Source organism: Carboxydothermus pertinax (genome assembly GCF_001950255.1).
GTDB classification, from domain to species: Bacteria; Bacillota; Z-2901; order Carboxydothermales; family Carboxydothermaceae; genus Carboxydothermus; species Carboxydothermus pertinax.
This window is the reverse complement of record NZ_BDJK01000055.1, coordinates 114,509-172,179: the sequence shown is the minus strand read 5'-3', so window position 1 is coordinate 172,179 and position 57,671 is coordinate 114,509. Positions and strand designations below refer to the sequence as shown.

Annotated in this window: 55 protein-coding genes and 7 tRNA genes (1 of these 62 cut by a window edge); 9 read left to right on the top strand and 53 right to left on the bottom strand. The window is 39.3% G+C overall.

The genetic code is table 11. The annotated features are described in order from the left end of the window. The 24 genes from cpu_RS10815 to cpu_RS10700 form a co-directional block, all read right to left on the bottom strand. Positions 1-1,718: the 5' portion of a cytochrome c3 family protein gene (locus cpu_RS10815; RefSeq protein WP_075859989.1), read on the bottom strand. It extends 859 nt beyond the left edge of the window; only the first 1,718 of its 2,577 coding nucleotides appear in the window; its start codon is at positions 1,716-1,718; its stop codon lies off the left edge, out of view. A gap of 246 nt (positions 1,719-1,964) precedes the next feature. Next, positions 1,965-3,440, bottom strand: coding sequence for a long-chain-fatty-acid--CoA ligase (locus cpu_RS10810; RefSeq protein ID WP_075859988.1), 1,476 nt, complete (start codon positions 3,438-3,440; stop codon positions 1,965-1,967). 19 nt (positions 3,441-3,459) lie between these two features. Then, complete coding sequence (locus tag cpu_RS10805) at positions 3,460-4,110, bottom strand: LysE family transporter (protein ID WP_075859987.1); 651 nt, start codon at positions 4,108-4,110, stop codon at positions 3,460-3,462. 147 nt (positions 4,111-4,257) lie between these two features. Then, positions 4,258-4,348: transfer RNA gene (locus cpu_RS10800), tRNA-Leu, on the bottom strand. Between the two features lie 35 nt (positions 4,349-4,383). Next, positions 4,384-4,458 (bottom strand) — tRNA-Cys (locus cpu_RS10795). A gap of 15 nt (positions 4,459-4,473) precedes the next feature. Continuing rightward, a tRNA-Gly gene (locus tag cpu_RS10790) sits at positions 4,474-4,548 on the bottom strand. A gap of 11 nt (positions 4,549-4,559) precedes the next feature. After that, positions 4,560-4,635: transfer RNA gene (locus tag cpu_RS10785), tRNA-Phe, on the bottom strand. A gap of 8 nt (positions 4,636-4,643) precedes the next feature. Next, positions 4,644-4,720: transfer RNA gene (locus cpu_RS10780), tRNA-Asp, on the bottom strand. Between the two features lie 108 nt (positions 4,721-4,828). Further along, positions 4,829-5,692, bottom strand: a complete 864-nt coding sequence (gene speB, locus cpu_RS10775) for an agmatinase (RefSeq protein WP_075859986.1) — start codon at positions 5,690-5,692, stop codon at positions 4,829-4,831. An 11-nt stretch (positions 5,693-5,703) separates the two neighbouring features. Then, positions 5,704-6,537 carry a polyamine aminopropyltransferase gene (speE, locus tag cpu_RS10770; RefSeq protein WP_075859985.1) on the bottom strand — a complete coding sequence of 278 codons (834 nt, stop codon included), beginning with the start codon at positions 6,535-6,537 and terminating at the stop codon, positions 5,704-5,706. Between the two features lie 15 nt (positions 6,538-6,552). Further along, the gene (locus cpu_RS10765) at positions 6,553-7,014 is read right to left on the bottom strand and encodes a pyruvoyl-dependent arginine decarboxylase (RefSeq protein WP_075859984.1); all 462 of its coding nucleotides are present in this window, start codon (positions 7,012-7,014) and stop codon (positions 6,553-6,555) included. A 102-nt stretch (positions 7,015-7,116) separates the two neighbouring features. Continuing rightward, positions 7,117-7,326, bottom strand: a complete 210-nt coding sequence (locus cpu_RS10760) for a hypothetical protein (RefSeq protein WP_075859983.1) — start codon at positions 7,324-7,326, stop codon at positions 7,117-7,119. Positions 7,327-7,373: 47 nt separating this feature from the next. Further along, positions 7,374-9,092, bottom strand: coding sequence for a glycoside hydrolase family 15 protein (locus cpu_RS10755; RefSeq protein ID WP_075859982.1), 1,719 nt, complete (start codon positions 9,090-9,092; stop codon positions 7,374-7,376). Continuing rightward, positions 9,061-10,434, bottom strand: coding sequence for a Na+/H+ antiporter NhaC family protein (locus cpu_RS10750; RefSeq protein WP_075859981.1), 1,374 nt, complete (start codon positions 10,432-10,434; stop codon positions 9,061-9,063). The genes cpu_RS10755 and cpu_RS10750 overlap by 32 nt, the downstream gene beginning before the upstream one ends. Next, positions 10,415-10,852 (bottom strand): hypothetical protein, encoded by a 438-nt coding sequence (locus tag cpu_RS10745; RefSeq protein ID WP_075859980.1) that lies wholly within the window; start codon positions 10,850-10,852, stop codon positions 10,415-10,417. The genes cpu_RS10750 and cpu_RS10745 overlap by 20 nt, the downstream gene beginning before the upstream one ends. A 197-nt stretch (positions 10,853-11,049) precedes the next feature. Beyond that, positions 11,050-12,297, bottom strand: coding sequence for a tRNA pseudouridine(13) synthase TruD (gene truD / locus cpu_RS10740; RefSeq protein ID WP_077177317.1), 1,248 nt, complete (start codon positions 12,295-12,297; stop codon positions 11,050-11,052). After that, the gene (locus tag cpu_RS10735) at positions 12,266-13,465 is read right to left on the bottom strand and encodes an Nramp family divalent metal transporter (RefSeq protein ID WP_075859978.1); all 1,200 of its coding nucleotides are present in this window, start codon (positions 13,463-13,465) and stop codon (positions 12,266-12,268) included. Before cpu_RS10735 ends, truD begins: the two co-directional genes overlap by 32 nt. Before the next feature lie 78 nt (positions 13,466-13,543). Beyond that, positions 13,544-15,151, bottom strand: coding sequence for an acyl--CoA ligase family protein (locus cpu_RS10730; RefSeq protein ID WP_077177316.1), 1,608 nt, complete (start codon positions 15,149-15,151; stop codon positions 13,544-13,546). 128 nt (positions 15,152-15,279) lie between these two features. Continuing rightward, the gene (locus cpu_RS10725) at positions 15,280-16,092 is read right to left on the bottom strand and encodes an ATP-binding cassette domain-containing protein (RefSeq protein ID WP_075859976.1); all 813 of its coding nucleotides are present in this window, start codon (positions 16,090-16,092) and stop codon (positions 15,280-15,282) included. Further along, positions 16,089-16,898: a cobalt ECF transporter T component CbiQ gene (gene cbiQ / locus cpu_RS10720; RefSeq protein WP_075859975.1), complete on the bottom strand. Its 810-nt coding sequence runs from the start codon at positions 16,896-16,898 to the stop codon at positions 16,089-16,091. Before cbiQ ends, cpu_RS10725 begins: the two co-directional genes overlap by 4 nt. A 93-nt stretch (positions 16,899-16,991) precedes the next feature. Beyond that, positions 16,992-17,267 carry a PDGLE domain-containing protein gene (locus tag cpu_RS10715; RefSeq protein WP_075859974.1) on the bottom strand — a complete coding sequence of 92 codons (276 nt, stop codon included), beginning with the start codon at positions 17,265-17,267 and terminating at the stop codon, positions 16,992-16,994. Then, positions 17,257-17,913 (bottom strand): energy-coupling factor ABC transporter permease, encoded by a 657-nt coding sequence (locus tag cpu_RS10710; RefSeq protein ID WP_075860187.1) that lies wholly within the window; start codon positions 17,911-17,913, stop codon positions 17,257-17,259. The genes cpu_RS10715 and cpu_RS10710 overlap by 11 nt, the downstream gene beginning before the upstream one ends. A 210-nt stretch (positions 17,914-18,123) precedes the next feature. Continuing rightward, complete coding sequence (locus cpu_RS10705) at positions 18,124-19,299, bottom strand: thiolase family protein (protein ID WP_075859973.1); 1,176 nt, start codon at positions 19,297-19,299, stop codon at positions 18,124-18,126. 94 nt (positions 19,300-19,393) lie between these two features. Next, the gene (locus cpu_RS10700) at positions 19,394-21,685 is read right to left on the bottom strand and encodes a transglycosylase domain-containing protein (RefSeq protein WP_075859972.1); all 2,292 of its coding nucleotides are present in this window, start codon (positions 21,683-21,685) and stop codon (positions 19,394-19,396) included. A gap of 173 nt (positions 21,686-21,858) precedes the next feature. Between cpu_RS10700 and cpu_RS10695 the strand changes: the two genes are divergently transcribed. Further along, positions 21,859-21,941: transfer RNA gene (locus tag cpu_RS10695), tRNA-Leu, on the top strand. Between the two features lie 57 nt (positions 21,942-21,998). On the opposite strand, the gene cpu_RS10690 is transcribed toward cpu_RS10695, so the two are convergent. Both cpu_RS10690 and cpu_RS10685 read right to left on the bottom strand, forming a co-directional pair. Continuing rightward, positions 21,999-22,481 carry a DUF6803 family protein gene (locus cpu_RS10690; RefSeq protein WP_075859971.1) on the bottom strand — a complete coding sequence of 161 codons (483 nt, stop codon included), beginning with the start codon at positions 22,479-22,481 and terminating at the stop codon, positions 21,999-22,001. Between the two features lie 130 nt (positions 22,482-22,611). Next, positions 22,612-23,286, bottom strand: coding sequence for an SOS response-associated peptidase (locus cpu_RS10685; protein WP_075859970.1), 675 nt, complete (start codon positions 23,284-23,286; stop codon positions 22,612-22,614). Positions 23,287-23,352: 66 nt separating this feature from the next. On the opposite strand from cpu_RS10685, the gene cpu_RS10680 reads away from it, so the two are divergent. Then, complete coding sequence (locus cpu_RS10680) at positions 23,353-23,922, top strand: methyltransferase family protein (protein WP_075859969.1); 570 nt, start codon at positions 23,353-23,355, stop codon at positions 23,920-23,922. On the opposite strand, the gene cpu_RS10675 is transcribed toward cpu_RS10680, so the two are convergent. Both cpu_RS10675 and cpu_RS10670 read right to left on the bottom strand, forming a co-directional pair. After that, positions 23,896-25,383 (bottom strand): HD domain-containing phosphohydrolase, encoded by a 1,488-nt coding sequence (locus cpu_RS10675; protein WP_075859968.1) that lies wholly within the window; start codon positions 25,381-25,383, stop codon positions 23,896-23,898. The two genes, cpu_RS10680 and cpu_RS10675, sit on opposite strands and share 27 nt — an antisense overlap. A gap of 86 nt (positions 25,384-25,469) precedes the next feature. Next, on the bottom strand, positions 25,470-26,063 hold the full coding sequence (locus tag cpu_RS10670; protein ID WP_075859967.1) for a hypothetical protein: 594 nt from the start codon (positions 26,061-26,063) through the stop codon (positions 25,470-25,472). 185 nt (positions 26,064-26,248) lie between these two features. Between cpu_RS10670 and cpu_RS10665 the strand changes: the two genes are divergently transcribed. Both cpu_RS10665 and cpu_RS10660 read left to right on the top strand, forming a co-directional pair. Continuing rightward, positions 26,249-26,788, top strand: a complete 540-nt coding sequence (locus tag cpu_RS10665; protein ID WP_075859966.1) for a biotin transporter BioY — start codon at positions 26,249-26,251, stop codon at positions 26,786-26,788. Beyond that, positions 26,781-27,179 carry a DUF1284 domain-containing protein gene (locus cpu_RS10660; protein ID WP_075859965.1) on the top strand — a complete coding sequence of 133 codons (399 nt, stop codon included), beginning with the start codon at positions 26,781-26,783 and terminating at the stop codon, positions 27,177-27,179. Before cpu_RS10665 ends, cpu_RS10660 begins: the two co-directional genes overlap by 8 nt. On the opposite strand, the gene cpu_RS10655 is transcribed toward cpu_RS10660, so the two are convergent. From cpu_RS10655 to dinB, 9 genes are all read right to left on the bottom strand, one after another. After that, positions 27,168-27,701: a thermonuclease family protein gene (locus tag cpu_RS10655; protein ID WP_075859964.1), complete on the bottom strand. Its 534-nt coding sequence runs from the start codon at positions 27,699-27,701 to the stop codon at positions 27,168-27,170. The two genes, cpu_RS10660 and cpu_RS10655, sit on opposite strands and share 12 nt — an antisense overlap. After that, positions 27,682-28,119 carry a DUF1285 domain-containing protein gene (locus cpu_RS10650; RefSeq protein WP_075859963.1) on the bottom strand — a complete coding sequence of 146 codons (438 nt, stop codon included), beginning with the start codon at positions 28,117-28,119 and terminating at the stop codon, positions 27,682-27,684. The genes cpu_RS10655 and cpu_RS10650 overlap by 20 nt, the downstream gene beginning before the upstream one ends. 6 nt (positions 28,120-28,125) lie before the next feature. Continuing rightward, positions 28,126-28,656, bottom strand: a complete 531-nt coding sequence (locus tag cpu_RS10645; RefSeq protein ID WP_159434005.1) for a lytic transglycosylase domain-containing protein — start codon at positions 28,654-28,656, stop codon at positions 28,126-28,128. A gap of 5 nt (positions 28,657-28,661) precedes the next feature. Beyond that, positions 28,662-29,252, bottom strand: a complete 591-nt coding sequence (coaE, locus tag cpu_RS10640; protein WP_075859961.1) for a dephospho-CoA kinase — start codon at positions 29,250-29,252, stop codon at positions 28,662-28,664. Positions 29,253-29,268: 16 nt separating this feature from the next. Continuing rightward, positions 29,269-29,892 carry a sporulation membrane protein YtaF gene (gene ytaF / locus cpu_RS10635; RefSeq protein ID WP_075859960.1) on the bottom strand — a complete coding sequence of 208 codons (624 nt, stop codon included), beginning with the start codon at positions 29,890-29,892 and terminating at the stop codon, positions 29,269-29,271. A 62-nt stretch (positions 29,893-29,954) separates the two neighbouring features. Further along, positions 29,955-30,746 (bottom strand): DNA-formamidopyrimidine glycosylase, encoded by a 792-nt coding sequence (gene mutM, locus cpu_RS10630; protein WP_075859959.1) that lies wholly within the window; start codon positions 30,744-30,746, stop codon positions 29,955-29,957. 12 nt (positions 30,747-30,758) lie between these two features. Further along, complete coding sequence (gene polA, locus cpu_RS10625) at positions 30,759-33,254, bottom strand: DNA polymerase I (RefSeq protein WP_075859958.1); 2,496 nt, start codon at positions 33,252-33,254, stop codon at positions 30,759-30,761. Between the two features lie 175 nt (positions 33,255-33,429). Then, a complete protein-coding gene (locus cpu_RS10620; RefSeq protein ID WP_075859957.1) occupies positions 33,430-34,050 on the bottom strand; it encodes a DUF4349 domain-containing protein in 621 nt (206 codons plus the stop codon). Between the two features lie 7 nt (positions 34,051-34,057). Next, positions 34,058-35,230: a DNA polymerase IV gene (gene dinB, locus cpu_RS10615; protein ID WP_200800679.1), complete on the bottom strand. Its 1,173-nt coding sequence runs from the start codon at positions 35,228-35,230 to the stop codon at positions 34,058-34,060. A 143-nt stretch (positions 35,231-35,373) separates the two neighbouring features. Between dinB and cpu_RS10610 the strand changes: the two genes are divergently transcribed. Together cpu_RS10610 and cpu_RS10605 are read left to right on the top strand one after the other, a co-directional pair. Next, positions 35,374-35,460 (top strand) — tRNA-Leu (locus tag cpu_RS10610). A 134-nt stretch (positions 35,461-35,594) separates the two neighbouring features. After that, a complete protein-coding gene (locus cpu_RS10605; RefSeq protein ID WP_075859956.1) occupies positions 35,595-35,990 on the top strand; it encodes a hypothetical protein in 396 nt (131 codons plus the stop codon). A gap of 5 nt (positions 35,991-35,995) precedes the next feature. Here cpu_RS10605 and cpu_RS10600 read toward each other — a convergent pair whose 3' ends face one another. Then, complete coding sequence (locus tag cpu_RS10600; RefSeq protein ID WP_075859955.1) at positions 35,996-36,424, bottom strand: MreC domain-containing protein; 429 nt, start codon at positions 36,422-36,424, stop codon at positions 35,996-35,998. A 190-nt stretch (positions 36,425-36,614) separates the two neighbouring features. Here cpu_RS10600 and cpu_RS10595 point away from each other — a divergent pair, with 190 nt between their 5' ends. Next, positions 36,615-37,892 carry a transposase gene (locus tag cpu_RS10595; RefSeq protein ID WP_075859954.1) on the top strand — a complete coding sequence of 426 codons (1,278 nt, stop codon included), beginning with the start codon at positions 36,615-36,617 and terminating at the stop codon, positions 37,890-37,892. Between the two features lie 318 nt (positions 37,893-38,210). Here the strand turns inward: cpu_RS10595 and cpu_RS10590 are convergent, their stop codons facing one another. The 12 genes from cpu_RS10590 to cpu_RS10525 form a co-directional block, all read right to left on the bottom strand. Beyond that, entirely contained in the window at positions 38,211-38,453 is a 243-nt protein-coding gene (locus tag cpu_RS10590) for a UvrD-helicase domain-containing protein (RefSeq protein WP_075859953.1), read from the bottom strand. A gap of 52 nt (positions 38,454-38,505) precedes the next feature. After that, on the bottom strand, positions 38,506-39,588 hold the full coding sequence (locus cpu_RS10585) for an ABC transporter permease (protein ID WP_075859952.1): 1,083 nt from the start codon (positions 39,586-39,588) through the stop codon (positions 38,506-38,508). Continuing rightward, positions 39,585-40,514: an ABC transporter ATP-binding protein gene (locus tag cpu_RS10580; RefSeq protein WP_075859951.1), complete on the bottom strand. Its 930-nt coding sequence runs from the start codon at positions 40,512-40,514 to the stop codon at positions 39,585-39,587. The genes cpu_RS10585 and cpu_RS10580 overlap by 4 nt, the downstream gene beginning before the upstream one ends. Positions 40,515-41,143: 629 nt before the next feature. Beyond that, the gene (locus cpu_RS10570; RefSeq protein WP_075859950.1) at positions 41,144-41,377 is read right to left on the bottom strand and encodes a MoaD/ThiS family protein; all 234 of its coding nucleotides are present in this window, start codon (positions 41,375-41,377) and stop codon (positions 41,144-41,146) included. A 32-nt stretch (positions 41,378-41,409) separates the two neighbouring features. Continuing rightward, entirely contained in the window at positions 41,410-41,640 is a 231-nt protein-coding gene (locus cpu_RS10565; RefSeq protein ID WP_075859949.1) for a MoaD/ThiS family protein, read from the bottom strand. A gap of 361 nt (positions 41,641-42,001) precedes the next feature. Beyond that, the gene (locus tag cpu_RS10560) at positions 42,002-43,891 is read right to left on the bottom strand and encodes an aldehyde ferredoxin oxidoreductase family protein (RefSeq protein WP_075859948.1); all 1,890 of its coding nucleotides are present in this window, start codon (positions 43,889-43,891) and stop codon (positions 42,002-42,004) included. 12 nt (positions 43,892-43,903) lie between these two features. Continuing rightward, on the bottom strand, positions 43,904-44,350 hold the full coding sequence (locus cpu_RS10555; RefSeq protein ID WP_268761786.1) for a 4Fe-4S dicluster domain-containing protein: 447 nt from the start codon (positions 44,348-44,350) through the stop codon (positions 43,904-43,906). 581 nt (positions 44,351-44,931) lie between these two features. Continuing rightward, a complete protein-coding gene (locus tag cpu_RS14040) occupies positions 44,932-45,789 on the bottom strand; it encodes a HEPN domain-containing protein (RefSeq protein ID WP_077177311.1) in 858 nt (285 codons plus the stop codon). A gap of 67 nt (positions 45,790-45,856) precedes the next feature. Continuing rightward, on the bottom strand, positions 45,857-47,017 hold the full coding sequence (locus cpu_RS10540; RefSeq protein ID WP_075859946.1) for a DUF2220 domain-containing protein: 1,161 nt from the start codon (positions 47,015-47,017) through the stop codon (positions 45,857-45,859). Next, positions 46,998-50,303, bottom strand: a complete 3,306-nt coding sequence (locus cpu_RS10535; protein ID WP_075859945.1) for an ATP-binding protein — start codon at positions 50,301-50,303, stop codon at positions 46,998-47,000. The genes cpu_RS10540 and cpu_RS10535 overlap by 20 nt, the downstream gene beginning before the upstream one ends. Next, a complete protein-coding gene (locus cpu_RS10530) occupies positions 50,293-50,895 on the bottom strand; it encodes a DUF4194 domain-containing protein (RefSeq protein ID WP_075859944.1) in 603 nt (200 codons plus the stop codon). Before cpu_RS10530 ends, cpu_RS10535 begins: the two co-directional genes overlap by 11 nt. Next, positions 50,858-52,291, bottom strand: a complete 1,434-nt coding sequence (locus cpu_RS10525; RefSeq protein WP_075859943.1) for a Wadjet anti-phage system protein JetA family protein — start codon at positions 52,289-52,291, stop codon at positions 50,858-50,860. Before cpu_RS10525 ends, cpu_RS10530 begins: the two co-directional genes overlap by 38 nt. Positions 52,292-52,580: 289 nt before the next feature. Here cpu_RS10525 and cpu_RS10520 point away from each other — a divergent pair, with 289 nt between their 5' ends. Both cpu_RS10520 and cpu_RS10515 read left to right on the top strand, forming a co-directional pair. Further along, complete coding sequence (locus cpu_RS10520) at positions 52,581-52,808, top strand: type II toxin-antitoxin system Phd/YefM family antitoxin (RefSeq protein ID WP_075859942.1); 228 nt, start codon at positions 52,581-52,583, stop codon at positions 52,806-52,808. Continuing rightward, positions 52,792-53,220, top strand: a complete 429-nt coding sequence (locus cpu_RS10515; protein ID WP_011344617.1) for a PIN domain-containing protein — start codon at positions 52,792-52,794, stop codon at positions 53,218-53,220. The genes cpu_RS10520 and cpu_RS10515 overlap by 17 nt, the downstream gene beginning before the upstream one ends. 13 nt (positions 53,221-53,233) lie before the next feature. On the opposite strand, the gene cpu_RS10510 is transcribed toward cpu_RS10515, so the two are convergent. The 3 genes from cpu_RS10510 to cpu_RS14035 form a co-directional block, all read right to left on the bottom strand. Next, a complete protein-coding gene (locus cpu_RS10510; RefSeq protein WP_075859941.1) occupies positions 53,234-55,309 on the bottom strand; it encodes a thioredoxin domain-containing protein in 2,076 nt (691 codons plus the stop codon). Between the two features lie 742 nt (positions 55,310-56,051). Continuing rightward, complete coding sequence (locus cpu_RS10505; protein ID WP_075859940.1) at positions 56,052-56,618, bottom strand: hypothetical protein; 567 nt, start codon at positions 56,616-56,618, stop codon at positions 56,052-56,054. A 651-nt stretch (positions 56,619-57,269) separates the two neighbouring features. After that, on the bottom strand, positions 57,270-57,671 hold a 402-nt coding region (locus cpu_RS14035; protein ID WP_234970240.1), incomplete at its 5' end, for a transposase.

The window sequence follows — 57,671 nt, the reverse complement described above, 5'->3', positions numbered from 1 at the left end:
GTTGAAGTCTTTCCATTAATCGCATCCCAAATATAAACAAATGGAGCGGTGGTTTTTAAATCTGGGTTATCATTAAATACGCTGAGCAGAGCAACTGAACCTTTATAGGCTCTTTCAGTTGGTGCTGTTTTTTGGTCAATGTTGTAATAGGTTGCCATATTGTTATGATAAGTTTCTTTAAATCCTTCATAATAACTCTTATGGCACTCCACACAAGCAGCCGAGCCTACAAACTTGGCATTTTCTTGATTATATACATCCGCTACGCTTGGATTTGGTATAACTTTATTAGTTACCCCTGCATTAGCATCATAGCCTTCAGCGGCAGGTCCTTTCCGGTGGCAGGTTTCACAGGTACCCATGTTGGGTGCCCGCTTTAATGCCGAGGAGCCGGCAATTTCATCGATTACCTGACCGCTCCAGTAAGGATCAGTTAAAGTCCTAGTCCAGAAATCTTTGGACGTACCGTGAGCATAGTGGCAGGTAAGGCAAGTCATGACTTCGCCAGCATTATTGGGCCGTTCTTCATAAACCATATTAGTTAGCGGCAAAAATTGCTTAAATTCATCAATTTTAAATCCTACCTGGTGCCGGTAGGCTTCGGTATACTTTCCAGTTAAATTATCGGAAGAATTATGGGCGGTTTCAGGATTGCCGGTATCGGTATTATAATCGGTATGGCAGGCACCGCAAAACTGGTTTATACCGCTAATGTGCTGTACTGATTCATTTGTACCATTAAGATACTGTTTAATATCCATTTTAACCTGAAGGGCAGGGTAGAAGTAAGCAATAACTACCGTACCGCTGGTATTAAGACTTGAATTATTAAATTTTAAGGTTGTGTATCCTTTAGAACCATCAAGTAAATAATCGGTATATTCTTTCTTTAAAGTTATATTTCCATTTTCCTCAACATATACTTTAGTCCCCAGATTGTACGGATAGCTCCGCACCCACTGGAATTTGTTATTTTGCCCGTCCTGAGCTACAAAACCTTCATCGGTATAAACCAACTTGACTCCCTGCTTCCAATTTACAAGAGCATAATTGTTAACGTTAGGATTTAATATCCGGGCATTACCGGCAAGACCATGGGGACTGTGGCAAGATTCACAGCCAAAGGTTATATCCCACTGTTTCACCAATCCTTTATCGGGAACATTTTCACTCTCATAATTACCGGTAGTATTTCCACCCGGAGCAGCAAAGATTTGGATGGCTCCTGTAACAAGATGGTTAGAAAGAGATGATTCAGAACCAGTACCAAACATACCACCAAAGGTTGGCTTACCGTTAGCAATTTTACCTTCTTCTACGTTGTAGGTAGTTCCAATGGTTCCGTCGTGGCAGGCCATGCAGGTATCATATACAGTTCCCCACTGTAAAAGGGTTTGGCCTACTGCAGTGTGGGTAGCATGGCAGGCGGCACAGGCGTCGGTATTTTTGGAGTAGTTGCTGTGAATGCGGTAATTGGCAGGATTTTGTTCATTGGGAAGATAAATTTCATATGGATAAAAAGTCTTTCCATCAGCATTAAATTTTGCTGGTGAACTATTATAACCATAAACTGTTTTACTGGTAGGTGTCGGAATATAGTTTCCGGGTCCGTAAACTTTTTCGTCAGTAGTTGGCACCAGTACTTGAGCAGCATAGGCCGTAGCGGTAAAGGCAATTAACATTAATACCGCTAAAGCTAAAACAAGCCCTTTTCTCATACTAAACCTCCTTTTTTATTTTTACCCCAGGAAACCCGCTTCCTTCCCTCCTCTCCCCCCTTTCCGGAAGTAGACTGGGTTTTTGGGGCGGTATGCACCTCCCTGTGTAGTTTTTATAAACCTATTTATATAATTACGCCGCTTGTTAATTTTTTCCTACTATTTTTTTGAAAAAACTTAGCAAAATTTTTTCTAAAAAAACGACAAAACCCCTTATAGCGCTTGGCATAAGGGGTAAAATAAATGCTAATTTTCGCTTTTTTCGCCATTTAGTAACTTTTTCATTATCTTTCCCGCAGCATTTTTGGGAAGCTCAGGTACCACCTCAACATACCGTGGTATTTTATAAGCGGTAAGCTTATCTTTTAAAAATTCGCTAAGTTCTTTGCGAGTAAGAGTTTCATACCCTTCTTTTAAAGTTATAAAAGCTTTTACCGCTTCACCTCTTACTCCATCAGGTACGCCAACCACAGCCACTTCCCGGATAGCAGGATGAGCCAAAATAGCCCGCTCTACCTCGGTAGGATACACATTAAAACCACTAACTATAATTAAATCCTTTTTTCTATCTACAATATAAAGGTAACCGTTTTCATCCTTTTTACCTAAGTCCCCGGTTAAAAGGCCACCGTTAACCAACGCTTTTGCAGTTTCCTCGGGTTTATTGTAATAACCTTTCATTACGTTTTTGCCAAAAACCATTAATTCCCCAACTTCACCCGGTGAAAGTTCATTTAAATTTTCATCAACAATTTTAACCTCCATTCCGGGCAATACTTTCCCAATAGAACCAGGGATGCGCGGTCCTCTTCGTGGATTTAAGGTTACAATAGGTGAGGCTTCGGTAAGTCCGTAACCTTCAATAAGGGGAATACCAAACTTCTCTTCAAAGGCATAAAAGTATTGGGGTGGCAAGGAGGAACCACCGGATACGGCTAAATGCACAGTTTTAAAAGCTTCCTTAGGTAGATATTCAAGGACAAAAATAAACATTGAAGGTACTCCGAGGAAAATGGTTACTTCTTCTTCTACCAGTACCTTTCCGATTTCCTTAGGGTTAAAGCCATCTTCAATGGTAGAAGTAGCCCCAGTATAAAGCGGAGCTAAAAGACAAGCAGTCCAAGCAAAGGAGTGAAAAAGCGGCAATACAGCTAAGTAATTGTCGTTTTCATCTACCTCAGCAAACCTGGTTACCGAGTCAGTATCAAAGAGTAGGTTTTCATGGGTAAGCATAGCTCCTTTGGGAAAGCCAGTGGTACCAGAGGTATACAAAATTGTACATACCTCCTGGTATTCAGGGGTTGTGAATTTTAAATCAGCATTTATTAGTTCGTTGGTAAACTCCTCGCTCAATACAATTACCATATCTTTAGGCAGTGGAAAACGGTCTTTAAGAGAAAGCCAAATTTTTTCTTGAATTGCTACAAACCTGGCCTGGGCATCCCCAAAAATATATTTTATTTCCTCCAGTGCTAAACCCATATTTACCGGAATAATAATACCACCGGCTTTTATTACCCCAAAATAATTAAAAATAAATTCTGGAGAATTTCCCGATACCAGAAGTACTTTATCTCCAGGCTTTAATCCTTTTTGCTGCCAAAAAGCAGCATACTTTTCAACAATAATTTCCAATTCCCGGTAAGTAAACTTCCGCCCATGGTATTTTAATGCCGGATGGTCGGGCCGAAAATTGTGCTTAAAGATTTCGTGTAAATACATGTCATTGCCTCCTCGATATTTAAATAATTTTTAGCCGAACTATGCTATCTCCTATAAATTTCGCCCCTAAAGCCACTAAAAAGATACCGCAGAAAAAAATTATTAGGAGATAAGTAGTTTGATTGATATGTCTTCGACCCCGGGCTAGTAAAAAAGATATAAAGCCATACCAGCTAAAATCTGCCAGTAAATGTCCCGCTAAAAAAGCTACAACCCCCAAAACCCCAACTGTAAGGGAATTGGTTAAATAACTAAGCCCAATAGTTACCCACCATAGAGACCAGTAGGGATTGGCCAAAGAGACTAAAGCACCATTAATAATAAGCCTACCCGGTCTTTGGGATAGCGAATCGCTCCCCTCCAGTGAAAGAGAAATTTTTTTTAACCCTGCTTCCCGGGCCATGGTAAAACCAAAATACATTAACGTGATTCCACCCAAAACTCCAATAGTGCCCGATACATACGAGTTAGCAAGAACTTTTCCAAATCCCAGGAGGATTACAACTACTAATACTATCTCTAATACTGCGTGTCCAAAAATTAAGAGCGGCCCCGCCCACACTCCTCGGCGTAAGCTTTCGTTAATGTTCAGGGTAAGAAGCGGACCAGGCATCATTGCCCCAGAAAAACCAACTATTAATGCTGTAAGAAACAACGCAAAGATCCCCACTTTTTCCCCCCTTTTAAATTTTTATATAATTATCTTATTAAAACTGGCCTTTTATCGTCAAATAATTTTTATATACGATTTGGGAAATTTAAGATAATTTTCCCAAGAAACAAAAAAACCTGCCTCACAGCAGGTTTTGATTTCAAGTGGTGCCGGGGACCGGAATCGAACCGGTACGGGCCTTTGAGGGCCCCCGGGATTTTAAGTCCCGTGCGTCTGCCAGTTCCGCCACCCCGGCGCATTTATTAAATTATAAACTCCTTGTTTTCATTGTGGAGGCGGCACCCGGATTCGAACCGGGGAATAAAGGTTTTGCAGACCTCTGCCTTACCACTTGGCTATGCCGCCAGGTTAGATAAATAATGGAGCGGAAGACGGGATTCGAACCCGCGACCCTCGCCTTGGCAAGGCGATGCTCTACCACTGAGCCACTTCCGCCCGTTTTAAAATGGTGCCACGGGACGGAATCGAACCGCCGACACGAGGATTTTCAGTCCTCTGCTCTACCGACTGAGCTACCGTGGCAAGCTTTATGGCGGAGCTGACGGGATTCGAACCCGCGGTCTCCTGCGTGACAGGCAGGCATGTTAGGCCTCTACACCACAGCTCCGCATCTTTCATCCACCTGTCGGCTCAACCGACATCTATTATGATACATGACATTTATTTAGAAGTCAACTACTTTTTTAGAGATTTTTATTTTTTTTATATTTTGATTTTACCTGCAAATATTAAAAGATAACAATGCTCGCCGTAAAATCTTTGCTGCCAGTAAAGATGTACGTTCTGACTGATCATAAACCGGTAATACTTCAACTAAATCCATACCAACAACATTTAAAGAACTTAATTTTACAATGGCTTCCATGATTTCCTTACTGCTTGCACCGCCAGGCTCAGGGGTACCAGTACCAGGAGCATAGGCCGGGTCCACTACGTCAATATCCAGGGATATAAACACCGGCTTATCTCCAATTTTTCTTAAAGCCACCTCTACCCCGGCCAGCACATCCTGGCCAAGATAATTTGATTTTGTAGTGATAAACTCTTTTTCTTCGTGGGTGCCAGAACGAATCCCAATATGATAGAGGTTTTGAGGCCCGATTATCTCGGAAACCCGGCGCATAACTGTAGCGTGGGAGAGTTTTTCCCCCAGATAACCATCCCGCAAATCCGCATGGGCATCAAAATGAATTACTGCTAAATCCCGGTACTTTTCTGCAAACTCAAGAATTACCGGATAAGTTACCAGATGTTCGCCGCCAATAATAAGTGGCATTTTATCATCTTTTAATACCGCTTTTGTCACTTCCCGGATGTTGGCAAAACTTTCTTCAATCCGTCCAAAGGTTAAGGCCACATCTCCTAAGTCATAGAAATTTACCTCATCTAAACTTTTCTCTAAATCCCAATCATATTCCTCTAGCCCAAAGGAAACTTGGCGAATATGCTGAGGAGCCATCCGGGTCCCAGGACGAAAACTTACGGTAAAATCCATGGGAATTCCAAATAAAACAAAGGCAGCACCTTCGTAATCATCGGAACTGCCCATAAAACCAGTAAACTTTTCAAGCGGAAGCATTATCTCACCTTCTATTTTATTATCTCAGCAATAAAGTTAGGCAGCATAAAAGCTCCAAAGTGAACATCAGCATTATAGTATTTATTTGTTGGGTCAACAAAAATTTTTTCCTTTGGAACAGTCAATGGATTGTACTTTTTTGAGCCCAAAGTAAAGGTCCAAACACCGCTGGGATAGGTAGGAACAGTAGCAAAATACAACTTGGTAATAGGGAAAAAGTTACCAATACGGGCATAGGAATTTTTAATAATATCCCGATTATAAAAGGGAGATTCGGTTTGGGCTACCATGATCCCATCATCTTTTAAGCACTCATACACATTTTTATAAAAATCTTCGCTAAAAAGCTCCACCGCTGGCCCTACCGGCTCGGTAGAATCAATAATAATAATATCGTATTCGCCTTTATGTTCCTGCACATGCTTTATACCATCTTCTACGCGTACCTCAACTTTGGGATTTCCCATCAGGGCCACAGCAATCTCCGGCAAATATTGTTTACTTACTTCGATTACCCTTTCGTCAATTTCCACTAAAACTGCTTTTTTAACTCTTGGATTTTTTACAATTTCCCGAATGGCACCCCCATCGCCACCGCCAATCACCATAACCTTTTCCGGATTGGGATGGGTATTTAACGCCACATGGGTAATCATTTCATGGTAGACAAACTCATCAACAACCGTAGTTTGAACCATACCATCTAAAACCAGCATCCGCCCAAACTGTAAAGTATCAATTACAGCCAGTTCCTGAAAAGGTGTTGTTTCCGTATGCAAAGTCCGAGAAATTTTACAGGTAATGCCAACATTAGGCGTTTGTTTTTCGGTATACCATAGTTCCATTATAATCCCCCTCTTTTAGTACCAAAGCGGAACAGCAGCAAAGGCACAGCCTATTTTTTCCACCCGGTGCTCACAAGCTTTGATAATAGTTTTATTTAAAGCAATACCCCGCATTTTAAAAGCTTCTTCTAACATCCGGGCAATGCGCTCTTCTGCCTCTTTAGCCGAACATTTACCAGAAAACTCCATAATAACCCCAAATTGATCTTTTTCTGAAATGCCAACGCCAACCGCAGCAGCAATTAACTCGCCCGGGGTATCGGAAATGATTGCCCCATAAGCAGTAGGTACCAGAGATCCTGGGGGTATAACAAGGTCATTATCCAGCTCGCAGTTGGGTGGCAGAATAGAAGAAACCCGCAGTAAGTTTACATTACCAATCCGGGCCTTTAATAGCGCATTATCAAAAGCAGTTAAGGCAGTTTCACCTTCCGCAGCAGCGGCAGTCACAAAATATTTCTTTGGTGTTGGTAACATGGTTTTTGCCTCCTTTAATGACTTTCCAAATTAAACAATGAATATTATAGCAAAAACCTGAAAAAAATAAACATATTTTATTGTTAATCTTAAAATTTTTTATTATCCAAGGGAAAACTCATAAATCCTCTCCCGGATAGCTACTAAGTGCATTTTTTCTTCCTCATGAATTTTGCCAATAGCCTCGTTTAATTTTTTATCCCGGGCAAGGTTATACAACTCTTGATAGTATAAAATTGCATCCTTTTCTGCTGGAGCAGCGAGCTCTAATTCTGCCCTGGCAAGTTTTACCTCTTTTTGATAAAAACTCATTCCTCTTGTCTCCATGTTTTGGGCGAGTTTTATAAATTCATTTAATTTTAGCCCTTATACCCCTTCTGTTTTCCCATTATTTTATCATAAAAAATTAAAGTACGGATAAGCTCTTCATGACTAAAACCCTGGGGAAAGTTCCCCCATTGTTCTCGGGTCCTGGGGTCGTAGTGTTCAGCCATAAGATGCAAAGGAGTTGTTGATTTAAGTGTTGTTTCTAAAAGTTTTGCTGCCTTTTTTAATTCCCCCATTCTCAAATACTGGCGAATCAACCAAAAAGTACAAAGATAAAAAGGTAATACCGCTCTTTCAAAACGTAAGATCGCTCCGTGAAAATTAAGTTTTTGCTCAATGTACTTTACAGTATTAACCATTCTTTCATCTTCAGCCGGTAATAGGTTAAACTCCGATAATGCTAAAACCGAACTATCCGCTGGAGCATCGGGAGCATAGTGCTGCAAAAAAGCTTGTTTTTCTTTGTTATATCCATAGGCTAAAAGATTTTCTTTTATTTGCCAGGCAGTTCTTAAATATTCCCTGGCCTTTGGATATTCTTTTAAGACGGAGGCAATTTTTGCCCCAGCAACCATACCTGCATAACACATAACTTTACCAAAAACCCACTGGCGTTTTTTATCCCGAAACTCCCAGATGCCGTGTTCCGGTTTATACCAGTTTTGGACAGTAAATTTTAAAGCTTTTTTTATTTTCGGATAGGCACTGGCTAAAAACTCCGTATCTCTGGTCATCAGCCAATGTTTCCACAAACCATAAACGATATTCCCTTCATTGTCGAGCTGAAGTTGTTCCGCCGCTTTATTACCAAAACGAATTGGTTTTTCACCTTCAGGTCCGGATAATTCTGGCATTAAAATTTCATAGGAACAATAACCATCAATAGTATACAAAGGATTTTCATAGTGGTCCGCTTTCTCTAAAAGCTTTAAAGAAAACTCGTAAAATTTCCTGGACTCCTCATGAAATCCCGCCAAATCAAAAGCATAAGCAGAGTAAAAACCATCTCTTAGCCAGCAAAACCGGTAATCCCAATTATCCTCTCCGTTAGGATACGCCGGAAAAGAGGCAGTAGGCGCCGCAACTATAGCACCGGTAGGCTCATAGGTTAAAAGTTTTAAAACCATAAGGCTTCGGTCATAAAACGCTTGCCAGGAAGGAGTGAGGTTTTTCAACTTCCTTTTTTGTAAAAACCAACGTTGCCAAAAACTTAGCACTTCAAAAAGCTCATCTTCGCTCAATGTAGCAAAAGCCTTAATTGCTTGTTCTAAATTATGCCCATAGCTTAATACAACCTGCATCCTATTGCTGGTAATTTTCCTAACATCTATAAAAACCCCTACGCCAGGGCCTTCTATCTGCCACTGCCGCTCGGTTTTTTTTACGCTAAACCTAAGATAATAAAATTGAGTTAATTCTACCCTAACTTCTACCTTTTCCACATCACCATAAATCTCTCGAACAAGAAGATTCTTTCCCCACGGCATATAATCAATAATTTTAAATTCCCCAAACTCTGAAACCATTGTGGTTTCTACCACAGCAGCCTCTTCCAAATATTTCTGTTCTTTAGTTTTAACCTTTTGCCCTAAATAAAGGGATAATCCTCCACCCACCTTTGGCGATAAGGCTTTTGCAAATACTGGTAAACCATCAAATTTTGGCAGGCAAAGCCAGCATATTCTGCATTCACTATCAATTAAAGCAGCTGTAATACCATTACCGACAATCGCCCAACCTTTTCTGTCCATAAGCCTCACCTAGCTTTCGAAAGCTCACCAGTAAATTAGTAATTGGAGTAAGCAAGAGATAAAAAGCAAACAAGATATAACTTTTGGGATTTATCTGCAGTGCTGCTCCTGATAAAATTGCTGCCATATTCCAGGGAATAAGTGGTGCTAATACCACAGCTGAATCAGCTAAAATTCTGGCCAGTTCATTAGCGGTGGCAACTCGCCTAAACTCTTCCCGCAATGTCATCCCTGGAATCATAATCGCCAAGGCCTGGGTACAGGTAACCATTAAAAGTAAAACCGCTAAAATCATTATGCCAAAGCTAAGGGAAAAATATGACTTGAAATACGATAAAGGTCTAATTAACAGGATGGTAAAAACTCCCGCATTATTTAAAATTCCCGACATTGCTGAAGCAAACAAAATAATTGTTACTAACGAAAGATACTTTACCACTCCACCTCCTGCCAAAAATGCCTTAACGCCAGAAACGTTATAACCATAAAAGGTTTGGAACAAAAGCTCTTGGAAGGTAATCTTTTGCCAAAGGGCACCAAAAAGGAAACTTATGATGATATTTAGAAAAAGGTTAATTTTAATTGAAACTTTCAGGAACGCTAAGACCAGAAATAAGAGAGGTAAACCCAACAGTATTGGATTTAAAATAAAATTGCTTTTAAGGAGCTTTAAATATGATGCAGTGGTTGCAGTTTCCTTGACAGGAATCATATGACCAAGAAGCAGATAAAGTAAAATTGACAGAATAAAAGGAAGGTAAGTAGTTTTTAACATCAGTTTTATATTATCCTCTATCTGGGTCCCTGTAATTTGAGCAGTTAAATGAAGGCTGGAAGATGCAGGAGATATTCGGTCACCAAAAAAAGCCCCCGCTACCACCGCTCCCGCAAGCATTTCCACAGGTAGGTTTAATCCCCGTCCAATTCCCATTAATACCACACCTAAAGTACTTATGGTACCAAGGGATGTTCCTAGAATTAACGATAAAATAACACTTAATAAAAAAGCTTCCACTAAAAAAAATTTTGGTTCCACCAATTTAAGGCCATAGTAAATCATGGTAGCAATTGTACCACCGGCCAACCAAAGAGCAATTAAAGCCCCAAGAAACGTAAAAATAATAATAATTGTCCAGACTGATTTTATCCCTTCTAACGCTGCTCGGTAGATAAAACGGTAATCATAACCATCAATTAAGGCAAAAATTACAGTCAAGAAAAAAGCCAATACCATCGGGTAAACAGGTGGTAGGTTAAAAACAGTTATAGCTAAGAACAAAGCAACAATAGTTATAAAAGGTGATAAAAAGGTAAATTTTGGTTTAATTGATGTATCCGTCATTTACTAATTGCTCCTTAATCTTTAATCCGTCAGTAAATTGAGTGAGAGAGAGATAAAAGTTTTCTGTCGTCGTAACAATTTTTAATCCTTCATATTTGCCTTCTTTTAATAATACTATATTTTTAATTTCCCTTTTAGGAAAAACTTTTTTTCCTTCCTGGCTTTGATAAACTAGAGTTTCGGGAGTTACTTCTAGAGTTACTAAAAGTTTTTTGAAGTTTTTCCGGGAAACAAACCAAACCGGAAGATTTATAATGTACAAACTAATAACAATAAGAATAAATGCAGTATTAGAGATTAAACCATTTTTTACCCCTTGAAAATATAAAACCCCGGCTAAAACTACAGGAGTACCAAATAAAAGTAGGAGCGAAGAAAAAAGATACTTATTTATTTTCTGTTGATTATCAAACTTCATCACCATCCTCCTTCACCCTCTTATAATATATCTTACTTCCCTGAGCATTCCAAGATCCAACGGCAATTTTACATGTTTAATAGTAGCATGGCCGACTCCTGCCGGCAAATTAAAGATAAAATAAACCACAGCCCTTACCACTGACCACATGATAAATTATAGCCTCCCACAAAATAAGGGAGGCTTAAATAAAGCAGCTAATAGCTAACATTTAAAGCTTTAATTAACATCGTAGCATAACTTCCCCGGGGCAAGAAGAATTTTAACTCTAATTTATGCTTTCCGTGATACAGTTCATCTTTTAAAAGGTTTCCTATGTAAAATCCTTCAGGAATGACCACCGCCGGTCTTAAAAACGATTTAAAGTAAACTTTACGGATTTTTCTTAAGTTAAAATCCCCACTTTTTAACCTTTCCCGTTCCAACACTTTTAAATACTCCCGACGCACTTCCTCGTTGGGGAAATGTACTTTTTGCGCTGCTGTTGGCAGCATTAAACTTTTGAGGTAATTAAAAGCCTTCCTCGGTAACGTCAAATAAAATAAATAGTCCTCAACCGCTCCGGGATAGGCTCTTAGCCCAATACCCTGGCTTATGAGTATTTCTTTTAATAAGTTATTATAAAGATAACCTTGATAGGCTGCAAAGTAAAGGGATAACTGTTCTTTTGGAATTAAATTTAAAGCTCCCGGAAAATTTTTCGGAGAACTCATCAAAAAACCAAAAATTTCTCGTTCAATCCGGGTTTTGGCTTCTTTCAAACACTCCTCCCAGTTACCCCAGTTAGCTGCAAAGAATTTTTTTCTTTCTTTTGCTTCCCTTGACTCTTCGGGATAAATTGAAGTTAAATAAATCTTCAAAGCCCCATTAAAATGGCCAAGCAAAAGTTTTTTGGCAAAAAAACCTTGCTCTTTATCGTAGCTACCAAAGCGCTGGTCATCAAAGTAATTGGGAAAACCATACTTTTTGACTTGCTCTGCCCTTTTTAATAGGTTGTTCCCTTCTTCTCCAGAAAGAGCCCGTAAAGTTATCTCAAAATGATTTCCCGCAATTAGTACCGGACTCAATGGGGTATTGAGATACCCTATATGAGTTAAGTTTAAGTTTTTCTCGCGGGTCGACAAATTTTTTGATGCTTGTACTGTTATGTACTGAAAAGTATGGCCATAGCGGTCTTTCTTGCCGCCATAACCAATTTCCGAAAGCTTTAACCCATTTTCTGCTGCTAACCTCTGTAAGGCATCTAGCGTATTCCAAAATCGTTTTTCCAATAGGTACAGCTTGAAGCTTCCTTCTTTTAAGATAGGTACAGTGATTTCCTCTTTGACAATAAAATCTTCAGGCTTAACTTTTAGCTTCATTAGATAACCTCCTGTCTTACATCTAATTTTATCATAACCAGACCAGATATATTTAAAAAATTGAAGTCCACAGCAAAAGCCCATTACAGATTACTATAATAAACGTTAAAAACCAGCTTAACATTAGTAAATATTTATTTGTAACATCTTTCAAAAACCAAAGTAACGCTACTAAAATAAAAGGCAAAACAAAACTTAGAACCACCTGACTTAAAAGCAAAAGTTCAATTTCCCCAAAGCCCTTTAAAAAGAAATACAAAGCCGGAATTATGATAATGCTTTTTCTCACAAGCACTGAAAGATTTACTGGTAAAAATTTTTCTAAAAGATTTTGTCCAGCAAGGGTACCCGTTAGGGAAGAACTAAGTCCGCAAAACACTAATGCCAGGCCAAAAACCAATGCCGCCCAACCGTTTAAGACCGGTTCAAGGGTATGATAGGTAGCCCGCAGTGAATCTACCGCAACTCCATGGTCATAAAACATATCTTTGGCCACAATGATCATCGCGGAATTAACTAAAAAAGCTAAATTTAAGGCAATAAGATTCTCTACAATAATTAAGGGAAACTCTTTAGTCGTAATAATCCTCTGTCGTAACTTTTCCGCCACTAAATCACTGTGTAAAAAAAGATTATGAGGCATTACTGTAGCCCCAAGCATCCCCAGAACAACCAAGAGAAAATTTGTATCCATCTTGAAAGTAAAGCCTAAAAAAAGACTACTGAATTCTGGTTTTAATATGATAAGCTCAAGTAAATAGCTAAGGCCTATTAACGCTAAAAATCCCATGATTAATAGCTCAACTTTACGCATCCCTTGTTTTTCATAAAAATAACCACAAATAACAAATAACGCAGCAATTAAAACGCTTTTTAAAAGGTCCAACCCAAATATTAAACTAAATCCCAATGCCGCCCCTACAAACTCTGCCACATCAGTAGCCATAGCTCCAATCACTGCTAATATTCCATAAACAGCGACCAGTGGTTTCGGTAATCTCTCCACAATATTTTCCGCAAGGCTTTTTCCAGTCTTTAATGTTAGGTAAGCAGCTAAGGACTGAAACAAAATAGCCAAAAAATTGCATAATAAGACAATGAATAACATAATAGAACCATAACGAGAACCACCGGCAAAATTTGCCGCCCAATTTCCCGGATCTATATAACCAATACTAACTAAAAATGCCGGTCCCATAAAAGCGGTAAATCTATAAAAAAAATTACCTCGGGCTTTTATTTCCAAAGCCATTAAACTCCCTCCAGTCGTTTACTATTTTATGACTGGGGGCTTAAAAAGGTTAAAGCCCGGATTTAACCGGGCTTAAAATTAACCTTTTACTTTTCTTTCCCCTTTCCATTCTAAGTTTCTTAAGACAAATTTTTGTATCTTACCTGTGGGGGTCTTGGGCAACGCGTTAACAAATTCAATTTTCTTTGGAATCTTAAATCCAGCCATTTTCTGGCGACAAAAAGCTATTAACTCTTCGGGAGTAACTTTAGCCCCTTCCCTTAAAACTACAAACGCCTTGGGTACCTCACCCCAGCGATCATCCGGTGAGGCAACCACCGCCACTTCATACACGTCAGGATGAGAATATAGAACATTTTCTACCTCCACCGAAGAAATATTTTCTCCACCAGAAATAATAATATCCTTTGAGCGATCCATAATTTCTATATACCCGTTAGGATGCATCACGGCTAAATCACCACTGTGAAACCAGCCTCCGGCAAAAGCCTTAGCAGTATCTTCTGGAGCTTTATAATATCCGGCCATTACGCCGTTTCCGCGCATAATAATTTCCCCCATGGTTTTACCATCAGCTGGAACATCATTCATTTCGGCATCCACCACTCTAACTTCACCGGTAGTCACCATAGGCACTCCCTGCCTTGCTTTGTAAACAGCCTTTTCCTCAGCGGAGAAGTTATCCCATTCCGGATGCCATTCACACACGGTAAAGGGTCCATAAACCTCGGTTAAACCATAAACGTGGACAACCTCCACCCCCAGACGTTCCATTTTACTAATAATTGTAGGTGATGGAGCTGCGCCTGCGATGAAGGACCGAACTGGATGGCTAAATTTCAACCCTTCCGCTTTTTGGGAAGCAGTCATGGCATTAAAAACTACCGGCGCACCACAGAAATTTGTTATTTTTTCTTTTTCAATAATCTCCAGGGCCTTCTCCGGCTCAAATTTTCTAAAACAATAATGAGTTGCGCCTACGGCAGTTACTGCCCAGGTAAAACACCAGCCATTACAGTGAAACATTGGTAAAATCCAGAGATATTTTGAATACTGATTTAATCCCATTTCGATTATTTCAGAAAGACTATTTAAATACGCTCCCCGATGGGTATACTGGACTCCCTTGGGAAATCCGGTAGTTCCAGAAGTATAATTTAAAGTAATAGGTTCAAACTCGTCTTCAATAGGTATTGGCAAATCCTGCGGGTCTCCCTCAGCCAAAAACTGCTCATAATCTATTGCATTAAGTTGTGTTTCTTTTGGAACCTGATTAATTATTACAACCTTTTCCACTGTTTCCAATTCATCATAAATGGGTTCAATTAAAGAAGCGAGTTCGGAATCAACAATTAAAATCTTACTTTCGGAATGATTTAAAATATAGAGGATTTCCTTGGAGGTAAGCCGAGTGTTAATACTAACCAGCACCGCCCGCGCTAGCGGTACCCCATAATGGCCTTCTAAAAAGGGGTGAATATTGGGAGCAAGATAAGCTACTTTATCCCCTTTGCCAATCCCGTATTTTTTTAAAGCAGAAGCTAAGCGATTAACTCTTTCATTAAACTCCCGATAAGTAAATTTTCTTTCCCCATCTACGACAGCAGTTTTTTCCGGGAAAACTAGAGTTGCTCTTTTTAAAAACCAAAGCGGTGTTAAAAGTTGACGATTAACTTCAATTGCCAAAATATCCCCTCCCATATTATTTTATAATATTTTTTATTTTTTGAATGTTTATATTATTCTATATTATTAATCTATTTGTCAATAGCTTACTTTAATGTATACAAAAATAACCGGTACATCCATACCGGTTAAAAAACAAGTCTTTTAAGCTTTTTCTTTGCTTCTTCCAAGCTCATCGGGATTCCCAACTTCTCCTCAAAATCTTCAAAAAGTTTTACCAGTATTGGCGCTTTTAAACCATTTTGTTCTAATAAGCGGCGATTGGTTAAAAGTCCTTTATCCCCCTCAGCCACTACCCGGCCGGAATTTAAAACCACCACATAATCGGCCCATTCAAGAGCCCAATCCAGGTCGTGAGTGCTTACAATTACAGTTTTTCCTTCTTCTTGCAACTTATTTAAAATAGCTGTAATTTCCTCCTGGCCCCTTGGGTCAAGATATGCCATAGGTTCGTCTAACACCACAATCGCCGGTTCCATAGCCAAAACTCCAGCAATTGCGGCCCGTTTCTTCTGGCCTAAACTCAAATGATGGGGCGGTCTTTCCCTTAATTCCCACATGTCTACCGCTTTTAATGCTTCCTCAACCCGTCTTAGGATTGCATTTTTCTCAAGTTCTAGGTTCTGGGGCCCAAACGCCACATCATCAAAAATGGTAGGAGCAAAAAGCTGGTCATCAGGATCCTGAAAAACAAGTCCCACGTTTTTTCGAATCTCCCGCATATTTTCCTCACCAATTACTTTTCCAAAGATCTTCACTTTCCCATGACTCGGGGTATGAAGACCATTTAAATGTAAAAGTAAAGTTGACTTACCCGCTCCATTGGGACCTAAAATGACCGTTTTTAAGCCTTTTGGAACTAAAAAAGATACTCCATCCAAAGCCCTATTCCCATCGGGATAAACAAACGATAAATTTTCTATTTCCACCGCAAGCTTCATCCTATCAACCTCCAAATTAGCTGCCAGGCAAGTCCCCTGTTTTCAAAATCAAGTAACGTTAAAACCCAAAACACCAGCAACAAAAAAAATACAAGATCCCTTTGCCCTATACTTTTTTCCTCAAGCACCGGCCACTGCCCGCGAAACCCCCGAGCCAGCATCGCCCGGTGTACCCGCTCACCCCGTAAGTAAGCCCGGTAAAAAAGCATCCCAACGGTTTGTCCTAAAACTTTAAAAGTTCTTTTATGCCATAAGCTTTTACCTTCTTGAAAAAGCCGCGCCTTCCTTGCGGTTTGGGCCTTTTTAAATTCCTCAGTAAATAAAGCTAAATAACGTAACATAAATTCGATAATACCGATAAACTCCTGGGGTAAACGTAAACGGAAAAGAGCCCAAAGAAAATCGCGAAAGCCAGTACTTCCAAGCATTAAAGAAATATACAGCCAGATAGCAATAAGTCTAAGTCCAATTACTGCCCCTTTTATAAGCCCCGCCTTGGAAAAGATAATAGGTCCCAAGGCAAAAGCCTGCTCCCCCGGAGTAACCAGCGGCAATATTACTATAAAAATTCCAGCAAAAACAAAAAAGTATAAAAATCTGCTAGCTAAAAAGCTTAATGGCAAACGGGCCAGAAGTACCAGTATAAATGCCAAGCATAAATTAAGGAAAAGTGGTATAAAATTTTTTAGCATACTACTTAAGATAATTAATAAAAAAAAGCCTAAAACCTTTACCCTTGGATCTAATTGGTTAAAAAAGCGGCTTTGCTTTTTGATATCTTCCAAGTGCCAGTGATTTTTGTTCATTTTGCACCCCTCTTCTATTATGGCAAAGAAAAGAAAAATAGCCAATAAACATTCTTGCTTATTGGCTAAAAATCTATCTAAAAATGCCAAGGTTTATTTATTGCCGAGCTTTTTCCCTATAAACCAGGCAAAACCAAAAGTCAGCAAAGTACCAAAAACCCCTGCTATTCCAGTGGCTAACTTTTCATTTTTAATGCCAGGAAAAACATAATTGGCAGCTGGCGAAACTAAAATCGTCTTACTTCTTTCTTCTAACCCAAAATCCTTTAAAACTCTATCTAAACCATCAGGATTAGCCGAGGCAAAGGGTGACAAAAGAAATGCCAGTAATAGAGCAGTTACCAAACCAATTAGTATCTTATTTTTCACTTACCACCGCCTCCTTTACCCCCTGAAAAAATCCTGCACCAAAAACTTTTTCCAGGTACGTTACCGCAATTAATGTAATAAAGGCTTCTCCTAAACCAATAAAAGCATGCCAGAAAAGTAAAGCGCTAGCTGCAACTTTAAAGGACAATAGACCAGATAACGCTATTTCTACGGATGCTGCAAAAGCTCCTGCTACCACCGAAAGCCAGCTTCCAGCAATTAACCCTATGGTTTTCCCAGTTTTTCCAGGAAATATTTTTTGCGTTAACTGGTAAACTAAATATCCTGTAAACACCCCTATTACCGCCATGTTAAAGACGTTAGCTCCCAATGCTGTAATTCCACCATCGGAGAAAAATACGGCCTGTACAAATAATACAGTAGTAAGCGCCAAAACGGCATTCCACGGGCCTAGCAAAGCTGATGCAAGCATACCACCCAGCAAATGTCCTGAGGTACCACCGATAATTGGAAAGTTTAGCATTTGGGCGGCAAAGATAAATGATGATACCACCCCCAGCATGGGGATTTGCCGTTCTCCCAGCTGCCCTTTACTTTTTTTCAGCGATAGCCCCACCATTCCCAGGGAAACACCTGCTGTTGTCACTAACACTTCAGTATTTAGTATTCCGTCAGCAATATGCATAAAATCCCCCTCCTTAAAAATATAAAAAGCCACAAAAACCGAGCTTCCTGCTCCCGGCCTTCATGGCTTTTTTCTCCTTTTATGAAACTGTCCCTTTTTACAGGCAATATCAGCACAAGGTTGAACCCTTCTGGGTTCGTTTTTCTGCTTATTAATTATTCTACATTTAATTCTTTATTCCTTCTTTAAATAAAAAAATATTTTTTCACATTAACGTTCCACTAACACCGCCATCCCCATACCACCCCCAACGCACAGGGTGGCAACTCCCCGCTTTAGATTTCGCCGCTTTAACTCGTAAAGCAAAGTTACAATAATCCTAGCCCCAGTAGCTCCCACCGGATGCCCAAGAGCAATCCCACTACCTTTTACATTCACTTTACTTCTATCCAACTCTAAAAGTTTTTCACAGGCCAAGTATTGGGCCGCAAACGCCTCATTTAGTTCAATTAAATCAATATCAGATAAACTAAGCCCGGTCTTCTTTAAAAGTTTTTGTACCGCCGGCACTGGACCATAACCCATTAACTCCGGTTCAACGCCCGCCCAGGCATAAGCCCGAATATAACCAAGGGGTTCTAAGCCATACTGTCTTGCTGTCTCCTCGCGCATCATTAATACGGCCGCAGCTCCATCGTTCAAACCCGAGGAGTTCCCCGCAGTAACTGTCCCATCTTGCACAAAAGCTGGCGGAAGAGCTGCTAACCTTTCTAAAGTTACATCCCGGCGGGGATGTTCATCGGTAGTTATACTGACTTTTTCCTTTTTACTTTTTGCTACTTCTACTGGAACAATTTCGTCGGAAAACCAGCCATTATCCATTGCTTCCACAGCAAGTTTATGGCTTCGATATGCAACTTCATCTTGTTCCTCCCTGGAAATATTATATTTACGGGCAAGATTTTCCGCTGTTACTCCCATTAAAATTTTATGTTGCGGGTCAGTCAAGAGCTCCCAAAGGGCATCAGTCATCTCCCCATGAGTAAGCCTTTGGCCCCAGCGGGCGGTTTTGAGAACAAAAGGAGCAGTACTCATACTTTCCACTCCACCGGCAATGATAATATCATTATCCCCTAAAGCCAGTTCCTGGTACGCCGAAACTATCGCTTGCATTCCAGAACTGCATTGCCTTTGTACCGTAAAACCAGTGGTAGTATGAGGAAGTCCAGCCATCAAAGCAGCAGTCCGCCCCAAATTTGGTTCATCGGTGTTCATAAGACAATTCCCGAGGATAACTTCATCAATTTTTTCCAAAGGAAAGGGTAACTCCTGAAGGAGAGCTTTAATTACCGCTGCCGCTAAATTCCCAGCAGAAACATTTTTAAATTGCCCCCCAAAACTCCCAATTGGCGTCCTTTTTGCCCGAACTATAACAACATCCCGCACTCCTCATCCCCCCAAAAATATTTTATCTTTTAATATGTTATCTAATTATTTTAAATATTGCAACGATTTACTTTAAAAAAAGAAGTAAAATATATCAATACACTTTATTTACTACCGCAGCAGGTATATCCACCCCGACCGGAGGTGTGGGTTGCTCCATTTGTAAACTACCATCCGGTTGCTTTATAACCGGTAAAAGGTAATATTGATAATGACTTCCAGCGGTTACACTACTATCAACAAAACTCCCCTCAGTTACTTCACCCAGCAAAAGTGTTGAACCATCTTCAGCTGTCCGATAAATTTGGTAAGTATAACCAGGCTTTGCCGGCCAGGATAAAACTACTCCTTTCCCGTCCACATATACTGCACTTAAACTGTCCTTTTTTGTTTCAGGTACTAGAGGTTCTTCGGGCGATAGGCTTTTGGGCTCTTTTCCTTTTGGAAATAACTCTTCCACCACTTGTCCCGGAGGAGTGAGCGGCCCCGCCAGTAAACCGGTTCTTGCATCAATACTGACTCGCACCAACTCTGCGGGCATTGGAAAAGATTTCTGCCCGTGAAGTTTTACGAAATACGACGCGATTTTTCGCAAAATTACTGCCGGATAAGAACCTCCGGTTATTCCGCGCAAATAGTGTTTTTGGTCCGTTTGATCATACCCCATCCAAATCGCCACAGCAATATCCGGTGTATACCCTACAATCCACGCATCTTTTGTTCCTTTTTGCCCAGGAGTTTTAAAAGGAACCTCAGTAGTCCCGGTCTTTGCCGCTAAAATACCCCCAAAATTAGCTTTTCTTGCCGTCCCTTGTTTAACAGTGTCAATTAACACATCTGTAATTAAATACGCTGTTTTAGCAGAAATAACTTTATTTTCTGTTAGGGTGCTTTTTCTGGGAATTTCTCGACCATCTTTCCCAATTATTTTAGTAATAATATGAGGGGTCATGTAACTCCCACCATTAGCAAAAACACTATAAGCAGCAGCCATCTGCAAAGGTGATACACCCTTTTCTAAGCCACCCAAAGCTAAGGAAAGATTGCGGTCTTTGGCGGTTAACTCAAAACCAAATTTCCGGGCATAATTAAAACCTGTGTTGATACCAATTTCATTTAAAAGCTTCACCGCCGGTACGTTGAGCGACTCCATTAAAGCCTTTCTGAGGGTAACTCTGCCATGGTAAGTACCGTCATAATTTTTCGGCTGATAATCGCCAAAAGTAACTGGCTCATCAACAATAAAATCGGATGGCAAATAGCCTTTTTCAAAGGCAGGAGCATAATCCACTATAGGCTTTATCGCAGACCCGGGTTGGCGGTACATCATAAAGCTTCGGTTAAAGCCGCCAAAACGTCCGTAATTCCTGCCGCCTATCAAAAAGATTATTCCGCCCGTTTGCGGATCTACCGCTGCCGCTGCCCCCTGAACCGGAACCTCATCTACCCCTGGGGGAAAGTTTTGACGGTTAGCAAAAACCTTTTCTGCATACAGCTGCATATCGCGATCAACAGTAGTATAAATCTTATACCCACCGGTATTTAACTCTTCCCGGGTAAGCCCAAAATCCTCTTCACTTTCTGCCAATATTTTATCAATTACAGCAGCATAATTTTTTCCTTGACTTTCAGCCTGGGGATTAAGTTTTATTACCTCTTCCTTGGCCGCCTGCGCCTGGGCTTTAGTAATATATCCCTGCTCCACCATTTTATCCAGCACCAGGTTCTTTCGGGAATTTGCCGCATCAAAATTAATGGTTGGAGCATAAAAATTCGGCCTTCTTGGTATCCCGGCAAGCAGCGCCGCTTCGCCTAAAGTAAGCTTAGTAGCAGATTTTCCAAAATAATTTCGGGCCGCCTCTTCAATCCCGTAGTTACCATTACCAAAGTAAATAACATTTAAGTACATTTCTAAGATTTCTTTTTTGGTATACACCCTTTCCAGTTGGATTGCCAACAAAGCCTCCCGGATTTTCCGGGTAAAGCTCTTTTCCTGAGTTAAATACACGTTGCGGACCAGCTGTTGGGTTATGGTACTAGCACCTTGAGCTAAATCTTTCTTAAGCAAATTTACAATTAAAGCTCGAAAAATACCAAAAATATCTATCCCAAAATGTTGATAAAACCGCGCATCTTCAATAGCGACAAAAGCTTGGGGAACATAAGCTGGAAGGTCGTCAATTTTTATATAGGTCCTTCGCTCGCTTCCAGAAATTTGCGTTAAGAGACGGCCCTTTTGATCATACACTAGTGAACTTTGGCGTAAATTATAAAGCTTATTAAAATCCTTTGCAGTTAGAGTAAAACTTGCACAGCCAGAAAGTACCGACAGGATAAAAATAATTAAAACAAAAAAGGATATTTTCTGGTATAACCGCTTTGACAAAGGGATCACCACCCCATCATTGTAAATCTCTTAGTAAATCTCTTATAATAATAACACATTTTACGACAAATTAAATCTTAATTTCCTAACCATCTTCTATATTGTAATTATTTCCGGTAAATATATTCTTGACACAATTCCCCGGGATATATATAATAAAACTTGCGAGTTACGTCGGAGTGGCGGAATCGGCAGACGCGCACGTTTGAGGGGCGTGTGGGAAACCGTGTGGGTTCAAGTCCCACCTCCGACACCAGATGAAAAGTAAACCCCGTAAACCTAAGGTTTACGGGGTCTTTGTTTTTTCCTACCCTTACATTTTTCCTCCGCTTATCATTAATAAGTTAGGATTTAACATTCCAAAAATCATAGCAATATGGGCTACTGCTAAAAATACGGCAACAAATACGGCATGTATGAACATTTTTTGTTCCGGGGTTTTATTCTTATAAATTACTCCAATTTCTAGTAAGGCCATTCCCATCAATGGTATTACTCCTGAAAGGTAAAATCCAACCGCTATAATATCTACTATGCCCCGCCAGCCACCACCAGTGGTTAAAGGAATTACTGCTTTAAAAAATAAATAAATAAATACTCCCAAAAAATAAAAACCGCCGATAATTCCCGCAAATTTGTTTAATTTTCGAAGCCCACTGCTAACATCCCTATTAAATAAAATAAAAAGTTCAGTAATTGCCACCGTTTCCGCCAAAATAACTGGTATGGCCATAAAAACAATTAAATTCCACGGCTGATTAGTAGCTAAAAGTTCCATGTAATGAGTCATACTCATCGCTCACACCTCCTTCTATTACATTATGTAGTACCATGTAAATCTTACAAAAGATTTATTACAATTTTGTTAACAAAAATCTACAAATTTATAAAATAATAAACCGATGATCATAACCATCGGTTGGTAATTAAAATAATTTTACTAATGGTTCAAAGCATAATGGTGAATCGTTTTGAGGGGAATTCACCAAAGGGGTAACTTCATACATATCCATTTCTACCTCAGGATATGGAACTAAGAAACTTTTTAGTAAGTTGAAGTCAGAAATAGTAGAGTCAAGCCACAGTGAAATAATATCATCTTTTAAAATCACCGGCATCCGTTCATGGACCCGGGCAACTAAAGCATTTGCCATTGTCGTGATAATAGTACAGGAGTAGACATTCCTTCCCTCGGGTGAACGCCATAGATCATAAAGCCCGGCAAAAGCAAAAGGCCTTTTGTCTTTTAAAATAATGCGGTAAGGTATTTTTTTTCTACCTCTTTTTTCCCATTCATAAAAGCCATCGGCAAGGATAAGACACCGCTTCTTATTTAAGAGATTTTTAAAACTTGGCTTTTGGTCAATTGTCTCCGCTCGGGCATTAATCATTTTATTGCCAATTGCCGGGTCTTTTGCCCAGGACGGAATTAATCCCCAGCGGAATAATTTCAGGCGGCGACCATTATCCCAGAGGACTACCGGTACGTCCTGGGTAGGTGCGATATTATAACGGGGTTTTAGAGGAAAATCGATAGGTTCTAAATCAAAAAGCTTTTCTAAAACCGTAAAATCTTCTGCCATGGAAAATCGTCCGCACATAATACCACCTTGACAAATTTTTATTAAATACGATAATAAATTAAAAATACCAAAAGGAGCAGTAAAATGAAATATCTTATCTTAATAATTTTGTGGCTAGTATTTTGCTTTCTTCATAGTTTCTTAATTCATCCACCGGTAGAAAATTTCTTAAAAAACAAGTTTTTTCCCGAAAACTCTTATCGGATTTTTTATAATCTAATTTCCATTTTTAGTTTTGCCATAGCCTATCTATACTTAAAGATCAACTTTCCCGAACCAAAACTTATTTCCATTCCTTTTTGGCTAAGTGCAATTTTTGTTGTAAGCGGAGTTTTTCTTACCCTCTGGAGTTTTTCCTATTATGACCTGAAAGAATTTTTAGGCTTTACTTCAAAAAATACTATAAACTTTGTACGAAAGGGACCTTTAAAATATCTTCGCCACCCGTTATACTTAGCAGCTCTCCTTTTAATTTGGAGTGCAAGCTTTAATCTTCCAAGGCTTTTAGTAAATATTATCTTAAGCGGATATATTTTTCTAGGTATTAAATTAGAGGAAAGAAAGTTAATCAATATCTTCGGTGAAGAATACGAAAACTATAAAAAAGAGGTACCGGCATTATTTCCGCTACCTCGTCGTATTTTTCGCAAGTAAGTTTTCCCGGTCTATATTTAAAAGTGCTTCCACCACTACAGGATCAAACTGGGTACCGGCATTACTTATAATTTCTCCTATTGCCTCATCTACCGACCGCCCCCGGCGGTAAGGACGGTCTGCTATCATTGCTTCTAAAGCATCCGCTACCGCGCATATCCGGGCCAAAAGCGGTATCTCCTCTCCTTTTAAGCCAAATGGATAACCACTGCCGTCATATTTTTCTTGGTGATATAATGCTACTTTGGCTGCTTCTTTTAAGTAGTCTATATCCTTTAATATTTCGTAGCCCAGCTGGGGATGCTGCTTGATAACTTCATATTCCTCCGAAGTCAAAGGACCAGGTTTTAAAAGTATTTGGTCGCTAATCCCAAGCTTTCCTATATCATGTAAAAGTGTACCCCAGTTTAACACTTCCATATCTTTTTCCGAAAGCCCCATTTCTTGGCCAAGAGCCATGGCAATCCGGTTTACTTCCAAAGAATGTTGCGCCGTCTTGCTCTCCCTTTTTTCCAAAGCCTTAAAGAAGGCCCGGATGGTATCTTCATAAGCTTTTTTCAATTTTTCATTGGCAAGCCTAAGCTCAGAGGTTGCTTTATGTACCTGATGTCGTAAATAAATAACCATCAGCCAAGCGGTAAGTATAAGAAATAATGCAATACCTAAAATATTTCTAAAGTAGTATAGATGATTATTACGATTTAAAAAACTCTGCCAAAAATAATTTTCCCCAAACCATTCATCCTGAAGTTTTTTAAGTTCTCCTGAGAGCGTTATAGCTTTAATTCCTGAATTTAGCTTTGCTAAAACCTCTTTATTTCCTTTTTGTACAGCAAAACAATAGCTGGTAGTTAGAAGCGGCTTTCCTATCGACTTAATTTGCCTATTCATTCCATATTTATTTATCCAGTAATACCCTGTAAAATAATTGCCCACAACGGCATCAACTTTCCCTTTTTTTAAATCCTCAAGGGCTTCAAGCTGGTTATTATAATAATAAAGATTTATTGCTGGGTAATTTTCCTTTAAATATTCTTCTGCCAGATCCCCCCGCTGAACACCAACTCTCCGATCTCTAAGGTCTCCCGGACCGCGGATAAAAAAGTTGTTTTGCAGGACAAAGATAACCAGGTGATTTTCAAGGTAAGGTTCCGAGAAATCAAAATACACTTCCCGTTCCGGAGTTTTATTGACCCCAATTAACACATCGGCTTTGCCATTCATTACCTCTATTTTGGCTTCATCCCAAAGCTTAAGATTAATAGTAAACGTAAGCTTTGTTTTTGCCTCAATAAGTTTTAAAACCTCAATATCATACCCATCGGGGTTCCCTTCTTGATTTAAAAAGACTAGGGGCGGATAATTGTTATCGCCAACAGCAGTATAAGCTTTTGCTAAATTTGGAGATAAAGTTATTAAACAAAAAGCTAGAAATAAAATTCTCAATACTTTCCACTGCAAAGCCTGTCCCTCGTTTCCTGTGAGTTTACAAAAAATTTTACAATATTTATCTTGCTTCTACAAGAAAAGCAGGCTATCGCCTGCTTTTAAACTTTTTTGGGACGCCCACGACGTTTGCCGGTCATTTTGGTATTGGACTCTTTTTTACTTTTACTATCAAGTGTTTCCAGGCTTTCTTTAATCTCTTTTAAGCTTGCTTGGAGCTTAAAAAGCTGTTTTTCAGTTTTCTTTAACTGATTTTTTAAAAGATTATACTGCTTTTTTGATAATAAAACTTTCTGTTCAGGTCTTCCCGGAGAACGTTTGCCAGCAAATTTATTAAAATCCACATCGAGTTGTAATAAGCTAATAGTATTGGGATCCCGACGGTTTTTCCCTTTTTTAATTTTTATAACCCCATTTTCCGCTAATTTTTGAATTGCAGACCAGATATTAGGCCTTTGATATTTATATTCCCTACCTTCTGCTGCAATTTTTTTGTTTATTAATTCGGTTATTTGTTCTAACGTCATTTTTATAGATTGTTCGGGAGCTTCTTTTAGTAATTCAATAATATAATGCTTGGCCGTTTTTTTATTTATATTGTTAGTATTTTGAGTGCTATTTCTATTTTCTATAGTATCAGTAATATTAATATCTTCATTCTCATCGGAAATCTTTGTATCCTTTTTACGAACCATTTTCTTCACCTCTTTCGTTTTTTATTATAATTATATTATCATTAATTAAAAAAAATTTTAAGTAGCAAATATAAGTTTTTTAGAAAATTTTTAAACTTTTATGTAAACTTTTTTTGTTATTTTAGTTGACAATTATTTGTAGATCCGGTATCTTAAAAGAAAAGTTAACTTAGGAGGTGTTTAGGTTGACAATTAAAACATCCATTAACGCTGCCCTGTTAGCAGCGGTCACTGCTATCTTGGCTCAAATCGCCATTCCACTACCCGGGGGAGTACCTTTTACTTTACAGGTCTTTGCTGTTTTTGTTGGCATATTACTTTTTGGTAAGAAATCTTTTTGGGGAATGCTAGTATATTTGATTTTAGGAGCCATTGGCCTACCCGTCTTTGCCCAGGCCCATAGTGGCATCGGAACAATCCTAGGACCCACCGGAGGTTATTTAATAGGGTTTCTTATAAGCGGATTTATCGGTGGTTTAATAGTTGAAATTAGCAACTTTAAACTTTGGGGCATGATCACAGCAATAGTTGTTTCCCTCTTAATTATTTATACCCTTGGAGTAGCCCAACTTGCTTTTGTCCTTAAGCTACCATTAAATAAAGCAATTGCCGCCGGAATACTACCTTTTATTCCTCTAGATATTCTAAAAGGGGTTTTTGCCATCCTCTTGGTAAAGCCTGTACAAAAAGCCCTTAATTCGGCAGGGATTCAAATTAATGTTTAATCTTAGGCCTCATCATTTGTTATGTTTCTTAGGTTTTCGAGGTCTGGGCTACAATGATGCCTTTACCCAAAACTTTGCCAACATTCGCGAAAATATTCTTTCTAAACCAGGGTTAACTTTAACTTTAGAATCCCTTCCCGATGCCATCTGTCAGCAATGCCCAGAACTTACAGAAGGCTTTTGTAAAAACGAGGAGATGGTAGTATTAAAAGATAATTTTCTGTTAAACTTTTTGGAAGATAGGAAAATAACCGTTGAACTGGCGTATCAAAAATTAAAAGCCCTGGAAGAGAGTAAATTTATCACCCTCTGCCAGGACTGTAGGTGGTATCCCCTCGGTTTTTGTCTTGAAGGTTTTCGAAAGTTAAAGTCCACCCCTTTATTTCCATAAGCCCCGGGAATTTTCCCGGGCTTCTTTTTGAAATTTGACAAAAAGCTTGGAGTATTTTACATTTGGGGGAACAGTCATCACCTGCGCATACCCTTCTAATAACAGCCAGGCATTAAACATTTTAGCCCGAATTTCCCCTTCGCTGACTTTTTCAGGTTTTTCTAACCAGACATAGGCTAAATCTCGACCGTATTTATCTTGTTTCCCCACATCATACTCTAAAAAAACACGCCGTCCCGGGTAGAGAACCTTTTTTGTATATTTATATGCTTCTTTCCCATAAGGCTGCTCTTTAATTCCCAGCTCTGGATGGGAAAGTTCTGGCGTATTTACCCCAATCAATCTTATATTAACCTTTTTCCCGGAAGAAAACCTAACTTTAATTGTATCTCCATCAATAACCTTTACTATTTTAGCCTGAATAAAATTCGCCGAAGCATCAACAGCCCCAGTGCAGCCTTGAATTATAACAGCAAAAATTAAAAGTACAAACCAAAGCGCCCTAACTTTTCTCCTGTTCATAACCTTCCCCTTCTTCAATAATTCTGGTGCTGAAATTCCCATAAATCACCTTTTGACCATCCGCGGTAAAATACCTGGATAACGCCCAAAAAGCCTTTCTGGTAAATTTCACCGGTAGATTATTAACGATAGTATAGGGAATCTTACTTTTAAAATAAACTGGTCCATCCATGGGAAAAGACAATCCACCTTTTATTTTTAGATACAGCCAATCATCTTTTGCCATAATCCCTTCGGCAATATACGGTGCATCTTCAACGGAAATCTCTTTTTCTTCGCCGTTATGGACCAGATAATAACTTCCATTTTTATAGGTTAAACTTTTAAAAAATAACTCAATTACCTTTTCGTTAATTAAAAGTCGTCCGTCGTAATACCAATTACCCTCTTTGTCCAAAAAAATTTTAATGGTTATCATCCCCCATTAGTACAAAAAGCGGTACATTTTATAATTCCATAAAACTTTTTTTACAAAAGCTTTCGTTTCTTTAAAAGGATAAAGGTTGGGGTTACTGGCTATGTTTTTTTCCCGCCAGATATCCACATTGGCAATTCCCGCATTGTATGCCCCCAAAGCCAGCTCTAAGTTATCATACCGGTCAATTAAATATTTTAAATAATAGCTTCCTAATATCAAATTTTTTTCCGGGTTAAAAAGTTCTTCTGATCTGGAAAAAGGTTCATTTATCTCCTTTGCCAGCCAAAAAGCAGTCTTTGGCATGATTTGCATAAGTCCTAAGGCACCTTTCGCCGAAACAGCTTTGGGGTTAAAATTACTTTCCGCTTTAACAACTGCCGCAACTAAAAGCGGGTCAACTCCGGCAAACGTTGCCGCATCATAAATATTTTCCCGGTATTTAATGGGATACAAGACCTTACCCCAAAAAGGAAAAAGTAAAATTCCCATAATTAAAATAATAAGGAAGGCGGTAAAGCCATTTATTTTTTTGGTCAATCCTTTCACTTCCATTCTTGCAAAATAGCTATAATTTGCTCCCGGGTTTTCTCAAGGCTGCCGCTATTATCGATAACTACGTCCGCAAGCCTTGCTTTTTCGTCCAAAGGCATTTGGGACCGTATCCTTTTTATTGCTTCCTCGCGCGTAAAACCGTTTCGGGTCATTAATCTTTTTATTTGCTCTTCCTCTGGAACATATACCACCCAAATTATATCCACCAAGTCCTGCATTTGAGCCTCAAAAAGTAAAGGAATATCCAGGACTATCCGGTCAATCCCTGCTTCCTTGAGTTGGTTCAGTTGACTCCTAATCTCCTTACCTACCTCCGGATGGGTCAACCGGTTTAATAGAGCTAATTTTTCCGGGTCAGAAAAAACTATTTTTCCAAGTTTTATCCGGTCAATTTGTCCATCCTCTTTTAAAATCTCCCGCCCAAAGTTTGCAATAACTTTTTGATAGGCAGGCTTGCCCGGGTTTAATATTTCCCGGGCAATTTGATCGGCATCAATTATTATAAAGCCGTGCTCCTCTAAAAGTTTAGAAACAGTGCTTTTCCCCGAAGCAATCCCTCCGGTAAGGCCTATTACCGGCATTAAAACACCCCTTATCTTAAAATATGCGGGAAATCCCCAGATATATTAAAACCAGTGAAGCTAAATACCGAGAATTATTGCGAATAAAACTTACCTTTCCGTTTTGCTTACCAAGAAAAAGTCCCAAAGCTAAAAGGCAAAATTTTACCAGCCCAACGTTAGCCATTGTGAGTAAAATAGGGTAACCGGAAAGGCTTAAACCAATTCCCGCCCCAAACGCATCTAATGCCAGGGCAATTCCCAGTAATATTGCCTCTTTATAAGATAAAACTCCCGAATCATCCCGGTCGGCTAGCTGGGGCGCTCTTAAAATTTGGAAAATTAGCCCAAAAATTTTAAAGCTTAACACCACTTTCGGCTGGGTAGAATCCTTCTTTATTTCACTCCCACCGGCAAAAAATACATATATTCCAATCGCCACCAGTAAAAATGCCCCTAGATACCGGGTGAAACTTTCCGGAATAAATATATTGATAAATTTACCCAAAAGCATAGCAAAGCCAATGGTGAAGGCAGAAGTTACACTAACCACCACCACCGATGTTACTGGTACCCTAAGACCTCTTAACCCATACGCTAATCCTGCTCCAAACCCGTCCAAACTAAGCGCTAGCGAAAACAAAAGTAAAGTAAGTTCCATTTTGGCACCTCCCCGTCTTTTCTAAATTATTTTATGACGGCTTTGAAGGTGCCTGTCCTAATTTATTTCTGGCAGTTTGGACAATAATGGGTACTCCGCCCGGCATGTCTTTCCCTGATTATTAAATTGCCGCAGCGAACACAAGTAAAACCCTCTTTCCCGTAAACTTTTAAAAAGTGCTGAAAACCGCCCTGACGGTTTTCCGAATCCACATAATCCCGAATGGAAGTTCCCCGGTGTTCTATCCCAAGGGTCAAAACCTTGCGAATAGCTTTAAATAATTTTTCCCCTTCGTAATCCTTTAACGTGGCTGCAAGCCTCTTCGGAGAAAGCCCCGCTTCAAACAAGATTTCGTCAGCGTAAATATTACCAATGCCTGCAATAATTTTTTGGTCTAATAAAAAGGCTTTAAGATTTTTCTTAGACGCCTTTAGCTTGGTTCTTAAATAATCAATGGTAAAATCCTCTTCCAAAGGCTCCGGTCCTACTTCAGGCATTGCAAAAGAAAAACCACCAAACTGCCGGACATCGTTATAATGCAGCTCAACATCCCCCAAGTCAAAGACCGCATGGGTATGCTTATCTTTAAGACAACCCTTAGACAATACTAAAAGTTTCCCGGTCATCCTCAAATGAACCGTTAATGTCTCCTTGCTGGAAAGACCTATTAAAAGATACTTACCTCGGCGCTCGAGGGAAATAATTTTTTTCCCTGCTACGCGACGGGTAAATTCTTCCACCGTCATGTTTTTAACAACCTTTGGCAGGTAAACTACAACCCCATGGATTATTTTGCCTAAAATTTTGGGAATAAGACTCCTTTTTATCGTTTCTACTTCTGGTAGTTCTGGCATTTAAATCTCTCCTTATTTAGCTTCATACCAGTTTTTCCCCATGCCAACTTCAGCAATCAGGGGAACTTTTAGTTCCACCACTGATTCCATAACCTTTTTTACCAGGGATTTTACTTCCTCCACTTCCTCTGCCGGTACCTCTAAAACAAGTTCGTCGTGCACCGAAAGTAACAACCGGGATTTTAACCCCTTCCGTAAAAGCTCTCTCTCCATGTTAATCATTGCAAGTTTAATTATATCAGCCGCAGTACCCTGGAGCGGCGTATTCATGGCAGTCCGCTCACCAAAGCTCTGTACTGTACGATTTTTAGCGGTTAACTCCGGAATATACCGCCTTCGTCCAAATAAAGTGGTCACATACCCCTTTTCTCTAGCAGTCCGAATAAGCCCATCTAAATACTCCCGAACCTTTGGATAGTTGGCAAAATAGTTTTTAATGTATTTCCCGGCAACCTCCCGGGGAATTTTTAAATCCCTGCCAAGCCCAAAGTCACTAATTCCGTATACAATACCAAAATTTACCGATTTAGCATGAGACCGCATTTCTAAAGATACTTCCTCTAAAGGTACCCCAAACACTTCCGCGGCAGTTTTCCGATGAATATCTTCTCCTTTTTGGTACGCTTCGATTAACTTTGGTTCTTCGGAAAAGTGAGCAAGTAACCTTAGCTCAATTTGTGAATAATCCGCCGAGATTATATAATCATAACCCGTAGAAGGAATAAACATTTTGCGCAATTTACGCCCAAGCTCGAGCCGCACAGGGATATTTTGGAGATTGGGCTCCGAGGAGGCCAGACGTCCGGTTAAAGTGCCTGTTTGATTAAAAGTAGTATGAAGTTTACCGGTGTACTCATTGATTAAAGGCATTAAACCATCGGTATAGGTAGACTTTAACTTCATAAGCTGCCGGTAATTTAATATTTTCCCTACAATTTCATGATACGCAAAAAGCTCTTCTAATACTTCCGCATCGGTAGAGTAGCCGGTTTTCGTCTTCTTAATTACGGGGAGACCTAATTTTTCAAAGAGGATAACCCCTAATTGCTTGGGCGAGTTTAAATTAAACTCTTCTCCCGCCAGGGAATAGATTTCCCGGGTTAACGCTTCCATTTGCTCCCCAAGCTCTAACGACATCTCTTTTAAAGCTTCCCGATCCACCTGAATGCCGGTAAACTCCATCCGGGCTAGGACCGGAGTTAAAGGAAGTTCAATTTCTTGATATAACTTTTCCTGCTGCTGTTCCCGTATTTTCGCCAGCATTTCTTTTTTTAGATAAAATAAACCTCTAATGTTTAAAAAAAGGTCGTCATACACCGGTAAATTATATTTTATATACAGTCCGTTAAGCCCCGGATTTTGGTCGGCAGGATTTAATACATACGCTGCAATTCTTGCATCAAAATTCACTTTAGGAAAAGAAATACCTTTTTCCAGACAAAAGCGGTAAATTCCTTTGGCATCATCGGTTATGATTTCTTTTCCCCGGAAGATTTCTTGCAAATCAACCAATTGGTCTAAAGAGTAAAAACTTGTCTTTTCTCCATCATCAACATAAAATCCATCATTAAAGACCACAACTACTTGGCCTTCAGCCTTTATAATTTCAATATTCACCGTCTCTTTGCTTTCTTGGTATTCTTTTTTTACTTTGGGTTCTACCTCTTTTAAGAAGCTTTTAAACTCTAAACGGGTAAAAAGTTTAGCCGCTTCTTCATAATCTGGTTCTTTGACTTTTAAATCCTCCAAGGAAATTTCTAACGGTATCTCCCGCAGAATTGTAGCTAATTCTTTAGAAATTTTTGCTAAATTTTCGTGTTCGGTAAGCTTTTCTTTTAATTTGGGTTTCAACTCCTCTTTATGGGTCAAAACTTCTTCTAATGAACCATAAGTTTTGATTAAATCCAAAGCGGTCTTCTCACCAATTCCAGGAACTCCCGGTATATTATCCGAAGGGTCTCCCATTAAGCCTTTAACATCAATAAGCTGGATCGGTTTTAAGCCATAGTTTTCTTGCACTTTAGCTAAATCCATTTTGACAAGATCGGTTATCCCTTTCTTCGTAAGGTAAACTGCCACTTTTTCCTCTACCAATTGTAACATATCCCGGTCAGCCGTATAGATTTTTACCTCATGGCCATGGTTCACAAAAACCTTTGATAAATGGCCGATAATATCATCAGCTTCGTACCCCATAAGCTCTATATAGGGAATATTTAAAACCTTTAATACCTCCCGCACCAGGGCAAATTGAGGTACCAGTTCCTCGGGAGCTTCCTTACGGTGTCCTTTATAAGCTGAAAACTGGTCGCTGCGGAAAGTCTTCCGGCTAACATCAAAGGCCACCGCGAGATAATCGGGATTTTCGTCTTTTATGACTTTAAAAAGCATGGTTAAAAACCCGTAAACCGCCCCGGTAGGCTCACCTTTGGAAGTTTTTAGGGGCGGCAGGGCAAAAAAGGCTCTATGTAATAAACTATTTCCATCAACCAAAACTACTTTTCCCATGATAACCTCCAAAATATTTATTTAAGTTTATTGTACCAAATAAATTCTCAAGGAAAAAGAAAAAACACATAGAGGCAACAGGAGTTACTCCTACGCCTATAATTATCGTTGGGGCGGTTCCTGCCGGGGCTTACAACAAAAAAGCCGCCATTTACCGGCAGCTTATATATTTTTATTATTTTTGTTTTTTCTTTAAACCGAAAGGTGCCACAAGTAACAGTAAAATTATATAGGGCAGTAAGTAAATTACCAGGAAAAATAGTTTTATTAATATGGTAAAAAAGTTATTAAAAGCTTTTATGAACTGATCTTTTATCTTTTTCCCCAGGTTCTTAAAACTTGAATCCTCACCAATCTGTGCTTCCTTTTCTTTTACTACTATTAAATTTAAGGTCGAATACGAAACATCTTGTTTTAAGTCTTCAAGAGAAGCTTTGGTAATCTCCAGTTCTTCGGTAAACCGATTTAGCTCCGCTCTTACTGCCATGATTTCTTCAATTTTCTTAGCTTTGGCAAGTAAGGCCCTTACCGCTGTTATCTCTGACTCCAAATTTTTAATCCTAATTTCCATATCGCGATAAGCTTTAGTCACATCTTCAGTATTTTCACTATAACTTTCAAACTCTCCTTGTTTTTTTAAAACTTCAATAAAACCGGCAAGCTTATCCGCTGGAATCATTAAAGTAAGTTCCCGGCTTTCTTTGTCTTCCCGGGAAAAACGTACATATCCCTCAACTCCTTTTACTTGCTGGCTGAGCCACCGGTCAAAATCCTCAAGCTTTTGAAATTCTAACAAAAATGTTTTACCTTCGAGAGCTAAACTTTAAAATTTTTGCCCGGGTAATCGTTTGGCTGCCGTATTTTTGATTAATAAAATCAATAGCCGGGTAAAGACTTTCCCGCCGCACATCCTCTCCAAAAAAAGAAATTTGCCTTCCCCTTTCGGTAGGAATTAAAGGTGTTGCTGTAACTCCAATTAACCGTACTGGCAGCTCCCCGTGATAATTTTCTAAAAAAAGCCTTTTAGCCTCCCGGTATATTACCTCATCCATCCAGGTAGGCTCCAACAGCATCGTATGCCGGGTATAGGTTATAAAACTTGAAAGGCGAATTTTAATGCTGACACCCCCAGCATAAAATCCTTCCCGCCGAAGCCCCCGGCCCACCGCCATAGTGAGCCCTAAAAGCTTTCCTAAAAGATAATCTACATCGCTACTGTCTTTTTGAAAGGTAATTTCTTTCCCTAAAGATTTCGGTATGCGCTCCGGAATTACCTCCCGAAAATCAATCCCCCGGGACAAGTAATACAAATTTTGCCCCAGAATCCCGAATCTTTTTCGCAAAAAAAACTCAGGAAGCTCCCAGAAATCCTGAACCGTTTTTATTCCCATGTCATTTAGCCGCTCTTTCATCTTTTCCCCCACTCCCCAGAGCATCTCTACCGGTAGTGGCGCTAAAAAATCAAGCACCACATCTTCGCTAACCTCACAAAAGCCATCGGGCTTGTTTACTTCAGAGGCCAACTTGGCTAAAAATTTATTAGGCGCAACCCCTACCGACGCTGTAAGAGCCGTTTCCTCAAATATTCGCTTTTTTATTTTTTTGCCGATTTCGACTCCCGTTCCAAAAAGCCTTTGACTCCCGGTAACATCAAGATACGCTTCATCTAAAGATACCGGTTCAACTAAAGGAGTATATTCGTAAAAAATTTTAAAAATTTTCTCTGATACTTCCTGATACTTTTTATGGTTTCCCGGGATAAACACGCCATGGGGACAAAGTTTAGCGGCTTCCCACAAAGACATTGCCGACCTTACCCCGTATTTCCGGGCTTCATAAGAAGCCGCCGCCACTACTCCCCGCTCCCCCGGAACTCCTCCCACAATCACCGGTTTACCCCGAAGCTCTGGATTATCCCGCTGCTCCACCGACGCAAAAAAAGCATCCATATCTACATGGATAATCACCTTCTCCACTTTAATCCCTCCGTTAGAACATTTGTTCGATTTTATTATAAAAAAAATTTCGGGTAAACACAACTTTCCCGGAAATAATATTTTTCCTGTTGCAAATTTAAAAAAACTTTACTATAATAATCTTTGCAGAATTTCTAAACCGTGCCGAGATGGTGGAACTGGCAGACGCGCCGGACTCAAAATCCGGTGGGGTAACACCCGTGCGGGTTCGACTCCCGCTCTCGGCACCATATATTATATATAGTATTTTTATGTCTTTTTATAATAATATTAGCATATAAAAATCCGAGGTATACAAGTACCTCGGATTTTCACTTATTTAATACTTATTTAATAAATTTATTTGTCAAGGGGGACAAACAATATGAAAAATAAGCCAGTTGATTTGAATGATCCTTTTAACCTGGTGGTTAAAGAAGTAGAAGTAGCTTATACCCCCGATGAATTAGGGGACAGCGATACAGAAATAAGAAATTTTATATTTATTGCTCCTTACAATCCTGATAGCTTTTCCGATATAGTAGATCTTTTGACCGAACTCGAAAGTTTAGGGATAGAAAAAGAAATGATTGAGCTTATGACCGCCAAAATCACCTACTACGAAAACCGCGATGGCTTTTTGTGTAAAGTGACTAAAGAACTACTCCATCACGGTGATGAAGAAGTCTTTGAAATAATCCTTGATAAAGAACTTAAAAACTATAAAAATTATATAAGAGAAATTATTGATAATGTTGAAAAAGATTCTAAAAAAGAGTAACAAAATTACTCAGCTAAAGCAAGGGCTAATTCCTTTTTAATAACCTTAATTTCCATTTCATGAATTCCTGTAATCTCGGCTAAAGCAAAGAAATTCTTTTGATTTTGTTTAACATCCTGAGAAATATTTTTTACCACCGCTTCAATGACATCCATTCGTTTATTTAATTCATCTTTAAGTTCGGCTATTTGCCTATCTGTTTGCTCCCGGTGAGCTTTTTGAATTTCAGCAAGTAGTTGAAGCTTTCTATTATTTTCTTCAATTAAGGTAGCATTTTTGGCAATATCCTGCTTCATGACTTGCATTTCTTGCTTCATGACTTGCATTTCTTGCTTCATGTTTTGCATATCTTGCTTCAAATCGTTTATATCATGTTTTAGACCCTGTACATCATGCATTATTTGCTGCAAAATATCCAAAACTTGATTTTCCACGCTCATCACCTCTTAATTTAAATTATATAATAGGCTTTTGCAAAACCAAAAAGCCTTAAAAGAATTGAATTACAAGAGATAAAAATTTTTTATCACTCCTGATTTTTATAGGAGATTGCCTCCGCTTTATTGAATTATTTTATTTGTTTTGGCAAACAACACAAAAACAATAAAGCAGGAGGCAAAAATTATGAACGGTCGTCAACTAATTTTTAATTTTATCGAGATTTTTACCTCAACTCACAAAGTTAATTTCTATACTAAAGTCTTTGATGCGCTTGACCTGTCTGATTTCCCGAATTTTACGCCTTCTAATTCTGGCCCTATCGGTTACCCCAGGCGGGCTCTTCTTAGAGCTTTTTTTGTTATGAAGTTTGAAAAATTTGGCTATATTTCTGATTTAGTCGATTACTTAAATAATAACCTCATTATCGCCCACCTCTGCGGTTTTGATATTTCTAAACCCCTGCCTTCTTATTGGACTTTCGAAAGATTTATTAAAAACTTGGATAATAAATTACTCAAAAACATCATGAGAAAACATGTTAATCTTTTAAAAGAATTAGGCTTTATTGATGGTTCTTTTGTTTCTTTAGATTCAACTCCAATTTACGCTAACACTAAATTAAACAATCCTAAATCATTTACTAAAGATAGATTTTCTAAGTCTAACCCTCCTAAATCTGATAAGGATTGCAAATTAGGCGTCCGTACTGCTAACAATGCCAATAATAACAAGAAATACGAATTCTTCTGGGGTTATAAAAACCATGTTTTATCAGACCCCATTTCCGGTCTTCCTATTGCTGAAATTACTACTACCGCCGATGTCGCTGATTCTTCTATTGCTATTGATATCCTTCGGGAAACTAATGAATGGTTTTCTCTCATTGAAACTTACTTCATCGCTGATAAAGCCTATGATGTTAAAGATATTTATAACTTTATCCGTCAAGTTCTTAAAGGCCATGCCTTTATTCCTTTAAACCTTAGAAATTCTAAAAAACATAAACAATTACCAAGTGGTCATGTCCTTTGTGATGCTGGTCTTGCTATGCATAAAGATGGCAAACAGTATTTTATTGATAAAATCAAATATAAATTTTCCTGCCCCTTTAAAAACTCTAAAAACGATAATCTTTGCCCTTGCAATCATCCTAATTACTTTAACGGAAAGAAAAACCGTGGTTGCACTAAATACATTACTGTTAATTACGACTATCGCTCTTCAATTAACAGAGATTCTGTTTTCTTTAAAAAGATTTATGCTCTACGAACTGAATCGGAAAGATACAATTCTCGCTGGAAAAACCTAAATCTTGAAAAAGCTTTTACAAGAAACTTTAATTCTATTGCTAACTTAAATACTATTGGCCATATTTGCCTTCTCATTCTGGCTATTGCTGCTATCAACGATAACCTTGTTGATAAGTCTAAATCTCTTGTTGGCTTCAAAACTGTTGCTTAACTTTTTATTTTAGCCCCTATCTTCTTTAAATTTTCCCTACTTTCTCAAGGGGTTAGTGTATCCTTTTTTATACCCATTTTTTTACATACCTTTCTGCTCATCCCATTTCATCACCTACTACAATAGTTAGCTTCCAACTTTTTCTTTTTTTACTTTGAAATTTACCTAATTATGCTCATCCCTTAAATTATATAACTTTATAAAAGAGCTTTCTATAAATTTTCTTTTTTGGTTCCAGATATTTTTATAATTTCCATTTCCCTTTTTTAACTTCTAATTTCCCCGCCATATTAAAATAAATACCAAAGCGCACCTCACTCAGGCCTTCTCTCCAAGAATGCTTTCCACTCTTTTTCCCATTTCCCGGGCAGCTTTATTGGTAAACGACAGAAGCAGTATGTTTTTAGGGTTAACCCCTTTTTTTATCGCCAGCGCAGTACGATGGGCCATAACTAAAGTTTTTCCGGTTCCGACCGGAGCTAAAACCACCAGCGGTCCTTGCCAGCGATACACAACCTGCCGCTGTTCAAAATTTAAGTTTTTAAGGGCAGCTGCCAGCAAAAATATCTCCCCCATTTAACTTACTTTTCTTTAAGCCCGGTAAAATCCAGACTTACTCCCATTTAAACCTTACAGCCCAGATTGCACTAATACCAAACCAAAGCAAAAGTACCAGAAAATCTCTACTTAAACTAAATTGTGACGGCACTCCGCTAATAACCTGACGCATCGCATCGGCTAAATAGGTAAGGGGAATAACCTTGGCCACCGGTTCTAAAAACTTGGGCATAATGCTCAAAGGAATAAAAATACCGGCTAAAAACATCATGATAAATTGAAACACCTGGATGACACCTTCCGCACTTTCAGTAGTCCTGGCAAACGATACCAAAGCAAACCCGAGAGAAATAAAAGCCAACGATCCAAAAAGAACCCAGCCTATTAATGAAAACCAGTTTCCGATAACTTTTAAGTCATAAACAAAATGCCCTACCAAAACAATTAAAAACGCCTGAACCAGGGAAACAATCATCCTTACAAAGATTTCACTGCTTACAAAAATAGTCTTGGGAAGGGGTGTTGCCCCTAATGAACGTAAAATCTTTTTCTCTCTCAAGGTAACTAACCTAAGCGATCCAAATAAGCCCAGCTGCATTAAGGTCATTGCTAAAATACCTGGAATATAATAGTTTATCTGATTTAAAGATTTTGCTCTAATCCCTTGCGGAACAGGGTTTAAAAGTTCTGGAGCTCTGGTTATTTGTCGTTCAATACTATTAAAAATTTGGCTAACTGTAGATAACAAAGTTTGATTGGTATCCGCTTGACTTTGATCATAATAAATTTTAATTTCCGTTTTCTTCCCTGTACTTAAGTTTTCTGTCAACTCCTGGGGAAGCACAATTACCAGCGAGCGTTTACCGTTGTCTAAAGCTTGTAGTTCTTCTTTTTCTTTCCCTTCGTGAAGTTTAAAAATTGAAACCTTGTCAAAAGCCTTTACAATTCCCGTTGAAACTGGGCCTTGATCTAAATTCACCAGCCCAATATCATAAGAAACATTCTTCCCACCACCTGAAAAGATGGTACCAAAGATAAAGACAAACAGCAACGGAAAAACAATGTACCAAAAAATAGTCATCTTTTCCCTTATCATTTCCTTAAAATTTGCCAGAACTAATTTGTAAAAAATTTTCATTCGCGAATACTCCTTCCGGTTAGTTTTAAAAAGACATCTTCTAAAGTCGCCTGACGAATCCGAATATTATCCAGAGAAACTCCAGCTTTCGAAGCAAGAACCATTAATTCAGAAATAGTTAAGGCTATATCCGTAGAGTACAAAGTTACCGAATCTTCGCTCACCTGCACCCGCTTAACCCCGGGAACATCAGCTAAACTTTTCCTCTCCGTAAAAGCCGTTCGGGCTAACTCCAAAGCGGTTTCTTGAAAATTCCCTTCTATTAGTTCCTGAGGCGACCCTAAAGCAATAATCTGCCCGTGGTCCACAATCGCCACCCGGTCGCAAAGCTTCTGGGCTTCATCCATAAAGTGGGTGGTTAAAAACACAGTTTTGCCAGCATTTTTTAAACTTAAGATAACATCCCAGAGTTGCCTGCGGGACTGCGGATCTAAGCCGGTAGTTGGCTCATCTAAAAAAATTATCTTTCCATTACTTACCAGAGCCATAGCTACAGAAACCCTCTGTAACTGTCCTCCAGATAACTCCTTTAAAAGGGCATTTCTCTTTTCATAAAGCCCCACCAGCGTAATAGCCTCTTCTACCGGAAGAGGTCTTGGATAGAAGCTTGCAAAAAGCTCAATAATTTCATACACTTTTAGCCTTTCAAACAAAAATACATTTTGCAACTGCACTCCTATTTGGTTTTTTAAGCGGTTGGGTTCGGTCTCAGGGTCAATCCCTAAAACTTTAACCTCTCCTCCATCCCGGCTTCTTAAGCCAATTAATATTTCCATCGTAGTAGTTTTACCTGCTCCATTTGGTCCAAGCATCCCAAAAACTTCCCCAGCCTGCACCTGAAAACTTATTCCATTTACCGCTTTTACCTGTCCATAACTCTTTGATAAATTATTTACTTCAATAACCAATTGGTTAGAATTTTTCATCAATTCAATCTCCCTTCAATCGTACATGAATACAATCAACCTATCAACCTAATTTTTATCGTATCACTTAACAAACCTTTATCCAACTCTTTTTTGCAAAATCGACTACAACCTCTTAAAAGAATGTAATGTAAGATAAAGAAAAATTTTTCCGGAGTGATAAGTTTGGCCGATTTCTTGGGTCTTTGTCCATAAAGCACAGGAATACACTGTACCGTCCAAAGAAATGATTGTAGTAGCTATTTTACGAGAAGTATTCGGCGGAAATGAAAAAGAAAGCCGCTGGGTAGAAGAGAAGCAGGAGAAATATGTTCTACCTGAAAACTTAAGGCGTTTTTACGAAGGTTTAAAAAGCAAGCCCAAAAACTCCTGCTGTTAATCTCTTAATAAAAAAAAGCCTTTGGAGCATTCCCAGAGGCTTTTTTTATTTGATTACTCTTTTCACAATCCTAATTTCCCGCTCTTTCCTGAGCCACTCCTGACTTTGTCAGTTAGCAAACAGTGTACTGCCTAAAAACCACCGTCAAGTTGTTAATTTTGCAGGAGTGCTCATCTCTTTAGCGGTATTATTTACCAGTTACATAAAAATTAAATATTATCTATAGCTTTAATATTATCTATAGCTTTCTTTAACCTCCGCTAACGTTAGGAAAGAAGATGACTTCATCTTTATCAGATAAAACATAATCCTCTTCCACCATTTTCCCGTTTACGGAAATAAAGTGAACTTCATTTACTGGCAATCCTAATCGTTCTTGCAGGTCTCTAACTGTTTCTCCTTTCTCGATTTCAACGTATCTAAACTTACTAAAAGCTGGATAAGTAAAAGATAGAATACCTAACAACTTTACCTTAACCTGCATTTATTGTAAATACCTCCCCTTTATTATTAGTTTCAACCGCCAACTTTAGGAAAGAAGATAACTTCATCTTCATCAGATAAGACATAATCTTCTTCTACCATTTTCCCGTTTACGGAGATAAAGTGAACTTCATTTACAGCTAATCCTAATCGTTCCTGCAGGTCTCTAACTGTTTCTCCTTTCTCGATTTCAACGTATCTAAACTTACTAAAAGCTGGATAAACAAAAGACAGAATACCTAACAACTTTACCTTAACCTGCATTTATTGTAAATACCACCCCTTATTCTCAAATCCCTAATAGCTTACAACAAATAAAGTCTCAGCCCATCACTTTTTAGAATAGACGACTAATTTATTTTTCTACAGGGGAGCAATAATTTTTGTATGCACACAGGTTAAACAGGTTAAATTATGAAATAAATTTTAGCATACCGAATGTATGTATTCAATTTCTCCGATAACTTATAGGGCCACAGTAAGATTATCTCTTGAAAAGAGAAGCTTACTGTGGCCACTATAAATTTTAACAATCAATTTTCAAGACCTTACATAATTCAATCGCCAACAGCAAATGCTTTTCGAAATCCAAAAATGTCTAAAATTTGACTTGTTGTTTGTTGACTTAACTTGCCATGATTGCAAATTCCAAGCCCAATTCCTTTAATTTTTCAGGCGTAGGATTGCCGGTTGCCCTATCCCAACCCATAGCTTCATAATATGCATCAAGCATAACGTCTAAATTTACTACCTTAATCCCCTTTGCGGGACCATTCGGAATTGCCTTGGTAAAACGTTTAGGCAATTTGTCATGTTCCCGGTTAAAGCCTTCACGAGCATTAAAGCAGCGTTTCAGATTCCAAGAACGTTCAGCTGCTAACATTAACTCTTCTGCTGTTACATCCCATCCAGTAAGAGAGCTAACAATTTCAGCGTAAAGCTGTGGTGTAATACAGCTACCTTCAGTTCCCCACGAGTAGAAAATACAAGCTCCTAAAATTTCGCTGATTTCACCTTGTAATGCTACATAGCGGTAAGCAATTCCCTTTTGCGGCGATTCATCCTGGACCTCTTTGGGCGGCCAGGGCATTCCGAATTCTTTCATACCGCAATCAAGTTGCCCAAAATCCCATGTGCTGGCCCAGTTGGGGTGCATATGACAACCTCCGCGCGGGGAGACGGCATACTGCAGCGCGAGAACCTTAGATTCAGAACGCGGCTCATGAGCTGGTAGTTCAAGTCCTTTTACATGGATAGCTGCCTCCTCTGCAGCAGGCCCTAGTTGTTCAGCCATACGTTTTACACCCTGTGCCAAAAACTCACAAATTCCTTCCCGGTGGGCAATTTTTTCAACTAATTTTACCATTACTTCTCCATCGCCCCACCGCAGCGGCATTCCTTCCGTATCCTTTTCAGTTAGTAATCCCTTTTCATAGCACTCCATTGAAAAACCAATGCTCATACCTGTACTAACTGTATCCAAGCCATAAACATTACACAGGTAATTAGCTCTAATAATTGCCTCTAGATCATCCACCCCACAAATTGGGCCAAACATATCTACAGTTTCATACTCGGGGCCCTCCATAGGAGGTGTAGCATATTTTCCACTTATCACTGAAGTATACCGTCCACAGGCAAAGCTACAGCCATAGCAAGCCCGTCGTTTAATTTGATATTTCCGGTTTAAAACCTCACCAGAGATCTGATCAGCTTTTTCAAAATAGGTCTCTTGGAAATTCTTGGTCGGTAAGATTCCTAAGCTATTATTTAATGATACCAAACCAACCGTACCTAAGGTAGGTATACTGCCCAAGGGGTAATTCTTCAGCCATTGCTCTGCTTTCTCAATAGCCGCAGCAAATTCTTTCGGACGGGCAACTTTAATACCTCCACGGCCATTCACCACAACCGCCTTCAAATTTTTACTACCAAAGACCGCACCAATACCTCCACGACCGGCCGCTCGTCCTCTATCATTGATCAAAGCAGCATAGAGAACCCCGTTTTCACCCGCCTGACCTATGGTTGCTACAGAGATTTCCGGGTCATCAAGTTCGCGTATCAGGGTATCAGTAGTCTCTTCTACATTAAGGCCCCATAAGTGTTTAGCAGCTTTAATTTCTACTTTTCCGTCGTGAATGTAAATGTAAACAGGCTCTTTTGCCTTACCTTCAATTACCACAAAGTCAAACCCAGCATACTTAAGCTTTGGACCAAAAGCTCCTCCTGACCTTGCCTGGTTCCAGGTACCAGTCAATGGCGATTTATAACATACCTCGTAGCTTCCACCACTGGGACAACTTGTCCCCGTTACAGCACCAGTTGCCAATACAACTTTAGCTTCTGGAGCCAAAGGATCAATGCCAGCAGGCATTTCCTGATAGAGGAGCTTGGCTGCATAACCAACACACCCCATATATTTGCGTAACTCGTTCTTATCCAGTTCTTCTACCTTAAATTCACCACTGGTCAAATTAACCCGTAACAATTTGCCTGCAAATCCGTACCACATAAATAGCACCTCCTATCTGTTCCGAACCGCATGGGCCATAGCCCAAAGTTCCCGACGTTTGGCTGCAGCTTTATTTGCAACCTCATATCGAATAGCATTCTGTGGACAATGAGCTGCACATGCCGGTGAGCCTCCACACAAATCACATTTAGCAGCCATCTTTGTTTCTTTATCTATTCTGAGCACACCAATTGGACAAACATTTGTACACATACCACAACCTACACACTTTTCCTTATCTACAACTACAGCCATTGTTTTTTTATCGCGTTTTAGTGCTCCAGTTGGACAGACATTTATGCATAAGCCACATTGAATACATACCACGGGCACATCTACCGCCGGCTCTCGACGCACCACATACACATTACTTCGCGAAGGATTTATCTCTCCATATTTAGTAAGAGAACACCACATCTCACAACGGTGGCATCCTGTACATAAGGAAGGATCCCCCATTAACATTTTAGCCATATTTAGTCACCTCCAAAAACTGATCTCTTTACTATTGTTTAATTCTACCGCCATCTCCCTCATCATTGCCCATTTACAACTTTTCTACTTATACCTATATCCTTTATGTAACGACTTTTTCTCCACGACATACAGGCAAAAACAAAGCTCTGAGGGGTATACTCATCAATAACAATAAGCTTCGTACAATTCACAATATTGAGAATAGATCACCTTTCCACAAACCAGTCCTTTTTCCGTCAACTCACCTCCTTAACTAAGCTTAATGAAACTAACTTTGTTAATTCCTGTATTTCCCTCCTTTGCGAGGGATAACTCAATCATAATTTTTGAAAAACATTTCTTTTCAGAATTCTATTTAGGGAATATCCAAAACATGAAATCTAAATGTTCTATATTATCAAACATCGTTCTTACTCTCAATTTTTATTCGACATGAATTTTAATTTTCCTTCCAAAAAATCTAAAATATTTTTAAATCTTATGTTCATTAAGAAAACCGCACCTGCTGTTAAGCTTTTGAAATGCACAAAAAAAGCCTTTGGGCGAAACCCCAAAGGCGTTTTTTATTTAATTACCCTTTCCGCCATTTTAACTACAAAAATAGCATCATTTATGGCTTTTTGGGCATCCTGCAGGGTATATTCTTCGGTTGGAATAAAATCTATATCTCCATAAAAGGCAAATTCCCGCTCTTTTCTAAGCCACTTAGAAATTCGCATAATCTCGGGAATATCAGGTATTACTTCTCCTGGTAATTTCTCTTTATGGTCTGCAAGTAATGGACTTACATCATGTTGTTTGGGCGGGTCAATTCCTATTTGTCTGAGCATACCTTTAACCGCCAACTCAACAATCTCCTGGGCTTCACGAATAACATCAGAATAGGCTTCTTCTTCGAGAAGTACATTTAGGATTTTCAGGCGTTTTTGCGCTTTTAAAATAACCTCCCCATACCGGAAATCCTTTTTTAATACCCAGTACCAGGCTCCACCCCGGTAAATTTTTTCGGCCCCCAAACTTTGCAGTTTTTCTCGTAAAGCTTTAAGATAATTTTTAAAAAAATCTTCTTTATCATACAAAATTTTTGCATCGTCTATCATGTCTAAAAAAAGAAGGCTTCCTTTTAACACTTCATCTTTTTGTTTAATCACAGTAGAAAGATAAGTATCTATTCCCTCATTTTTTAATTTATTTAAAAGGGGCTCAATTTTTCTTTCAACTTCTAAAAATTCTTCAACTCGTGCTATTCTACCTCGGGGAAGGTCCGAGGCAATAATTAGTAAATCTATATCCGAATCAGGCCTGAAAGTACCTCTGCCTACCGAACCAAAAATCGCCAGGGTAATAAGCCTTTCACCATAAAAATCTTTTACTTCTTTTAAAAGATTATCAAGAATAATATCAAAATATTTTTTGTACATCAAACCACCCCAAAAGTACTGTGGTTTCAACTTCAAACTACCATAATTTTCATTTATTAGCAAGTAATTAAAGCTCAATCGCTTCCTGCTCAAGCCTGATATTTAGGGTTAGCATCATTTCAATAACCGTCCTAAAATCCTGATAAACCGGGTCTTCCAGGGCTTTAGTAAGTTTACGCCGGTAGCTTTCCGAAAGCTTCATCCCCCGTTCCTTATATTTTAAAAGAGTATCCAAATCCATCCAGAGCGGCTTAAAGGGAATACCCGTTTCCCTTTTTAAATGTAAAAAAATATTAAAACCGCCCAGGTCAATATCGCCCCAGTGGTAAAAATCAATATTAAATCCCCGATTTAAACAATACTCATAAATTTTCCTTAAAAATTTCCGCTCCATCTTCCCGGCAAAGCCACCCAAATAAAGAACTAAATCTTCAGGATACCTTCGTACATACTGGTAATAGGAAGTTAAATTTTCTACCGTCACCACCCGCTGAGCTGCAAAATCGGCAATTTCCAGCTGCAGGGCAAGTCCGGCCGGAAAAGCTACATCATAATTAAGCCCTTTAAGGTTAAAGAGCCGTCCATCGGGGTATTTAAGGATAACGGGACCGGCAAGATGGAGGTAGACCGGATTATTTACCACCCCAAACTCGGAAAATACAGCATCCCCGGATACCTCAATATCTTTAAAGTAGTATTTTTGCAAAAGGGCGGCAACTTTGCGCTCCACTTTTAAAAAAAGTTTACTATCGCCTAGATACCGCTGGCTAAAAACCCTTTTGGGTATTTCTTCGTTATTCAGGGAAAGAGCATTTAATACGGTAACCATTATTTCAGCATCGTCATCAAATAACGGCTCTAACAACATGTCTTTTTTCAGTTCCCCGAGCCATGCGGGAAAATCGTTTAAATTAGCCCAAAGCTTACGGTAATGCTCTTCTTTTTCTTGAGGTTTTTGCCGGGAAAGCTTTTCATAAAGAAGCTCTGCTTTTTCAGGATTTAGTTTAACATGCCTTAAAAGATTATCTTTTTCAAACCGCTCCCAGACTAAGGTGATAAACCCCTCCCGCTCCCAGTCTTTAAGGGCTGCATGAAACAAAGCTTTAAACTCCCCATCGGTAAAATAGCGTGGAAAGTTATTTTCGGCAATTTTGATAAGCGGCCTTTTCCCCTGTTCATATTTCTCCAAAAGCTCCTCTAACAGCTTTTTAACCGCTGGCGCTTCCAAGCCTTATCCCTTCCTTGGAGCCATCATAATAAAATTCCTCCACAAAACTTTGGTCACCGGCGCGTAGTACCAATAAATTGGTTTCCACATGAGGAGCAATCAGAGCAAGCTTATCCGAAGGCACAGCAATAATAGGCTGCAGACCGTAAAATTTCATAAACCTTATACTTGACTCCACCCTGTCGGCATCCATCCGGTTAAAAGCTTCATCGAAAAGCATCAGCCTTATAGTGCTGTCCCCTCGGTGTATCCGGTAAAGCTGGACAAAAGACGCCACAATTGCCACATAAAAAGGCGTCTGCGTTTCTCCGCCGGACTTTAAACCGTAGACTTTGGAGTAATGGGAAGTGGTTCCATCACCGTGGAGAATCTCAATATCATAGGTTAAGTAGTTCCGGTAGTCGGTTAAGCGGTTTAGAAACTCCCCGGCCTCTTTATCCCGGTGTAAAAACCCTTCAAACATTTCGTCCATTACTTCTCTAAACTTTTCCCGAAGTACCCCGCTAAAAAGGCTTGTCTCCCCGGGAGTTAACTTATCCACTTCATCGATAAGCTCCAGGTATTTTTTATACTCCGGAGCATTTTCGTAGCGAAACCGGTACTCATCCTCTCCAAATTTTATGCCCCTTAGAGCCGCATTTAGCTCCCGGAAAACCCCTTTAGCCTCTTCAATGCTTTCTTTTAACTTATGCACAAAGTGGGATTTAAACTCTTCCTCCGCCTGGGCTTTCGCCCGCTCCATCCGCTCTTTATAATCCGGAAGCTCACTTTCGGCAAGTTTTCTGTATAAATCAAGAAAATCGGTAATATCATCCCCGGTTATGCTGCCACCAAAAGCATACTTCTGGTTAAATTTACTTCTTAGCTCCGTTAAATCCGCCCGAAGATTATTAATCTTGGTCTCAAGGCCTTTTAAACTGCTTGAGAAATTCTGGGCAATTTGTCCTGGGCTTTTTCCTTTTAATTCTTCCTCAAAACGTTTTTCCCCATCACCCACCAAATCGGGATTTTGGGAACAAAACTCATCGAACTCCCTCCGGGCAGATTCAAGTTCCATCTTAAGCTGTTTTTCTTCCCCGGCTCTAAATTCAAGTTCTTTTGTAACCATTCCCACCCGTCCCTGAACTTTATCTTTCTCTGCTTCCAGAGCTTTTTCTTCCACCACAAGTTTGGCAAGACCTTCTTCCAGAGCTTTAATTCCAGAAGTATCGATACTTTCCCTTTCCCGGGAAAGTTTTACTATTTTTTCTTCGATTTCCGCAAGCATCAAAAGCTCCGTCATGCGGTCCTCCAACAGAGCATACTCCCGGTCCTTTTCATCCCGTGCTCCAGAGAGTTCCTCCTGGCATTCGGTAAGCTTAAACTTCTCCCGGTATAACTTATCAAGTTCCTGCTCTAATTCCCTGAGCTCCTGTTCTCTTTTCTCGATCTGCTTTTTAATAGCCCGGCTGCCGATGTAGGGAATTTCGTAAACTTTAAAATCAATTTGCCGGGCAGTGTGGTTTTGATAAACCATGCAGGTCGGGGTTATCGACCGCGGATAAAGTTTTAACTGCCCCTCGTGTTCGCACTTTATTACCCGGCCCATTAAAAACTGGGCATATGCCAGAGCGTAGGGATTCTCGCTGGTAACTTCTTCCGCCAATGAATTTTTCTCAATTTGTCCTAAATACTTTTTCACCCGGCCGGTATTGACAATCCCCACCCGGGAAATTCGCCGCTCCTTTTTATACCGCTCGTAAATGGCAAGGGCCCGGTCAAAATCCTCCGGCGGCAGGATGATATCAAACCTCTGGGTATTTAAATATCCCTCCACCGCATTCTGCCAGCGTTCATCCTTGACCTCAAGTAACTCCGCTAAGATTTTCGGCTCCACTTCTTTTTTCGCTTCTTCCCGAAACTTTTCCTTTAAAAGATTAATTAACGCCCCCACTTCCGGAGGATAGGTATGCTTGTTTTGCTTTAATCCTTCAAGAATTTCTTCGATTTCCTGTTTTAAGGCCTTTTTAGTAGAAATCTCGGCTTCTATCCGGTATAGCTCCTGCGCCGTTTGTTCTTTTAAATTTTTCCGAAAGCTTAAAAGCTTTGGTAAAAGCGCTTTTACCTCTTTAAGCCTTAAATTTAAGACCATTTCTTTTAAAATTTCTGCCTGGCTAAAACCGTATTTTTTATATATTGTTGCTTCATTCTGTAAAAAAGTCTGAACTTTTTCCTGTAACGTTTTTAACCTTTTTTGTTCCCCTTGGAGCTCTTTAATTTCTTTCTCAATCTCCGTTAACCTCCGGTATGCCGAATTTTCCCAGAGGGCTTTATTGACATTATCCTTTTCTTCCCGTACCTCTAACAACCTTTTTGTAAGAATGTTTAGTTTTTCCTCGAGCTTTGCCTTTTCACCGGCAAGCTCTTCCATCTTTCCGGTAAGGCTTTGATACCTCTCCTGTAAATCAGCAAGATTACCCCGTAACACCAGGTAGCGATGCAGGTTCCGGGTTGTTATATCTTTTTTTAGCTGTTTATGTTTTTCTAAAATTATTTCTAAATCGTGTAATTTTCTCTCGGTTTCTTCGGCCAGAACCAAAAACCGGTCATATTGCTCCAGGTTTTCCAAAAGATTTCTTAAATCGATTTCCCTGGGCTCTAACAAATATTCATAAACAAATTCCCGGATGTCCTTAATCGACTTAAAGGAAATAGCCTTAACAAATAAAGAGAAAAACTTTTCATGGATGTGGCCAAGTTTGGTCCGCAGTTGATGCTTATACGCATCTTTGGCTAAAAGCTCTGCATTTTTTAAAGGCCCCACTTTAGCGCGAAACTCGGTGATATTCCTTGGCCGCTGGTCAATGATAAAATAGTCATCGTTAATAGAAGCATTATTGATGATAAAAAACTGTTCTTTTAACGTATCATCGCTGTAAGCATCAATTACTACCCCTACCAAAAACGGCTCCTTTTTCTTATGATCAAAAAACTCAAGGCAGATCACGGAAGTTACGTCACCGGTTCTTAGTACCCGTTTCCCCAGGGCCCCATCCGCCCCGGTTTTACAGCGCACATACCCCAGTAAATCCCTCTTGGAGTGCTCTTCCCCTGCCGATGAATTAAAGCGTACTTTCCTCTGGTCCGCCACCAAAACATACTGGATAGCATCCAATATGGTTGACTTACCGGAACCGTTATCCCCGGTTAAAAGAGTGGCCCCCTTTAGTTTAATGGTCTCGTTTTGAAAATAATGCCAGTTTATAAGCTTTATACCCCTGAGCTCTTTAAAATTTTCAGCTTTCATCGGCTTCTCCCTCCGCATCACCGCTCTTCAAGCTCTCCAGATACGCCCGCAAATCTTTATCGGTCAGAACCACCGCCAGAGTTGGAAGCAAGACTATTCTCGTCTCGGGAAAAGTTTGTGCTCCATCGGGTAGGATTATCAGCCGGTAACGGGAAAACAGGGAAAGACATTCGCGAAGAGATTTCTTATCCAAAGGTTTATCTTTAATTCCCAGTTCCCGAAATCTCTCCTGAATATCAAACACCGTCACCAGTGGATTTTCCGCCAGAGTTAGCTCCCGCCGCTTTTCCTCATAAAGGGTTCGTAAAATTAAGAGTACTAAACTTTCCACTAAATTTAACCTAAGCTTGTTAAAATCACTGCCGCTTGCTGCCTGGTAAATTCTCTGGGGAGCAAAATGCACCAGTTCCCAGCCGGCAAGCTCTAAAAATGCTCGCACTTCTTTTTCATGCTGGTAGATAAAATAATAGTCTTTTCTATCCTCTTCAAGGTCCCGGATCACAAAATTTTGCGCAAGCAATTTATTTACCGCCCGGGTAAATTCTTCCCGGGTTTTAGGTGAATAATCCTTGATTAAAAGAAGCTCTTCCATTTTTTCCCTTCCTTACAATCTTAATGTTTTTAAACGCAAAAGGTCCTTTTTGCACTTTTTCTCCGGCAAAACGCCGCTTGTCTTCTTTAATAACATAAGCTGCTTTTTTATGGCGAAAATATGCATTTAGATAAATTAACTTGATAAAATCCTCCAGGTTTTCTACCAGTTCTACCGCTTCCACTTCATCCCGTCCCCGGGCTTTTTCCAGGAAAAATTCGTTTATAATCTCGACCGAATACCGCTCCCTTACTTCTTCCAGGGTTTTCCTTAAAAGTTCTTTTTTCTTCTCCAGTGGTAATTCCACAAGCTTTTGTTCCGGCCGGTGTTCGCTGGCCGGTCTTCTTGGTTTATAAAGGGGATCATTGTTAAAAAATTTAAATTCATTAAGTTTTACAGGTAAAGCATGTTCTAAATAATCTTTTAATGATAGCTCTTTTTGCATTACCTGTCCGGCGATATAATCTAAAATATCTATAAGCGTCCTGGTTAAATCCCGGTCAGTTTCCAATAGATACTTAAGCTGCCGGTAAGAACTTTTGGCATAAAGGGCGTTATACCGGTCAATCTCCTCCAGGTAAAGATCAAGTTCCCGGTAGGCAGTTCTGATAAACGATGTTTTTTCGTAAAACTCCTGCCGAATAACTTCTTCCGGCTTTTCTTTATCCCGCTCCTGGTAAAGTTTTATTATTTCATCCACATATTCGCTTTCCCATTCGTTAATTTTGTTAATAATTGCCGGACGGTAGCGGGAAACATGGTCGGAAGTTTTCAGGCGGTGGTAGTTCTGGTCGATAATGTTCTGGGTATATTCTTCAAAGTGGAGGATTAGAAGTTCTTTTGCCGATGTTTTACTTACCGCTTCTTTGATATAACCTTTAATGTTGTCTCTTAGCGTCTTTAAGCTATTTAAAAGATTCCGGGTTTCCCGGTAAGCGCTATCTAAAGCCAGATCTTTCTGCAATTCGGCTTCCGGAGAACACAATGCACTGTAAGTAGCAAAAACATAACCACGGTATTCTTCCGTTTGCCGGTTGGCTATTTTCTCCAGAGCTTCTAACATAACCCGGGCAGGCTCGGTAATCGTTACATACTGCTGGTAGTCATTATCCTCTTCTAAATTAAACCAGCCCACATCAACAGAACAAAGTCTTCGTAAAATAAAATTGGCCCGTTCCCGGGCGTTTCCTATCTCCTCTTCGCCCTCTTCGGGAACAAAATCCTCCCGTTCTTCAAGAACGTCGGTTATTAAAGCAATAACATCCTCCCGCTGAAGCCGAAAAGGAGTTTGCTGGTAAAGTTTATAGATTTGTAAAAGTAAATCGGCGTAAATCTCCCGATTGGGCCCGGCCAGTATGCCAAAAAATCTTTCCGGTACTACCGAAAATAACTTCATTCTCTCTTACCCCAAATGTATGATTTTTTTTATATCATAACAAATTCTCAGGAAATTTCCAAAAGAAATGTAGTTTTAGTTTTTTAATTATATAATTCTCCAGCTTTCGACCTTTACCTGCAAAAATTAACTTTTCTAAATAAAAACCAGCCGCACCGGCTGGTTTTTATCGTTGTCATTTGTCCAATTTTAATTTTTGTTTTTGTGCGATTTATATTGACATTTTTGTGCTATTTTAAGTATACTATTATTAGATATTGTGCTATTTTATTTAAAGTGAGGTGAAAAAATGATAATATCTGCCACCGAATTTAAATCCAAAATTGGTAAATACCTTAAGCTTGCCGAAAAGGAAGAAATCATTATTACCAAAAACGGCAAACGTATTGCTAAACTAACAAGTGCTGCAGAAGACAAAACTGCTCTTGTTAAATCTTTAATAGGTATTTTGCCTCATACCATATCCGAAAAGGAAGCAAGAGAGGAGCGCCTTGCAAAACATGAACGTCTTGATTGACACTAACGTTATTTTGGATGTACTTGGCAAGCGTGAACCTTTTTTTCAGCACTCAACGTCAATTTTAATGTTGGCCGCTAAAAATAAAATATCAGCTTCTATAACTGCTAATAGCTTAACCGATCTACATTATTTATTAAAAAAATACCTTAAAAACAATGAACAAATAAAAAATGCTCTTAAAAGCTTAATAGAAATTTTAGATATTGTTGACATTACAAAAAACGATTGTCTAAAAGCCTTTGATTTACCCATGGACGATTATGAAGATGCTCTTCTTGCGTTTTGTGCAAAACGGGTTAAAGCTGATTATATCATTACCAGAAACATAAAAGATTTTCTAAATTCACCCGTAAATCCAATTACCCCGGAAGATTTTATCTCACGCTTTTTTGCCGAAGAAAATATTTGATGCTTACTTAGTTTTACATTAAATATTCCTCTAACATCTCCACTTCAACCACAGGAGCTTTACAGCTAAAGTTTTCACACACGTAAACCGTAGCCCTTTCTCCAATAAGAGACTTTTTATCCGCAATATGCGGTATTATTTCCCGGATCTCTTGCCCCGCATCGCCTATCGGGTGGAAAAGCACTACCGAGTTTGGCAAATACGCCAAATTTATTTTTTCGATCATCGCCCGGGTGTCTTCTCCATCCGGTTCTCCAGCTACCACTATCTCTTTTACAGGTCCAAGATAAAATAAATACGCCAGCAGGTAAAAGGAGTGAGCAGAAGGTATCTCCGAAACTTTGCCGGCAAAAGTCGATAATATTTCCTCGGCTTTTTGAAGAAAATCTTCCTCACCCAGCATTCGACTAAGACGCAAAAGGTTTAATGCCGCCACCGAATTTCCCGAAGGCAAAGCTCCATCGTAGATTTCCTTGGGCCGGGTGATTAACTCTTCGCCATCGGCCCCGGTAAAAAATAACCCCCCGTGTTTTTCATCCCAGAAAAGTTTTAGCATCTCCCTTGTAAGCTCTACCGCCAATTTTAAATACCGTACTTCAAAAGAAGCCTCGTAAAGCTCAATTAATCCCCAGATAAGAAAAGCGTAATCATCCAGATACGCTAAAACTGCACCCTCCCCCTCCCGGTAGCGGGCTAAAAGCCGACCATCGTCCCTTCTAAGCTTTGAAAAAATAAACTCTGCTGCCTTTTGAGCCATATTTAAGAGTTCCTGGTCCTGCAGTACCCTTACCCCTTTGGCCAGCGCTGCAATCATTAGCCCATTCCAGGAAGTTAAAATCTTATCATCCTTATGCGGCAAAACCCTTTTCTCCCGCCCCTGATAAAGTTTTTGCCGCATTCTATCTAAACTATCGGTTAATTCCTCCGAACTTTTTCCAAACTTTACTGCCATTGACTCCAAATCAGTATGGATTAAATTGGGGATATTCTTACCTTCAAAATTGCCTTCCGGGGTTATATCATACACCCGGCAGAATAACTCCCCCTCCTCCGGACCAAGAGCTTTTTTCACCTCATCCGGCGTCCAGGCGTAATATTTACCCTCAACCCCTTCCGAATCGGCATCTTCCGCGGAATAAAACCCGCCTTCGGGTGATGTCATTTTTCTTTTGACATAGGTAAAAACCTCTCGGGCAACCCTGGCATATTTTTCTTTTTTTGTCGCTTGATAAGCTTCCAGGTAGGTATACGCTAAAAGGGCATTGTCGTACAGCATTTTTTCAAAATGCGGCACCAGCCACTCCCGGTCAGTGGAGTAACGGTGAAACCCGTATCCTACATGGTCATAAATCCCGCCCCGGGCCATCGCCTCTAAAGTTTTTTCCGCCATAACAAGAGCTTTTTCTTCACCGGTCCTCTTCCAGTACCGGAAAAGAAAAATTAAGTTATGCGGAGTGGGAAACTTGGGCGCTGGCCCAAAACCGCCGTATTCGCTATCAAACTTTCCCAAAAACTCCCGGTAGGCTTTTTCTAATACTTCTTCGGTTAAATCTCCTTTTTTACTTTGCGGCATCGTCTGCATAAATTCATAAAGTCGCTTACTTATTGTAAGAAGTTGCTCCCGGTCAGTCTCCCAGAGTTTCGCTATTTCCGTTAAGATCTCGATAAGTCCCGGACGGCCCCACTTAGACCTTTTGGGGAAATAAGTCCCGGCAAAAAACGGTTTTTTCTCCGGAGTCATTATTATGGTAAGAGGCCAGCCTCCCTGTCCCGTCATCGCCTGACAGGCGGTCATATAAATTTGGTCCACATCCGGCCGCTCTTCCCGGTCTACCTTAATGGCCACAAAGTGCTTATTTAATAAATCTGCCACCTCTTCATTCTCAAACGACTCCCGCTCCATCACATGGCACCAGTGGCAGGTAGAGTAGCCAATCGAAAGAAATACCGGTTTGTCTTCCATCTTTGCTTTTTTAAAAGCATCCTCGCCCCAGGGATACCAGTCCACCGGATTGTACGCATGCTGCAAAAGATAGGGTGACTTTTCGTGAATTAAGCGGTTGGGTTGTCTTTTTGCTTCTGTGGTCATAACTAATTTGCCCCCTCTATTTATACTTAGCTTATTTTTCCCAAAATCCATGCTATTTATAGTTGATAAAAAATAGACGTCTTATGCTCAGATTTCGTGACCAAATAGACAAATAGAAAAAGAATTTACTTATCTTCTGGTGAATAATGGAGAAAAAACCTGAAGAAGGAGAAAAAGGAAAAAGCCTTCGAGTAAAAGGTAAGTCCAAAACATTAAATCAACTAGTATCATTACTAAACCCAATAAGTACCGGGTTATTATATTAGCGATTCTTGGCTAACCCACAGACATTTTACTGGAAATCCCTGAGGCAGCTTGACTGTGTGCCACACTTTAACCGGGAACAGACTTAACGTCAACTGCATTAGTTGAAAACCATAATTGAAAATGAATTTTCTGTATAAAATTATGACAATGGCCAGGCAGTATAAAAAACTGCCTGGCCAAATATAGTGAGCAAAATTTTCGGCCACATAATTTGTGCGTTATGTGGTCAATTAGCGTGAGCGGTACCAGCTAATTTAAATTCTATTGGCTTAATTTGCTTTCTCACTATGGCTATTGTTGCTATCAACGAAACCATGTTGATAAGTCTAAATCTCATGCTGGCTTTAAAACTATTGATTAGCTATTTTTTGCTTATTAAATCTTCTTTAAATTTTCCCTATTTTCTGAATAAATGGAGGAAAGGGCACTGGTCTTTATTCCTAACCACTCCACCATAAAACCAAAGCCCCCGTATTTATACAAAAGATTGTATTTCTATTGAGCCTTTATAAAAAAGCATCTTGACATTGTTTTTTAAATTAATTGTAAAATCAGCTAAATTTTCTCCTTTAATTTCAAGGACATCATTTATATTTATAATGCAAGTAAATTTAAAATTTTTAAAAAGGTTACTAAGCTTTAATGACAATTTTTTCATAATAATTTCCAACGCTATTACATCACCATAATCGATATGATTTTCATATTTATTCATTAATTTAGATTGAAAAGAACTAAAATCGCGAAGTTTAGCAGTTTTATAAAAAGCACAAAAATCAAAAAGTAAATATCCTATTTCTTGTCTAATCTCATCTCCTGTTAAGTGGAATTTATAATCCTCAAAAAATTTTGCCTTATCTTTCTTATAAACTTCATTTAAATACTTATTAAATTTTTTGGAATTCTCTACCTGTTCTTTCGTTCCTTTTATTATCTCTTTTATTTTTTCATCAGGTTCTAAATCTTTTGTAACTATTCTAAAAATCTCATTATACTTTTTTTGAGTGATATAGATAGGTGTTTTTTCCACAAGTATAAACACAATCATCCTCTCCATTTATTACTATTATTTAGCAAATAATCCTCTACCAATTGTTCAAAAAATTTTTCAAAATAGAATAGTCAAAAAAGCTTTTTATACCCCAATTATTTTTCTATACTTTTTGCAAAATATTTGGGTGATTTACTTTGATGATCTTTCATGATTTTGCAATTTCTGTCTGGGAATATGCCTGCCGGGGTAAAAGGACTGATTTCCCTGATCTTGACAGCTGTCCTCATTGTAAGGATAATGTTTCGACTGTTACAGCATGGATTTTATCACAGATACGCCCTCACTAATAATAACATTTTTACATCCCTATCTGCCGTCTTAAGTGTACTTCCTGTAGTAAAACTGTTTCTATTGTTCCTTCCTTTTTGCTTCCCTTTTTCAGCATACTGTTTTTACTTTTTGGTTAAGCTTAAGAATTTTTTCTGTTATCGTAAAATAATAGGGTATCACTAGTTAGATCAAGTTCAAATTTTTGTGTAAAAATCCCTCTGCTTAGAATCCAGGTGATTAATCACCACTGTTTATCTATGATACCGCCTCCGGCCCTTAAGGGGTCAAGGATACGCTGTCGCCGGACTTTGCCCGTCCTTGACCCCAAGGCCTCCAGCGGTTTTGAACAGTTACCGGTGGTGATAAAGTCTATCTTATTGGAATAACTTTTTCTCCTGAATTTTTTGAGGCTTCCTTCTGCCATTCAAAATATTCGGCTATGTCCAAGTATTTTTTACTCGAGGCCCATTTTTCATCTTGTTCCATTAGTAAAGCACCAATCAAGCGGATAGCCGATTCCCGATTAGGAAAGATCCTAATAACCCTTTCGCGCCGGCGGATTTCTTCGTTTAACCGTTCTAAACTATTGGTGGTACGAAGTCTTTTGCGATATCTTTCAGGTAGCTCTAAAACTGCTACAGCATCTTCAAAACCAGATTCTAAAATATCCATAGCCTTAGCCGCCTTAACTCTATACTCATCTAGTACCTGATTTAGTAACATTCTTGCGGTATCTGAATCTGGAGCTTCTAATATAGCTCTTACTTTGGT

Bases quoted from the DNA above. Each gene is read 5' to 3' on its own strand.
- cpu_RS10810 (WP_075859988.1), bottom strand. From the start codon at position 3,440: ATGTATTTACACGAAATCTTTAAGCACAATTTTCGGCCCGACCATCCG.
- speB (WP_075859986.1), bottom strand. From the start codon at position 5,692: ATGCTTCCGCTTGAAAAGTTTACTGGTTTTATGGGCAGTTCCGATGAT.
- speE (WP_075859985.1), bottom strand. From the start codon at position 6,537: ATGGAACTATGGTATACCGAAAAACAAACGCCTAATGTTGGCATTACC.
- cpu_RS10765 (WP_075859984.1), bottom strand. From the start codon at position 7,014: ATGTTACCAACACCAAAGAAATATTTTGTGACTGCCGCTGCTGCGGAA.
- cpu_RS10760 (WP_075859983.1), bottom strand. From the start codon at position 7,326: ATGAGTTTTTATCAAAAAGAGGTAAAACTTGCCAGGGCAGAATTAGAG.
- cpu_RS10755 (WP_075859982.1), bottom strand. From the start codon at position 9,092: ATGGACAGAAAAGGTTGGGCGATTGTCGGTAATGGTATTACAGCTGCT.
- cpu_RS10750 (WP_075859981.1), bottom strand. From the start codon at position 10,434: ATGACGGATACATCAATTAAACCAAAATTTACCTTTTTATCACCTTTT.
- cpu_RS10745 (WP_075859980.1), bottom strand. From the start codon at position 10,852: ATGAAGTTTGATAATCAACAGAAAATAAATAAGTATCTTTTTTCTTCG.
- truD (WP_077177317.1), bottom strand. From the start codon at position 12,297: ATGGGCTTTTGCTGTGGACTTCAATTTTTTAAATATATCTGGTCTGGT.
- cpu_RS10735 (WP_075859978.1), bottom strand. From the start codon at position 13,465: ATGGCTTTGGAAATAAAAGCCCGAGGTAATTTTTTTTATAGATTTACC.
- cpu_RS10725 (WP_075859976.1), bottom strand. From the start codon at position 16,092: ATGAAGCTTGCGGTGGAAATAGAAAATTTATCGTTTGTTTATCCCGAT.
- cbiQ (WP_075859975.1), bottom strand. From the start codon at position 16,898: ATGAACAAAAATCACTGGCACTTGGAAGATATCAAAAAGCAAAGCCGC.
- cpu_RS10710 (WP_075860187.1), bottom strand. From the start codon at position 17,913: ATGCATATTGCTGACGGAATACTAAATACTGAAGTGTTAGTGACAACA.
- cpu_RS10690 (WP_075859971.1), bottom strand. From the start codon at position 22,481: ATGAGTATGACTCATTACATGGAACTTTTAGCTACTAATCAGCCGTGG.
- cpu_RS10685 (WP_075859970.1), bottom strand. From the start codon at position 23,286: ATGTGCGGACGATTTTCCATGGCAGAAGATTTTACGGTTTTAGAAAAG.
- cpu_RS10680 (WP_075859969.1), top strand. From the start codon at position 23,353: ATGAAATATCTTATCTTAATAATTTTGTGGCTAGTATTTTGCTTTCTT.
- cpu_RS10670 (WP_075859967.1), bottom strand. From the start codon at position 26,063: ATGGTTCGTAAAAAGGATACAAAGATTTCCGATGAGAATGAAGATATT.
- cpu_RS10660 (WP_075859965.1), top strand. From the start codon at position 26,781: ATGTTTAATCTTAGGCCTCATCATTTGTTATGTTTCTTAGGTTTTCGA.
- cpu_RS10655 (WP_075859964.1), bottom strand. From the start codon at position 27,701: ATGAACAGGAGAAAAGTTAGGGCGCTTTGGTTTGTACTTTTAATTTTT.
- cpu_RS10650 (WP_075859963.1), bottom strand. From the start codon at position 28,119: ATGATAACCATTAAAATTTTTTTGGACAAAGAGGGTAATTGGTATTAC.
- coaE (WP_075859961.1), bottom strand. From the start codon at position 29,252: ATGCCGGTAATAGGCCTTACCGGAGGGATTGCTTCGGGGAAAAGCACT.
- ytaF (WP_075859960.1), bottom strand. From the start codon at position 29,892: ATGGAACTTACTTTACTTTTGTTTTCGCTAGCGCTTAGTTTGGACGGG.
- mutM (WP_075859959.1), bottom strand. From the start codon at position 30,746: ATGCCAGAACTACCAGAAGTAGAAACGATAAAAAGGAGTCTTATTCCC.
- polA (WP_075859958.1), bottom strand. From the start codon at position 33,254: ATGGGAAAAGTAGTTTTGGTTGATGGAAATAGTTTATTACATAGAGCC.
- cpu_RS10605 (WP_075859956.1), top strand. From the start codon at position 35,595: ATGAAAAATAAGCCAGTTGATTTGAATGATCCTTTTAACCTGGTGGTT.
- cpu_RS10595 (WP_075859954.1), top strand. From the start codon at position 36,615: ATGAACGGTCGTCAACTAATTTTTAATTTTATCGAGATTTTTACCTCA.
- cpu_RS10585 (WP_075859952.1), bottom strand. From the start codon at position 39,588: ATGAAAATTTTTTACAAATTAGTTCTGGCAAATTTTAAGGAAATGATA.
- cpu_RS10580 (WP_075859951.1), bottom strand. From the start codon at position 40,514: ATGAAAAATTCTAACCAATTGGTTATTGAAGTAAATAATTTATCAAAG.
- cpu_RS10570 (WP_075859950.1), bottom strand. From the start codon at position 41,377: ATGCAGGTTAAGGTAAAGTTGTTAGGTATTCTATCTTTTACTTATCCA.
- cpu_RS10565 (WP_075859949.1), bottom strand. From the start codon at position 41,640: ATGCAGGTTAAGGTAAAGTTGTTAGGTATTCTGTCTTTTGTTTATCCA.
- cpu_RS10560 (WP_075859948.1), bottom strand. From the start codon at position 43,891: ATGTGGTACGGATTTGCAGGCAAATTGTTACGGGTTAATTTGACCAGT.
- cpu_RS10555 (WP_268761786.1), bottom strand. From the start codon at position 44,350: ATGGGGGATCCTTCCTTATGTACAGGATGCCACCGTTGTGAGATGTGG.
- cpu_RS14040 (WP_077177311.1), bottom strand. From the start codon at position 45,789: ATGTACAAAAAATATTTTGATATTATTCTTGATAATCTTTTAAAAGAA.
- cpu_RS10535 (WP_075859945.1), bottom strand. From the start codon at position 50,303: ATGAAAGCTGAAAATTTTAAAGAGCTCAGGGGTATAAAGCTTATAAAC.
- cpu_RS10530 (WP_075859944.1), bottom strand. From the start codon at position 50,895: ATGGAAGAGCTTCTTTTAATCAAGGATTATTCACCTAAAACCCGGGAA.
- cpu_RS10525 (WP_075859943.1), bottom strand. From the start codon at position 52,291: ATGAAGTTATTTTCGGTAGTACCGGAAAGATTTTTTGGCATACTGGCC.
- cpu_RS10520 (WP_075859942.1), top strand. From the start codon at position 52,581: ATGATAATATCTGCCACCGAATTTAAATCCAAAATTGGTAAATACCTT.
- cpu_RS10515 (WP_011344617.1), top strand. From the start codon at position 52,792: ATGAACGTCTTGATTGACACTAACGTTATTTTGGATGTACTTGGCAAG.
- cpu_RS10510 (WP_075859941.1), bottom strand. From the start codon at position 55,309: ATGACCACAGAAGCAAAAAGACAACCCAACCGCTTAATTCACGAAAAG.